This is a genomic window from Lentzea cavernae, from assembly GCF_014653695.1.
GTDB classification, from domain to species: Bacteria; Actinomycetota; Actinomycetes; order Mycobacteriales; family Pseudonocardiaceae; genus Lentzea; species Lentzea cavernae.
Window position 1 is genome coordinate 57,672 of the sequence record NZ_BNAR01000003.1, and the last position, 56,511, is coordinate 114,182.

The 56,511-nt window shown below is 69.4% G+C and carries 56 protein-coding genes (2 of these 56 running past the window's edge); 21 read left to right on the forward strand and 35 right to left on the reverse strand.

Annotated elements, in window-relative coordinates:
* Nucleotides 1–52, forward strand: partial view of a YqgE/AlgH family protein gene (locus IE307_RS10290; RefSeq protein ID WP_191297680.1) — the 3' end only. Its footprint begins 527 nt before the window's first position; only the last 52 of its 579 coding nucleotides appear in the window; its start codon lies off the left edge, out of view; it ends in the stop codon at nucleotides 50–52.
* Between the two features lie 67 nt (nucleotides 53–119).
* On the opposite strand, the gene IE307_RS10295 is transcribed toward IE307_RS10290, so the two are convergent.
* Complete coding sequence (locus tag IE307_RS10295; RefSeq protein ID WP_229904591.1) at nucleotides 120–524, reverse strand: SdpI family protein; 405 nt, start codon at nucleotides 522–524, stop codon at nucleotides 120–122.
* A 251-nt stretch (nucleotides 525–775) separates the two neighbouring features.
* Between IE307_RS10295 and leuS the strand changes: the two genes are divergently transcribed.
* The gene (gene leuS / locus IE307_RS10300; RefSeq protein WP_191297681.1) at nucleotides 776–3,553 is read left to right on the forward strand and encodes a leucine--tRNA ligase; all 2,778 of its coding nucleotides are present in this window, start codon (nucleotides 776–778) and stop codon (nucleotides 3,551–3,553) included.
* Nucleotides 3,554–3,574: 21 nt separating this feature from the next.
* Here leuS and IE307_RS10305 read toward each other — a convergent pair whose 3' ends face one another.
* A complete protein-coding gene (locus IE307_RS10305) occupies nucleotides 3,575–4,315 on the reverse strand; it encodes an EcsC family protein (protein WP_229904592.1) in 741 nt (246 codons plus the stop codon).
* A gap of 48 nt (nucleotides 4,316–4,363) precedes the next feature.
* Nucleotides 4,364–5,074, reverse strand: coding sequence for a TetR/AcrR family transcriptional regulator (locus IE307_RS10310; RefSeq protein WP_191297682.1), 711 nt, complete (start codon nucleotides 5,072–5,074; stop codon nucleotides 4,364–4,366).
* A 157-nt stretch (nucleotides 5,075–5,231) separates the two neighbouring features.
* Here IE307_RS10310 and IE307_RS10315 point away from each other — a divergent pair, with 157 nt between their 5' ends.
* On the forward strand, nucleotides 5,232–7,310 hold the full coding sequence (locus tag IE307_RS10315) for an MMPL family transporter (RefSeq protein WP_229904593.1): 2,079 nt from the start codon (nucleotides 5,232–5,234) through the stop codon (nucleotides 7,308–7,310).
* On the opposite strand, the gene IE307_RS10320 is transcribed toward IE307_RS10315, so the two are convergent.
* Nucleotides 7,241–8,320 (reverse strand): beta-propeller fold lactonase family protein, encoded by a 1,080-nt coding sequence (locus tag IE307_RS10320; RefSeq protein ID WP_191297684.1) that lies wholly within the window; start codon nucleotides 8,318–8,320, stop codon nucleotides 7,241–7,243. The two genes, IE307_RS10315 and IE307_RS10320, sit on opposite strands and share 70 nt — an antisense overlap.
* Nucleotides 8,321–8,438: 118 nt before the next feature.
* The gene (locus IE307_RS10325; protein WP_191297685.1) at nucleotides 8,439–10,493 is read right to left on the reverse strand and encodes a DUF2339 domain-containing protein; all 2,055 of its coding nucleotides are present in this window, start codon (nucleotides 10,491–10,493) and stop codon (nucleotides 8,439–8,441) included.
* Nucleotides 10,494–10,595: 102 nt separating this feature from the next.
* Between IE307_RS10325 and IE307_RS10330 the strand changes: the two genes are divergently transcribed.
* The 5 genes from IE307_RS10330 to IE307_RS10350 are packed head-to-tail and all read left to right on the forward strand — an operon-like array spanning nucleotide 10,596 to nucleotide 15,671.
* Nucleotides 10,596–11,561, forward strand: coding sequence for a LacI family DNA-binding transcriptional regulator (locus IE307_RS10330; protein WP_229904689.1), 966 nt, complete (start codon nucleotides 10,596–10,598; stop codon nucleotides 11,559–11,561).
* A complete protein-coding gene (locus IE307_RS10335) occupies nucleotides 11,558–12,967 on the forward strand; it encodes a sugar ABC transporter ATP-binding protein (RefSeq protein ID WP_191297687.1) in 1,410 nt (469 codons plus the stop codon). Before IE307_RS10330 ends, IE307_RS10335 begins: the two co-directional genes overlap by 4 nt.
* On the forward strand, nucleotides 12,964–13,869 hold the full coding sequence (locus IE307_RS10340) for an ABC transporter permease (RefSeq protein ID WP_229904594.1): 906 nt from the start codon (nucleotides 12,964–12,966) through the stop codon (nucleotides 13,867–13,869). Before IE307_RS10335 ends, IE307_RS10340 begins: the two co-directional genes overlap by 4 nt.
* A 30-nt stretch (nucleotides 13,870–13,899) precedes the next feature.
* On the forward strand, nucleotides 13,900–14,811 hold the full coding sequence (locus tag IE307_RS10345) for a substrate-binding domain-containing protein (protein WP_191297688.1): 912 nt from the start codon (nucleotides 13,900–13,902) through the stop codon (nucleotides 14,809–14,811).
* The gene (locus IE307_RS10350; RefSeq protein ID WP_191297689.1) at nucleotides 14,808–15,671 is read left to right on the forward strand and encodes a ribokinase; all 864 of its coding nucleotides are present in this window, start codon (nucleotides 14,808–14,810) and stop codon (nucleotides 15,669–15,671) included. Before IE307_RS10345 ends, IE307_RS10350 begins: the two co-directional genes overlap by 4 nt.
* Before the next feature lies 1 nt (nucleotide 15,672).
* Here the strand turns inward: IE307_RS10350 and IE307_RS10355 are convergent, their stop codons facing one another.
* Nucleotides 15,673–16,647, reverse strand: a complete 975-nt coding sequence (locus IE307_RS10355) for a right-handed parallel beta-helix repeat-containing protein (RefSeq protein WP_191297690.1) — start codon at nucleotides 16,645–16,647, stop codon at nucleotides 15,673–15,675.
* A 100-nt stretch (nucleotides 16,648–16,747) separates the two neighbouring features.
* Between IE307_RS10355 and ptsP the strand changes: the two genes are divergently transcribed.
* Both ptsP and IE307_RS10365 read left to right on the forward strand, forming a co-directional pair.
* Complete coding sequence (ptsP, locus tag IE307_RS10360; RefSeq protein ID WP_191297691.1) at nucleotides 16,748–18,379, forward strand: phosphoenolpyruvate--protein phosphotransferase; 1,632 nt, start codon at nucleotides 16,748–16,750, stop codon at nucleotides 18,377–18,379.
* Nucleotides 18,380–18,434: 55 nt separating this feature from the next.
* Nucleotides 18,435–19,112, forward strand: a complete 678-nt coding sequence (locus tag IE307_RS10365) for a hypothetical protein (RefSeq protein ID WP_191297692.1) — start codon at nucleotides 18,435–18,437, stop codon at nucleotides 19,110–19,112.
* On the opposite strand, the gene IE307_RS10370 is transcribed toward IE307_RS10365, so the two are convergent.
* The 12 genes from IE307_RS10370 to IE307_RS10425 form a co-directional block, all read right to left on the reverse strand.
* A complete protein-coding gene (locus IE307_RS10370) occupies nucleotides 19,109–19,531 on the reverse strand; it encodes an Imm1 family immunity protein (RefSeq protein WP_191297693.1) in 423 nt (140 codons plus the stop codon). The two genes, IE307_RS10365 and IE307_RS10370, sit on opposite strands and share 4 nt — an antisense overlap.
* 37 nt (nucleotides 19,532–19,568) lie before the next feature.
* A complete protein-coding gene (locus IE307_RS47605) occupies nucleotides 19,569–19,751 on the reverse strand; it encodes a DddA-like double-stranded DNA deaminase toxin (RefSeq protein WP_373305981.1) in 183 nt (60 codons plus the stop codon).
* Nucleotides 19,693–20,082 (reverse strand): hypothetical protein, encoded by a 390-nt coding sequence (locus IE307_RS46670; protein ID WP_229904595.1) that lies wholly within the window; start codon nucleotides 20,080–20,082, stop codon nucleotides 19,693–19,695. The genes IE307_RS47605 and IE307_RS46670 overlap by 59 nt, the downstream gene beginning before the upstream one ends.
* Nucleotides 20,083–20,172: 90 nt before the next feature.
* Nucleotides 20,173–21,054, reverse strand: coding sequence for a LysR family transcriptional regulator (locus IE307_RS10385; RefSeq protein WP_191297696.1), 882 nt, complete (start codon nucleotides 21,052–21,054; stop codon nucleotides 20,173–20,175).
* On the reverse strand, nucleotides 21,051–22,064 hold the full coding sequence (locus IE307_RS10390) for a hypothetical protein (RefSeq protein ID WP_191297697.1): 1,014 nt from the start codon (nucleotides 22,062–22,064) through the stop codon (nucleotides 21,051–21,053). The genes IE307_RS10385 and IE307_RS10390 overlap by 4 nt, the downstream gene beginning before the upstream one ends.
* Entirely contained in the window at nucleotides 22,049–22,522 is a 474-nt protein-coding gene (locus tag IE307_RS10395; RefSeq protein WP_191297698.1) for an RNA polymerase sigma factor, read from the reverse strand. The genes IE307_RS10390 and IE307_RS10395 overlap by 16 nt, the downstream gene beginning before the upstream one ends.
* Before the next feature lie 29 nt (nucleotides 22,523–22,551).
* Nucleotides 22,552–22,719 (reverse strand): DUF397 domain-containing protein, encoded by a 168-nt coding sequence (locus tag IE307_RS10400; RefSeq protein ID WP_191297699.1) that lies wholly within the window; start codon nucleotides 22,717–22,719, stop codon nucleotides 22,552–22,554.
* A 13-nt stretch (nucleotides 22,720–22,732) separates the two neighbouring features.
* Nucleotides 22,733–23,560, reverse strand: coding sequence for a helix-turn-helix domain-containing protein (locus tag IE307_RS10405; protein WP_191297700.1), 828 nt, complete (start codon nucleotides 23,558–23,560; stop codon nucleotides 22,733–22,735).
* 97 nt (nucleotides 23,561–23,657) lie between these two features.
* Nucleotides 23,658–24,836, reverse strand: a complete 1,179-nt coding sequence (locus IE307_RS10410) for a glycine C-acetyltransferase (protein ID WP_191297701.1) — start codon at nucleotides 24,834–24,836, stop codon at nucleotides 23,658–23,660.
* Nucleotides 24,836–25,867 carry an L-threonine 3-dehydrogenase gene (tdh, locus tag IE307_RS10415; RefSeq protein ID WP_191297702.1) on the reverse strand — a complete coding sequence of 344 codons (1,032 nt, stop codon included), beginning with the start codon at nucleotides 25,865–25,867 and terminating at the stop codon, nucleotides 24,836–24,838. The genes IE307_RS10410 and tdh overlap by 1 nt, the downstream gene beginning before the upstream one ends.
* 36 nt (nucleotides 25,868–25,903) lie before the next feature.
* A complete protein-coding gene (locus tag IE307_RS10420) occupies nucleotides 25,904–27,358 on the reverse strand; it encodes an SDR family oxidoreductase (RefSeq protein WP_191297703.1) in 1,455 nt (484 codons plus the stop codon).
* Between the two features lie 36 nt (nucleotides 27,359–27,394).
* Nucleotides 27,395–27,925: a TetR/AcrR family transcriptional regulator gene (locus IE307_RS10425; RefSeq protein WP_191297704.1), complete on the reverse strand. Its 531-nt coding sequence runs from the start codon at nucleotides 27,923–27,925 to the stop codon at nucleotides 27,395–27,397.
* A gap of 107 nt (nucleotides 27,926–28,032) precedes the next feature.
* On the opposite strand from IE307_RS10425, the gene IE307_RS10430 reads away from it, so the two are divergent.
* Nucleotides 28,033–28,482, forward strand: coding sequence for a nuclear transport factor 2 family protein (locus IE307_RS10430; RefSeq protein ID WP_191297705.1), 450 nt, complete (start codon nucleotides 28,033–28,035; stop codon nucleotides 28,480–28,482).
* Here IE307_RS10430 and IE307_RS10435 read toward each other — a convergent pair.
* From IE307_RS10435 to macS, 3 genes are read right to left on the reverse strand one after another with little or no spacing between them, the layout of a single operon-like run.
* Nucleotides 28,466–28,975 carry a DUF1707 SHOCT-like domain-containing protein gene (locus tag IE307_RS10435; protein ID WP_308436349.1) on the reverse strand — a complete coding sequence of 170 codons (510 nt, stop codon included), beginning with the start codon at nucleotides 28,973–28,975 and terminating at the stop codon, nucleotides 28,466–28,468. The genes IE307_RS10430 and IE307_RS10435 overlap by 17 nt on opposite strands.
* A 20-nt stretch (nucleotides 28,976–28,995) precedes the next feature.
* Complete coding sequence (locus IE307_RS10440) at nucleotides 28,996–29,658, reverse strand: response regulator (RefSeq protein WP_191297707.1); 663 nt, start codon at nucleotides 29,656–29,658, stop codon at nucleotides 28,996–28,998.
* Nucleotides 29,655–30,815, reverse strand: coding sequence for a MacS family sensor histidine kinase (macS, locus tag IE307_RS10445; protein ID WP_229904596.1), 1,161 nt, complete (start codon nucleotides 30,813–30,815; stop codon nucleotides 29,655–29,657). The genes IE307_RS10440 and macS overlap by 4 nt, the downstream gene beginning before the upstream one ends.
* 117 nt (nucleotides 30,816–30,932) lie before the next feature.
* Between macS and IE307_RS10450 the strand changes: the two genes are divergently transcribed.
* A complete protein-coding gene (locus tag IE307_RS10450; RefSeq protein WP_308436350.1) occupies nucleotides 30,933–32,135 on the forward strand; it encodes a GGDEF domain-containing protein in 1,203 nt (400 codons plus the stop codon).
* 12 nt (nucleotides 32,136–32,147) lie between these two features.
* Nucleotides 32,148–32,855 carry a YqjF family protein gene (locus IE307_RS10455; protein ID WP_191297708.1) on the forward strand — a complete coding sequence of 236 codons (708 nt, stop codon included), beginning with the start codon at nucleotides 32,148–32,150 and terminating at the stop codon, nucleotides 32,853–32,855.
* Here the strand turns inward: IE307_RS10455 and IE307_RS10460 are convergent.
* Both IE307_RS10460 and IE307_RS10465 read right to left on the reverse strand, forming a co-directional pair.
* Nucleotides 32,852–33,298 carry an SRPBCC family protein gene (locus IE307_RS10460; RefSeq protein WP_191297709.1) on the reverse strand — a complete coding sequence of 149 codons (447 nt, stop codon included), beginning with the start codon at nucleotides 33,296–33,298 and terminating at the stop codon, nucleotides 32,852–32,854. The genes IE307_RS10455 and IE307_RS10460 overlap by 4 nt on opposite strands.
* 3 nt (nucleotides 33,299–33,301) lie before the next feature.
* Complete coding sequence (locus IE307_RS10465; protein WP_191297710.1) at nucleotides 33,302–34,453, reverse strand: AI-2E family transporter; 1,152 nt, start codon at nucleotides 34,451–34,453, stop codon at nucleotides 33,302–33,304.
* A gap of 80 nt (nucleotides 34,454–34,533) precedes the next feature.
* On the opposite strand from IE307_RS10465, the gene IE307_RS10470 reads away from it, so the two are divergent.
* From IE307_RS10470 to IE307_RS10480, 3 genes are all read left to right on the forward strand, one after another.
* Entirely contained in the window at nucleotides 34,534–36,711 is a 2,178-nt protein-coding gene (locus IE307_RS10470) for a translocation/assembly module TamB domain-containing protein (RefSeq protein WP_229904598.1), read from the forward strand.
* Nucleotides 36,712–36,861: 150 nt separating this feature from the next.
* Nucleotides 36,862–37,644, forward strand: a complete 783-nt coding sequence (locus tag IE307_RS10475) for a hypothetical protein (protein ID WP_191297711.1) — start codon at nucleotides 36,862–36,864, stop codon at nucleotides 37,642–37,644.
* 194 nt (nucleotides 37,645–37,838) lie between these two features.
* On the forward strand, nucleotides 37,839–40,892 hold the full coding sequence (locus tag IE307_RS10480; protein ID WP_191297712.1) for a beta strand repeat-containing protein: 3,054 nt from the start codon (nucleotides 37,839–37,841) through the stop codon (nucleotides 40,890–40,892).
* A gap of 70 nt (nucleotides 40,893–40,962) precedes the next feature.
* On the opposite strand, the gene IE307_RS10485 is transcribed toward IE307_RS10480, so the two are convergent.
* On the reverse strand, nucleotides 40,963–41,331 hold the full coding sequence (locus IE307_RS10485; RefSeq protein WP_191297713.1) for a nucleotidyl cyclase domain-containing protein: 369 nt from the start codon (nucleotides 41,329–41,331) through the stop codon (nucleotides 40,963–40,965).
* Nucleotides 41,332–41,399: 68 nt separating this feature from the next.
* Nucleotides 41,400–42,248 carry an SDR family oxidoreductase gene (locus IE307_RS10490; RefSeq protein ID WP_191297714.1) on the reverse strand — a complete coding sequence of 283 codons (849 nt, stop codon included), beginning with the start codon at nucleotides 42,246–42,248 and terminating at the stop codon, nucleotides 41,400–41,402.
* 121 nt (nucleotides 42,249–42,369) lie between these two features.
* On the opposite strand from IE307_RS10490, the gene IE307_RS10495 reads away from it, so the two are divergent.
* Nucleotides 42,370–42,987 (forward strand): TetR/AcrR family transcriptional regulator, encoded by a 618-nt coding sequence (locus IE307_RS10495; protein WP_191297715.1) that lies wholly within the window; start codon nucleotides 42,370–42,372, stop codon nucleotides 42,985–42,987.
* 52 nt (nucleotides 42,988–43,039) lie between these two features.
* Nucleotides 43,040–43,378 (forward strand): hypothetical protein, encoded by a 339-nt coding sequence (locus IE307_RS10500; RefSeq protein WP_191297716.1) that lies wholly within the window; start codon nucleotides 43,040–43,042, stop codon nucleotides 43,376–43,378.
* Nucleotides 43,379–43,477: 99 nt separating this feature from the next.
* On the opposite strand, the gene dnaB is transcribed toward IE307_RS10500, so the two are convergent.
* The 6 genes from dnaB to IE307_RS10530 form a co-directional block, all read right to left on the reverse strand.
* Entirely contained in the window at nucleotides 43,478–45,505 is a 2,028-nt protein-coding gene (gene dnaB / locus IE307_RS10505) for a replicative DNA helicase (RefSeq protein WP_268250355.1), read from the reverse strand.
* A 533-nt stretch (nucleotides 45,506–46,038) separates the two neighbouring features.
* Nucleotides 46,039–46,491: a 50S ribosomal protein L9 gene (rplI, locus tag IE307_RS10510; protein WP_191297718.1), complete on the reverse strand. Its 453-nt coding sequence runs from the start codon at nucleotides 46,489–46,491 to the stop codon at nucleotides 46,039–46,041.
* Between the two features lie 17 nt (nucleotides 46,492–46,508).
* On the reverse strand, nucleotides 46,509–46,748 hold the full coding sequence (rpsR, locus tag IE307_RS10515) for a 30S ribosomal protein S18 (RefSeq protein WP_030480165.1): 240 nt from the start codon (nucleotides 46,746–46,748) through the stop codon (nucleotides 46,509–46,511).
* A 58-nt stretch (nucleotides 46,749–46,806) separates the two neighbouring features.
* Nucleotides 46,807–47,319 carry a single-stranded DNA-binding protein gene (locus tag IE307_RS10520; RefSeq protein WP_191297719.1) on the reverse strand — a complete coding sequence of 171 codons (513 nt, stop codon included), beginning with the start codon at nucleotides 47,317–47,319 and terminating at the stop codon, nucleotides 46,807–46,809.
* Between the two features lie 29 nt (nucleotides 47,320–47,348).
* Entirely contained in the window at nucleotides 47,349–47,723 is a 375-nt protein-coding gene (rpsF, locus tag IE307_RS10525; RefSeq protein WP_191297720.1) for a 30S ribosomal protein S6, read from the reverse strand.
* 101 nt (nucleotides 47,724–47,824) lie between these two features.
* Entirely contained in the window at nucleotides 47,825–48,760 is a 936-nt protein-coding gene (locus IE307_RS10530; protein WP_191297721.1) for a hypothetical protein, read from the reverse strand.
* A 131-nt stretch (nucleotides 48,761–48,891) separates the two neighbouring features.
* On the opposite strand from IE307_RS10530, the gene IE307_RS10535 reads away from it, so the two are divergent.
* From IE307_RS10535 to IE307_RS10545, 3 genes are read left to right on the forward strand one after another with little or no spacing between them, the layout of a single operon-like run.
* Nucleotides 48,892–49,662 (forward strand): deoxyribonuclease IV, encoded by a 771-nt coding sequence (locus tag IE307_RS10535; protein WP_191297722.1) that lies wholly within the window; start codon nucleotides 48,892–48,894, stop codon nucleotides 49,660–49,662.
* A 23-nt stretch (nucleotides 49,663–49,685) separates the two neighbouring features.
* A complete protein-coding gene (locus IE307_RS10540; RefSeq protein ID WP_229904599.1) occupies nucleotides 49,686–51,062 on the forward strand; it encodes a glycosyltransferase family 87 protein in 1,377 nt (458 codons plus the stop codon).
* A 19-nt stretch (nucleotides 51,063–51,081) separates the two neighbouring features.
* On the forward strand, nucleotides 51,082–52,089 hold the full coding sequence (locus tag IE307_RS10545) for a GDSL-type esterase/lipase family protein (RefSeq protein ID WP_191297724.1): 1,008 nt from the start codon (nucleotides 51,082–51,084) through the stop codon (nucleotides 52,087–52,089).
* On the opposite strand, the gene IE307_RS10550 is transcribed toward IE307_RS10545, so the two are convergent.
* The 4 genes from IE307_RS10550 to IE307_RS10565 all read right to left on the reverse strand — a co-directional run.
* On the reverse strand, nucleotides 52,001–53,614 hold the full coding sequence (locus tag IE307_RS10550; protein WP_191297725.1) for a glycosyltransferase family 87 protein: 1,614 nt from the start codon (nucleotides 53,612–53,614) through the stop codon (nucleotides 52,001–52,003). The genes IE307_RS10545 and IE307_RS10550 overlap by 89 nt on opposite strands.
* Nucleotides 53,615–53,703: 89 nt before the next feature.
* Nucleotides 53,704–54,339, reverse strand: coding sequence for a M15 family metallopeptidase (locus IE307_RS10555; protein WP_191297726.1), 636 nt, complete (start codon nucleotides 54,337–54,339; stop codon nucleotides 53,704–53,706).
* Entirely contained in the window at nucleotides 54,336–54,617 is a 282-nt protein-coding gene (locus tag IE307_RS10560; protein ID WP_191297727.1) for a hypothetical protein, read from the reverse strand. Before IE307_RS10560 ends, IE307_RS10555 begins: the two co-directional genes overlap by 4 nt.
* Before the next feature lie 19 nt (nucleotides 54,618–54,636).
* Nucleotides 54,637–56,511: the 3' portion of a glycoside hydrolase domain-containing protein gene (locus IE307_RS10565; RefSeq protein ID WP_191297728.1), read on the reverse strand. The gene runs 456 nt beyond the window's last position; only the last 1,875 of its 2,331 coding nucleotides appear in the window; the start codon falls outside the window, past its right edge; it ends in the stop codon at nucleotides 54,637–54,639.

Consider the following 56,511-nt stretch of genomic DNA (forward strand, 5'->3'; position numbering starts at 1 on the left):
CATGCCGCTGGCGCTGCTGTCGACGTACCCGAAGGACGTCCGCGACAACTGATTCACGTGAAACCACGGCACGAGAAAGGCCGGACCACCCAGTGATCCGGCCTTGGTCCTTGCAGGTTCTAGAGGCCCGCGAGCGGCGAGCAACCGCCACCACCGCAGGCGCAGCCGCCGCAGCCCTTGGGCTTGACCGGCTCGGGCAGCGCCTCCGCGGCCCGGCTCCCGACGATCCCGCCGGCGAACGCGATCGCGAGCGCGCCCACCAGTCCGATGATCCCGGCGGTGACGGCCAGGTCGGCCATGACGAACGCCATCGCGCCCGACACGATCGCCACCGCGCCGGCCGCGACGTTCGGCACGCCCGCGACCCGGTTGGCCAGCGCGAACGTCTCCTCGTCGCGCAGAGCAGCGGCCGTGCGCACGCCGACGAAGCGGTTGCGGCGCAGCTTGCCCTGCAGACCCATGAGACCGACCGCGCCGAGAGCGACGCCGAGCACACCCAGGACGACCGACAGCACGATGTTCACCCCATGAGGGTAAGCCGGGACTCGCGTTCACCTCGACCTCACCCCGCCCAGATGTGCCTCAGGCCACCGCCCGGTGCATCGCGCTTGCGCTGCGCTGATACCGTTGACGACATGAGCACGGCCCGCCTGCTCCTTATCTAGCCGCGACGACCTGTTCGAGAGACGGTCGGCGCGGCCACCCTCCATGCCCTGTCTGGGCTGGGGGGTTTCGTCATGTCAGGGGCAGGAACAGACGTGAGAGGGACCTTGAAATGAGCACGGACGCGGCGGAGATTCCCGCCTACCGCTACACCGCCGAGCTGGCGAACCAGATCGAGGAGCGGTGGCAGCAGTACTGGGAGAACCACGGCACCTACCACGCGCCCAACCCCGTTGGCGCGCTCAAGGGTGACGTGCCCGCGGACAAGCTGTTCGTGCAGGACATGTTCCCGTACCCGAGCGGCGCAGGCCTGCACGTCGGCCACCCGCTGGGCTTCATCGGCACGGACGTCTTCGCGCGGTACCACCGCATGAACGGCCGCAACGTGCTGCACACCATGGGTTTCGACGCGTTCGGCCTGCCCGCGGAGCAGTACGCGGTGCAGACGGGTCAGCACCCGCGCAAGACCACCGAGGACAACATCAACACCTACCTGCGCCAGATCCGCAGGCTGGGTCTGGGGCACGACGAGCGCCGTCGCATCTCGACGATCGACCCCGAGTACTACAAGTGGACCCAGTGGATCTTCCTGCAGATCTTCAACTCCTTCTACGACGCCGACCTGAAGCGCGCTCGGCCGATCGCCGAGTTGATCTCGCAGTTCGAGTCTGGAGAGCGGGACGTTCCGGGCGGCGGCACGTGGTCTGAGCTGTCTTTTGCCGACCAGCAAAGGATCTTGGGCGATTTCCGCCTGGCCTACATGTCGGAGGCGCCCGTCAACTGGTGTCCCGGACTGGGTACTGTGCTGGCGAACGAAGAGGTCACCGCGGACGGTCGCAGTGAGCGTGGCAACTTCCCGGTGTTCAGGAAAAGCCTGCGCCAGTGGATGATGCGCATCACCGCGTACTCGGACCGGCTGATCGACGACCTGGACAGGCTGGACTGGCCGGACAAGGTCAAAGCCATGCAGCGCAACTGGATCGGGCGCTCGCACGGCGCCCGTGTCCGATTTGCGGTGGGAAGCGAGAACATTGAGGTCTTCACGACCCGTCCGGACACGCTGTTCGGCGCGACCTACGTTGTCCTGGCACCGGAACACGAGCTGGTGGACCAGATTGCGGCGCCCGATCGCGTGGCAGACGTCGCCGCGTACCGGCGCGCAGCGTCCCTGAAGTCCGAACTGGACCGTCAGGAGAACAAGGAGAAGACCGGCGTCTTCATCGGGGCGTACGCCACGAACCCGGTGAACGGCAAGGAAATGCCCGTCTACATCGCCGACTACGTGCTGATGGGCTACGGCACGGGCGCGATCATGGCCGTCCCCGGCCAGGACCAGCGCGACTGGGACTTCGCGAAGAAGTTCGACCTGCCCATCATCCGCACGGTCCAGCCTTCGGAGGGTTTCGAGGGCGAGGCCTACACCGGTGACGGCCCGGCGGTGAACTCGGGCTTCCTGGACGGCATGGCGATCGACGACGCCAAGAAGACGATCATCGGCTGGCTGGAGGACAACGGCCACGGCCACGGCACCGTCCAGTTCAAGCTGCGCGACTGGCTGTTCAGCCGCCAGCGCTACTGGGGCGAGCCGTTCCCGGTCGTCTACGACGAGGCCGGCACCGCCATCGCGCTGCCCGAGTCGATGCTGCCGATCGAGCTGCCCGAGGTCGACGACTACTCCCCCCGCACGTTCGACCCGGAGGACGCGGACACCGAGCCGTCGCCGCCGCTGTCGCGCGCCACGGAGTGGACGACCGTCGAGCTGGACCTGGGCGACGGCGTCAAGACCTACCGCCGCGACACGAACACCATGCCGAACTGGGCGGGTTCGTGCTGGTACCAGCTGCGCTACGTCGACCCGGTCGAGACCGAGCGGTTCGTCAACCCGGAGAACGAGAAGTACTGGCTGGGCCCGCGCACGGCCGAGCACGGCTCGACCGACCCCGGCGGCGTCGACCTGTACATCGGCGGCGTCGAGCACGCCGTCCTGCACCTGCTGTACTCGCGCTTCTGGCAGAAGGTCCTGTTCGACCTGGGCCACCTGTCCGGCGACGAGCCGTACCGCCGCCTGTTCAACCAGGGCTACATCCAGGCGTACGCCTACCGCGACCCGCGCGGCGTGCACGTGCCCGCCGACGAGGTAGTCGAGGCCGACGGCAAGTACCTGTACAACGGCGAGGAAGTCACCCGCGAGTACGGGAAGATGGGCAAGAGCCTGAAGAACGTCGTCACGCCGGACGAGATGTGCGAACGGTACGGCGCCGACACCTTCCGGTTCTACGAGATGTCCATGGGCCCCATGGACGTGTCACGCCCGTGGGCGACCAAGGACGTCGTTGGCGCACAACGCTTCCTGCAGCGCCTGTGGCGCAACCTGGTCGACGAGACCGACGGCTCCCTGCGCGTCACGACCGAGGAGCCGTCCGCGGAAGCCCTGCGGCTGCTGCACAAGACCATCGCCGGCGTCCACGACGACTACGCCAACCTGCGCTACAACACGGCGGGCGCGAAGCTGATCGAGCTGAACAACTACGTCACCAAGCACTACTCGGGCGGCACCCCCCGCGCCCTGGCCGAGCCCCTGGTCCTGATGCTGGCCCCGCAGGCCCCGCACGTGGCCGAGGAGCTGTGGACGAAGCTGGGCAACGACGGCACCCTGGCCCACGGCCCGTTCCCGCAGGCCGACGAGCAGTACCTGGTCGAGGACACCGTCGAGTACCCGATCCAGGTCAACGGCAAGGTCCGCTCGCGGGTCGTCGTGTCGGCGTCCGCGTCGCAGGACGAGATCAAGGCAGCGGCACTGGCCGAGGAGAAGATCGCCGAGCTGGTCGCCGGTGGCGAACCTCGCAAGGTGATCGTCGTCCCCGGCCGCCTGGTGAACATCGTTCTGTAGTGACGAGGAGGGCCGGCGCGGCTACGGCTGCGCCGGCTCGATCTCGGCAGGCCACGACTCCGGGGCCGGGCCGAACGCGTGCCGGGCTGCACGAACGGTGAAAGCGGCCATCGTGGCGTTGGCGGCGCCCCCGATCAGGGCACCGATGCCGAACGGGACTGCCCGGCCGAGCACGACGATCCCCTGCTTGGTGCCGTACTTGGTGACGAAGTTCTTGCCCAGGACCTTGTTGATCTGCTTCAACGTCGTCGTGGGCACCGCGCTGACGAGCTGGCGGGCCCAGTGCTGGCCGGTGCGCTCGGCGACCTTGCCGATGCTCTTGGAGCCGGACTCGCCGAGCAGGATTCCCAGGACGAGGGTCCGGCGGCGCTCGATCTCGTCGAGCGGAATCCCGTGGATCTCAGCGACCGACAGCACGTAGAGGGTGCTCAGTTCGAGCGAGGTCAACGCCTCACCCGCCGACAACGCCAATGAGATCCCGGTGCCGACACCGGGTGCGGCCGCAGCACCCCCGACCGCCGCCCCCGTGCTCGTCAGGGCGCTGACGTACATCTTCTCCAGGGTGCCGATGACCTCGGCCGGCGTCGACTCGGGGTTCCGCTGGCGGGCACGGGCGATGTTCTTGCGCACCATCGACGTCTGCAGGCCGATGGCCTTGTCCACCAGGTCGAGGATGGCCTGGCCCGCGCCACCCGGCGACTCCGGTTCCTCGAGGACAGCAGGTGGATCAGCAGGAGCTGCGGAGTTCTTGGCGTCGACCACGGGTCGTATGTCGCCGAACACCCGGCAAGCGCTACACCGTCGTGCAGGTCAGTTCTCCTGGAACCCGATGTCCGCCAGCATCTGGTCCAGCATGCTGTCGAACATCGGCTCCGGGTTGCTCACCGCGAACGGGAACCGCCCGAACACCTCCAAAGCCACGTGCCCGTACAGCCGAACCCAGGACTGCACCACGTGGTAGATCTTCCCGAGGTTGAGCACCTCGTCCGCCAAAGTCACCCCGTGCTCCGCCACCGCATCCCGCAGCACCTGCTGGAACCGGACCAGGTCCTCGTGCAGCACCGCGGGCACCTCCTCGCCCACGTGGTTCGCATCCTCGTTGGACGCGATCAACGGCCCCGCCAGCTGCAGGAACACCGAGCCGAACTGATCGGCTCCCAGGGGATCCCGCGGCGAGGCGAACACCAAAGCGAACTCCTGCGGGTGGGCCAGCGCCCAACGCCGGAAGGCGTGGCACACGGCGCGAACCTTGCACCCCACCTGGCCTGACGTGTCCGCGGCCAGGTTCGCGTACAGGGCGGCCGCCATGTCGGCGCAGATGTCGTCGCAGAGCTGGCGCAGCAGCGCGTCGTGCGAGTCGTAGTAGCGGTAGAGCGCTGGGGCGGTGATGCCCAGTTTGCGTGCGATCGCACGGAGGGTAACCGCATCTTGGCCGTTTTCGACCAAAAGGGTGCGGGCCGCCTGCCGAATCTCACGCTCGGTCTCGGCGCGGAGTCGTTCTCGGCGAGTGGCCTCGGTCATATGTCACTCCATCGGGTTGTAGACCCCGTCCACGGCCCCGTACGGTTTTAGTGAACGGTGTTTACAAGAGTTCACGGGATTCACAGCACGGTAACCCAGGAGGCCGTCGTCGATGTTCGCGAAGTGGGGCTCTATCGCATATCGCCGCCGGTGGGTGGTGTTGATCGCGACCGTACTGCTCGCGGTCGTCGGCGGTGTGTGGGGCATCGGCGTGTTCGACAAGCTCAGCCAGGGTGGTTACGAGGCTCCCTCCAGTGAGGCTGCGCGGGCCGACAAAGTAGCCGAGGAGGCGTTCGGGCGGCAGAACGGTGATGTGATCGTCATTTATCGCGGCGATTTCGCGAACCCGCTCGAGCTCAAGAAGGTCGCCGACCACATCAGCGGCTTCCCCAAGGACGACGTCCTCAAGGCCGTCGGGCCGGTGCCGTCGGACGACAAGCAGCAGGCGCTCGTCGCGATCACGCTCAGCAGTGGTGACTCGAACGAGCAGATCAAGCAGTTCCAGGACGTGCAGCCGCAGCTGAAGATCGACGGCTTCACCGAGCAGGTCGGTGGGCTCGTGCCCACCCAGAAGGCCATCAACGACATGTCCCAGGAGGACCTGACGCGCGCGGAGATGTTCTCGCTGCCGCTGGTCCTGCTGCTGCTCGTGATCATTTTCGGCGGTCTGGTCGCGGCCAGCCTCCCGGTCGTCGTCGGCGGGCTCGCGATCATGGGCGCGCTCGGCGTGCTGCACGTCGTCGCGCTGTTCGCCGAGGTCAACTCGTTCGCGGTCAACGTCGCGTCGTTGCTCGGCCTGGGCATGGCGATCGACTACGGGCTGTTCATGGTCGGGCGGTTCCGCGAGGAGCTGGCGCAAGGGCGCACCACCGAACAGGCCGTCGGCCGCACGGTCGCGAGTGCCGGACGCACCGTCGTGTTCAGCGCGACGCTGCTGGTCATCGCGCTGGCGGGGCTGCTGCTCTTCCCGCACGGCTTCCTGAAGTCCCTCGCGTACGGCGGCGTGGCCTCGGTCGCGATCGCGGCGCTGGTCTCGGTCACGCTGCTGCCCGCGCTGCTCGGCGTGCTCGGCAAGCGGGTCGACAAGCTCGCGATGCCGTGGCGCAAGAAGGAGCCGAGCGAACGCGGCTGGCGCAAGCTCAGCGGCGCGGTCATGAAGCGGCCCGTGCTGATCGCCGTGCCGATCATCGGTGTGCTCGTCGCGCTCGGGTCGCCGTTCCTCGGCGTGCAGTTCGGCCAGGTCACCGAGAAGGTCCTGCCCGAGGGCAACGCCGTGCGCGTGGCCACGGAGAACATCAACCAGAACTTCTCCGCGCTCTCCAACACGGGCTTCAAGATCGTCGTCAAGGGCGGCGACCAGGCCGCGGTCCAGGAGTTCCTGGGCGAGGTCGGGAACGTCCCCGGTGTCGGCGAGGTCCAGCCGACCGGTGCGGACAAGGGCGTCACGGCCGCGTCCGCGGGCCTCGACACCGACGCGCTGAGTGACGAGTCGAAGCAGGCGCTCAAGGACGTCCGGGCGCTCGAACCGCCTGCGGGCGCCGAGGTGCTGGTCGGCGGCAACACCGCCACGGTCAGCGACTCGCTCGACGCCATCGCGGACGGGCTGCCGCTGATGATCGCGCTGCTGGTCGGCGCGACGCTGGTCCTGATGTTCCTCGCGTTCGGCTCGGTCGTGCTGCCGATCAAGGCCGTGCTGATGAGCGCGCTGTCGTTGTCCGCGACGTTCGGCGTGCTGGTGTGGGTGTTCCAGGAGGGCCACTTCGCCGACTGGCTCGGCGTCACGCCGGGACCGCTCGAGTCCGGCATCGTCGTGCTGATGGCGGCCATCGTGTTCGGTCTGTCGACGGACTACGAGGTCTTCCTCCTGAGCAGGATGGTCGAGGCCCGCGGTCAAGGCGCGACGACGGAGGAGGCGGTGACCACCGGTCTCGCCAAGACCGGTCGCGTGATCACCTCGGCCGCTCTGCTGCTGATCGTGGTGACCGGCGCGTTCGCATTCTCGCAGGTCGCGATGATGCGGTTCGTCGGCGTCGGCATGATCCTCGCGCTGGCGCTCGACGCCACCGTGGTCCGGATGCTGCTCGTGCCCGCTGTCATGAAGCTGCTCGGCAACGCCGCGTGGTGGTCACCCGGTCCGCTCAAGAAGATCCAGGAACGCCTCGCGCTTCACGACGAGCCGGTGGACGACCTGGACGACTTCGACGACGAGGTCCGCAGGCCCGTACCGGTCGGCTGAGGCGGGAAGGCGACCAGGGCCGCGTCGAACGGGCGCGGCCTCGCCTCCTGCAGCTCACCCGTCTTCATCCGGTACGTGGTGAGCACCGCGTTCGTGCTGTCCAGCACCGTCGTCGTCGTGCCGGTGGCGAGGAAGACCCTCGTGTCCCCCGGCGCGATGGCGACGCTCGGCGCGTCGATGGGCAAACGTTCGCGCACCGTCATGGTCGCCGCGTCGAGGACCACGACCGAACGTTCCTTCGGCAGCGTCAGGTAGACCGTGGCGCCGTCGGGGGTGACGGCGATGCTGCCCGCTCCCCTGCCGACCTCCACCGCGCCGACGACCTGGTTCGTGGTCGTGTCGATCACCGACACCGTGCCGGGCGTGGAGCCTCCGAGGCGCATGGCGCTCACGTAGAGGCGCTTGCCGTCCGGTGAGATCGCGAGGTGCTGCGGCAGCCCGCCCACCTGCACCGCCGAGGTCTGGAACGCCGTCGCCGTGTCGATGAGGCCGACAGTGCCGTCCTGCGAGTTGGCGACGTAGAGGATCTTGTTGTTCGGGTGGACCGCGAGGCCCTGCGGCTGCCCGCCGGCCTTGACCACGGCGACCATCTGGAAGTTCTCCGGGTCCACCACCGCGACGCCGCCGCCGGCCGAGACGTAGAGCCGCTGGCCGTCCGGGCGCATCACCGCGTGCGAGAGCTGGACCTGCGTGAAGAGCCTGTCGACGATCTCACCGGTCGCCGGGTCGACCACGGTGATCGCGCCCGTCCACCCGTTGACCACGTAGAGGCGCCGCCCGTCGGGGGACACCGCGACACCCGTCGCGCGGCCGCCGGTGTCGGCCTGCACGAGAACGGTGCCGTTCCGGGTGTCGACGACCTGGACGAGACCGGTCTTCCCCACCACGTACGCAAGCGGTGCGACCGATGCGGAGGAAGTGGTCGTGTACTCGTGCCCTTGGTGAACACCCGTCGCCGCGAAGGCCGCTGAGAGCGCTAGAACCGCGGCCACGAGGCGTGGCTTTGCCATACGGCCGATGGGAACACTTCCGGGTGCTTTCGATCCACTTCAGTCACTCGGTCGAGGGAAATCTTTGCCTGGACGTAGTACGACCGTGGCCCGCGACGGGCGGGCCACGGTGGCACGACTAGTAGTGCTGCGGAGCCGTCGGCTGCGGCTGCTGCGGCTCCGGGGTCCTGGCCGACGTCACGAGCTTGGCGTACCGGGTGCCCGCGGTGAGCAGGACCAGACCGGCGCCGAGGAACGCCAGCACGCGGGCGATGCCGTCGAGCGCGGAGAGGTCGAACAGCACCAGCTTCACGACCGCGGCACCGACCAGGATGAGGCCGGAGATCCGCAGCGCCTTGTTGTTGATCCCCTTGACCAGCAGGAACAACGCGGCGATCGTCCACGACACCGTGACCACCGAGTGTCCGAAGAGGAACCCGGTCTCGTCCGGCGACACGAGCAGCGCCGCGCACAGCACCACGCCCGCAGCGCCGTAGAGCAGCACGAGCCCGGAGACGATCCACGGGAACGGGTGCTTGGCCGGCTCGCGCAGCACCCGCATCTTGAGCGCGGCCCACGGCAGGACGGCCGCGAAGACGCCCAGCACGACCGCCGTCACCAGACCGGCCGCGTAGTCGCCGGGGTCGACGTTGCGGAAGAACCGCGGCTCCTCCACCAGCCAGGTGATCGGCACGGCCAGGCCGATCGTCATGAAGAACCCGAGCAGGCCGAACGCGATCGAGCCGACCAGCGCGCTCTTCTTGTTCAGGCGCGCCGCGAGGAACGCCAGCAGCACCGCCTCGGCCAGCACGATCGCCGTGCGGACGTTGCCGTCGAGCGCGATCACCGTGGTCTGGAACAACGCGAGCATGCCCGTCGCACCGGCCGCCGTCGTGAACGCGCGCGGCAGGTCGGGGACCATCCAGATCGCCAGCAGCACGGCGGCGACCGCACCGGCGAGGATCGAGTTGGCGGGGTTCGTGAGCAGCGTCGTCGCGAACAGCGACGGCAGCGCCGAACCCGCGATCAACGCGATGGCGACGACGTCGTCGGGGCGCTTGCGGACCGTCAGGAACGCCACGGCGATGCCGACGACGGTCGTGGCGGCGGCGACGCCCACGACGGTCCACTCGAGGTTGCGCGGGATGGCGTTGGCGGTGGCGAGCAGCGAGGCGAGGATCGGCGGGAAGCCACCGGCGATCGCGAGCCCGGGCCAGTTGCGCTTGAGCTGGACCGGCGTGCTGGCGAGCTTCAGCACCAGCAGGAACGCCACCAGGAGCACCGAGAAGCCCTCGGTGATGATCGGCGAGCACAGCGCGCACGCTGCGACGACGGTGACCGCGAGCGCTTGCGACTCCCACTTCAGCGCGAGCACGACACCCGCGGCCGCGACACCGAGCCCGACGACGAGACCGACGCCTTCCGGCAGGTAGTGGTAGAGGCTCGTCGCGGCGATCACGTCGAGGTAGAGCCCGGCGAAACCGGTGAACGCAAGCGCCATCGCCCCGGTGTGACCGGCGGGAGTGCGGTGCAGCCGCATGCCGATGCCGATCAGCGCGGCGCTGAACACGGCACCGCCGACGACGCGCGGCAGCGGGCCGAGCCAGCCGCGCTGCACGGCGAGGACCAGCAGCAGGACGAAGCCGAGCACGGTGATCGCGCCACCGACCCACGCCAGCAGCTTCGCGCCGGCGCCGTCCTTGCCGAGCTTCTCGAACAGGGTCTCGCGCGGCTGCTGCGGTGCCCACGGCTGCTGCGGCGGGTGGGGCCAGTGCCCCTGGCCGGGCGGCGGGAACGCGTGGCCGGGCGGAGGCGGCTGCTGACCGGGGAACTGCGGGCCGGGAGGCGGCGGCAACTGGGTCGAGGCGGCGGCCTGCGGCGACCACGGGTTCGGCTGCTGGGGCATTCCGGCGGACGGCGCACCGGCGGGCGGCGTTCCAGCACCGGCCGGCTGCTGCGGCACGCCCAACGGGTGCTGCGGCGCCTGGCCCTGCTGCGGCACCCCGGCCGGCGGCGTCGGAGCAGCGGCGGGCACCTGGGCCTGCCGTACCTCGTCGGGTGCCTCGATCACCGCGGTCGCGGTCGAGGCGGAGTGCTCGCGCATCTCCGAGCTGATCGTCGAGAGCCGCTGCCCGATCGCGGCGAGCTCCAGGGCGAGGCGCTGCTCGTACCCGAGGCGATCCTGTCCGTCCATGTGATCAGGGTGAGGCAGAGCACGCCCAGTGACATCCGTACACCTACTCATCCGCTTGACTAGATACATGTGTAATCGATTAACTACTGCTCCGTGACGACCATGAAGGACGTCGCGCAGCACGCGGGGGTCTCCACGGCCACCGTGTCGCGCGTGCTCAACGGCCATGCCGCACCGACTCCCGAGACGCGTGTGCGCGTGCTCGCCGCGATCGAGGAACTCGGCTACCGGCCCAACGCCCTGGCGCGATCCCTCAGGACCACCAGCACCCAGACCCTCGGTCTGGTCATCAGCGACCTGATGAACCCGTTCTTCGCCGAGATCGCCCGAGCGGTCGAGGACGAAGCCCGGTCACACGGCTACTGCGTCGTGATCGGGAACGCCGACGAGAGCGCCGAGCAGGAGGCCACCTACGTGCGCACCCTGCTCGACCGCCGGGTGGACGGCCTCCTGCTGTGCCCCGCGACCGACGACCCGAGTCTGGTTCGCGAAGTGAGCGCAGGCGGCGTGCCGCTCGTCCTGCTCGACCGGACGGTCAGGGGCGCCACATGCCCCGTCGTCCGCGCTGACGGCAGCGAGGCGTTGACCTCGCTCGCCCGGCGGCTCGTCGGCGCCGGCCACACCCGCATCGGAGTGATCGCGGGTCCGCCGAACACCTCCACCGGAAGAGAGCGGACCGACGTGCTCACCGGGTCGCTCGGCGGCCTCGCGCAGGTCGTGCACGGCGACTTCCGGCAGGCGAGCGGCAGTCAGGCCGCCGCCAAGCTCCTCGACGGCGGCGCCACCGCGCTCGTCGCGATGGACAACCTGATGGGCCTCGGCGCGCTGGGCGAGATCAGGGCCCGCGGCCTGCAGATCCCGCACGACATCGCGCTCGCGGTGTTCGACGACCAGCCGTGGTTCCCGCTGCTCGACCCGCCGATCACGGTCATCGCGCAGCCGACCGTCGAGATGGGCAAGGCCGCCGCGCGCAGCCTCCTCGCCCTGATCGACGGCCGGCAGCCCGACGACGTCCGCCTCACCGCGAAGCTCGTGCTGCGCGGCTCCCTGGGGGAGGCCGAGCTGTGAACACCCTCATCGCGGCCCGCGGCATCACCAAGCACTTCGGCGCGACCAAGGCGCTGGACGGCGTCGACCTCGACATCTTCGCGGGCGAGGTCCACGTCCTGCTCGGCGAGAACGGCGCCGGCAAGTCCACGCTGGTCAAGGTCCTCGCGGGCATCCACAGCCCCGACGCCGGCACGATCGAGGGCCACGCGAGCCTCGCCGTGATCCACCAGGAGCTGGCGCTGGTCCCCGAGCTGTCGGTCGCCGAGAACCTGTTCCTGAACAGGCTCCCGCGCAGGTTCGGGTTCGTCGACCGCGCCGAGATGCGCCGCAGGGCGCCGGAGCTCCTGCGCCGCGTCGGCCTGGACGTCGACCCGGACGCCAAGGTCGGGGACCTCGGCATCGCCCAGCAACAGATGATCGAGATCGCCCGCGCGCTCGACAAGGACGCCGGCGTGCTGATCCTCGACGAGCCGACGGCGGTCCTCACCGACACCGAGACCGACCGCCTGCTGCGGATCATGGCCCAGTTGCGGGACAACGGCGTCGGGCTCGTCTTCATCACCCACCACCTGGACGAGATCCAGCGCGTCGCCGACCGCATCACGGTCCTGCGCGACGGCAGGTCGGTGGGCGTGCTCGGCCCGCGCGCCACCCCCCAGCACATGATCGAGCTGATGGTCGGCCGCCCGATCGACGAGCAGTACCCGCGCGCACGGCAGCGCCCGGGCACGCCGTTGCTCAGCATCCAGGGCCTGACCAGGCGCGGGGTCTTCGAGGACATCAGCATCGAGGTCCACGCGGGCGAGGTCGTCGGCATCGCGGGGCTGGTCGGCGCAGGACGCACGGAGGTCGCGCGCGCCGCGTTCGGCGTGGACGCCTACGACCACGGCACGGTCGCGGTCGACGGAAAGCCGTTGCGCCGCCACGACGTGCAGGCCGCCATCAAGGCGGGTCTCGGCCTCGTCCCGGAGGACCGCAAGGGCCAGGGCCTCGTGCTCACCGCGACCGTCGGGCAGAACCTCGAGCTCGTCACGCTCGACGACCGCGACCAGTCCAGGCTCCACGACATCGCGGGCAAGCTCCGGATCAAGGGCCGCGTCGAGCAGCCGGTGAAGGAGCTCTCCGGCGGCAACCAGCAGAAGGTCGTCATCGGCAAGTGGCTGCTGGCCGACCCGAAGGTGCTGATCCTCGACGAGCCCACCCGCGGCGTCGACGTCGGCGCCAAGGTCGAGATCTACGAGCTGATCAACCGCATGACCGCGCAGGGCCGGGCCGTGCTGCTCGTGTCCAGCGACCTGCCCGAGGTGATCGGGATGAGCGACCGCGTCGTCGTCATGGCACACGGCCGCGTGGCCGGTGAGCTGCCCGAGGGCGCGACCCAAGACCAGGTGATGGCACTCGCCGTGCAGGAGATTCCAGCGTGAGCACGATCAGCATCCGCAAGTACGCCAGTGAGAACGGTGCTCTGGCAGGACTTCTGGTCCTCGCCCTCGTCATCGCCCTCATGCAGCCGGCGTTCCTCAACGCGCAGAACCTGCTCAACGTCGGCGTGCAGGCCGCGGTCATCGCGATCATGGCGTTCGGCATGACGTTCGTGGTGGTCGCGGGCGGCATCGACCTGTCGGTCGGCAGCATCGCCGCGCTGGCCGCGATGGTCGGTGCGCTCACCGCGGGCCCGCTCGGCCTCGTCGTCGGCGCCCTCTGCGGTCTCGTCAACGGCGCGTTGATCAGCTACGGCAAGCTGCCGCCGTTCATCGCGACGCTGGCGATGCTCAGCGTCGCCCGTGGTCTCACGCTGGTGTTCTCCGAAGGTCAGCCGCACGAGACCGACGCCGTGGTCACGTTCCTCGGCTCGAACCTCGCGCCCAGCCTGCCGTTGCCGCTGCTGCTGATGCTCGCGTTCTTCGGCGTCACGGGCCTGATCCTCACGCGCACCAACCTCGGCCGCCGCATGTACGCGATCGGCGGCAACGAGGAGGCCGCGAAGCTCAGCGGCATCGACGTGCGCCGGAACAAGCTCTGGATCTACGCGCTGTCCGGCCTGTTCGCCGCCGCCGCGGGCCTCGTGCTCGCGGGACGGCTCGGGTCCGCCGGTCCGCAGGCAGCGGCCGGTTACGAGCTCGACGCCATCGCCGCTGTCGTCATCGGCGGTGCGTCGCTGTCCGGTGGTGTCGGCCGCGCCACCGGGACGTTGGTCGGCGCACTCGTGCTCGCCGTCCTGCGCAACGGCCTCAACCTGCTGCAGGTGCCGCCGTTCTGGCAGCAGGTCGTCATCGGCGTGGTGATCGCTCTCGCCGCGCTGCTCGACTCACTTCGCCGTCGCTGAGAAAACCCGCAACAGGTAAGGAACACACCAATGAAGGTGACCCGACGGATCGCGCTGACGCTCGGTGCCGCAGCTCTCGTGGCGACCGGATGCAGCGGGACAGGGGCGTCCGGAGACATCACCATCGGCCTCGCGGTGTCCACTCTGAACAACCCGTTCTTCGTGGAGCTGCAGCAGGGCGCGCAGGAGATGGCCGACAAGCTGGGCGCCAAGCTGACCGTGGTGGACGCGCAGAACGACGCGACGAACCAGGTCAACCAGGTGCAGACGCTGGTGACGCAGGGCGTCAAGGCGATCATCCTCAACCCCGTGGACACCAAGCAGTCCGCGCCCGCCGCCAAGGCCGCGGAGCAGGCGAACATCCCGTTGATCGCGGTCGACCGCGCCGTCGAGGGCAAGGTCGCCGCCGAGGTCGCCTCGAACAACGTCTCGGGCGGCAGCCTCGCGGCCATCGAGCTCGGCCGCGCCACCTCCGGCGAGGTCGCGCACCTCAAGGGCATCCCGGGCGCGTCCGCCTCGCGTGACCGCGGCCAGGGCTTCGAACAGGGCCTCAACAGCGGCAACATCAAGGTCGTCGCCACGGCCGTCGCGGACTTCGACCGCGCCAAGGGCCTCAACGAGACCACGAACCTGATGCAGGGCACCCCCGGCATCAAGGGCATCTTCGCCGAGAACGACGAGATGGCGCTCGGCGCGATCAAGGCACTCGGCGGCCGTGCCGGCAAGGACGTGCAGGTCGTCGGCTTCGACGGCACGCCCGACGGCCTGAAGGCGATCCAGGACGGCACGCTCGCCGCGACCGTCGCGCAGCAGCCGAAGCTCCTCGGCTCCAAGGCCGTCGAGCAGGCCGTGCACGCGGCGAAGAGCGAGGCCGTTCAGCAGGTCGTGGACGTCGAGGTCAAGGTCATCACGCAGAAGAACGTGGCAGAGTTCGTCAAGTGACGCAGACTCTGCTCGTTCTCGGGTCCGCCAACGCCGACCTCGTGGTCGAGGTCGGCAGGCGGCCCGCCGGCGGTGAGACCGTGCTCGGCGGCGACACCGTCGTGCTGCCCGGTGGCAAGGGCGCGAACACCGCCGTCGCCGCCGCTCGTGTCGGTGCCTCCGTCGCGCTGGTCGGCGCCGTCGGTGGTGACGGGTACGGCTCGCTGCTGCGCGAGTCGCTGGAGTCGTCGGGCGTCGACACGGCTCTGGTGAAGACCTCCTCCCGTCCCACGGGCATCGCGTACATCACCGTGACGCCGGACGGCGAGAACTCCATCGTCGTGTCCCCCGGCGCCAACTTCGACGTGTCACCGTCCGATGTGGATGGTCTGTCGTTCGAGGGCGCGCAGGTGCTGACGTGCTCGCTCGAAGTGCCGCTGGAGACGGTGGTCCGCGCGATCGGCGCCGCCTCCGGTGCGGGTGTCCGGACCGTGCTCAACCTGTCACCGGTGGCGGAACTGCCCGCGGAGACGTTGCGGCAGCTCACGGTTCTGGTCGTGAACGAGCACGAGGCCGCGCAGCTCGCGCCGGACTGGAGCGACCTGCTCGCGCTCGGCCCCGACTCGGCGATCGTCACGCTCGGCGCGCGCGGTGCCGCCGTGGTGCAGCGGTCCGGTGTCGTCGAGGTGCCGGCGGTCGAGGTCGCTGAGGTCGTCGACACGACCGGCGCCGGTGACGCGTTCGCGGGCGCGCTGTCCGCCCGGCTGGCCGAGGGCGACGACCTGGTGAAGGCCGCGAAGTACGCCGCGAAGGTCGCCGCGCTGTCCGTCACGAAGGCGGGCGCGCAGCCGTCCTACCCGACGGCCGCCGAGGTCGGCTGACCTACGACCGCACCGCCGCGCGGTCGTCGAACAGGTCCTCGTCCGGGAGCACGTACTTCCCGGCGTCCGGTGTCCTGCCCGGCGCAGGCCCGTCCGGCATCTCCGGCTGGACGGGCGGCGCGGCGACCTGGCCGACCGGAATCCCGCGCGGTGCCCTGGACTTCTTCGCGGGCGCGCCGCTTCCGCGGACGACGTCGCCACCGGGGTTGCCGATCACCAGGTTGCGGAACAGCACGGTCCCCTGGCCCGTGACGCTCATGCCCAGGCCGAACGCGCCGTCGGCCCGCGCGGGTGACAACGCCTCGTCGTTGTCGGAGACCAGGTTGCCGGCGAGCGTGACGTCGCCCCGTTCGGCGTTCGAGCTCAGCCCGACCCGGTTGCCGCTGAACCTGTTGCCCAGCACGAACATCCCGCCGGACGCGTTCACGCCCTCGTAGCCGGTGGCGTTGCGCTCGGCGACGTTGCCGCGCACGACGACGTCGCACGGCCTGCACTGGCCGACGTGGAAGCCGGCGTTCGCACTGCCGCTCGCGTAGCTCTGCTCGATCACGCCGTGCTGGGCGTCGAACGCGTGGATGCCGTACAACGCGTTGTTGCTGGCCGTCACGTACGAGACGCGGAAGTCCCGTTGCGCGGAGATCAGCACACCGTTGGACGTGTGGTTGCGGACCGTCAGGTTCTGCACCGACACCTGCGGCGCGGCGACCACGATCCCGTTGGCGCGCTCGGCGTCGCCGTCGATGATCACGCTGCCCCGCCGGGCGCCCCTGATCGTCAGACCCCTGGTTTTAACGCGCACGGACTCCTCGTAGACACCGGGGGCGACGAGAATGGTCGTACCCTCGCGCGCCGCGTCGACAGCCTGTTGGATGGTGCGCAGCTCAGCCGGAACGGCGATCTCGTGGCCGAGGTCCGGTCGAGCCGCCGCGCATCCGGCGATCAGGAGCACTGCGGTGAGGGCGTACGGAAGGCGCACGGCTCACCGTACTGCTCCGAACGGCATACTTCGCGCGCGGACGCACCATTGGTCACACTGAACTGTCTTGGGTGAACGGTCGAAGGGTATGGTCTAGACCATGTCGAGCACGCGCCTCAGCGGTGTCGGTGTCAGCAGCGGCCGGGCAACCGGCCCCGTGGTGAGGGTCGCCGAAGCCCTGCCCGAACCCCCCGCCGGTCCGCGACCTGCGGACACAACAGCCGAAGCCGCGCGCATCCGCCCGGCGACCGAGGCCGTGGCACAGCGCCTGATGGAGCGCGCGAAGACGGTCGAGGGCGACGCCCGCGCCGTTCTGGAGACCACGGCGGCGATGGCGGGCGACCCGTCGCTGATCAAGTCCGCCGAGAAGCTCGTCGCCGACGAGTCGCTGCCCGCCGCCCGCGCGGTGCACCAGGCGGCCCAGAAGTTCATCGGCGCGCTCCAGGCCGCCGGTGGTTACATGGCCGAACGCGCCCGCGACGTCCAGGACGTCCGCGACCGCGTGGTCGCCGAGCTCCTCGGCCTGCCCGCGCCCGGCGTCCCCGACCTGGCCTCGCCGTCCGTGCTGGTGGCCCGCGACCTCGCGCCCGCCGACACCGCGGGCCTCGACCCGGCGAAGGTCCTCGCCCTGGTCACGGAGGAGGGCGGCCCCACCTCCCACACCGCGATCCTCGCGCGTTCGCTGGGCATCCCGGCCGTCGTCGCGTGCCGCGGCATCCTGGCCTCCGGGCTCGCCGCTCTCGACGTCGACGGCGACACCGGCCAGGTCCGCGAGTCGGACGGCAAGGTCCGCGCGGCCGGCACCGGCAAGAAGGCCGAGTGGAACGGCGTCGGTGCGCTCAAGGACGGCCACCGCGTGAAGGTCCTGGGCAACGTCGGCTCCCCGGCGGACGCGACTGCGGCTGCCGCCGCGGGTGCGGAGGGCGTCGGCCTCTTCCGCACGGAGTTCTGCTTCCTCGACGCAGCAGAGGAACCGACCGTTGCTGAGCAAACTGCTGCTTACGCGGCTGTACTGGCGCCGTTTGCGGGCAAACCCGTTGTGGTGCGCACCCTCGACGCGGGCGCGGACAAGCCGCTGGCGTTTCTGAGCCCGGACCCCGAGCCCAACCCGGCCCTGGGCGTCCGCGGCCTGCGCGTCGCCTTCGACCGCGCCGAGGTCCTCGACCGCCAGCTCGAAGCCATCGCCGCCGCGGCAGCGTCCTCGGGCGCCGACGTCTCGGTCATGGCCCCGATGGTCGCCACCGCCGCCGAAGCCGCCTGGTTCGTCGAACGCGCCCGCGCCGCCGGCATCCAGCGCGCCGGCGTCATGGTCGAGGTCCCGTCAGCGGCGTTGCTGGCCCGCGAGATCCTTCAGGTCGTCGACTTCATCTCCATCGGCACCAACGACCTGGCCCAGTACGTCTTCGCCGCGGACCGCCAGCTCGGCGGCGTCGCGGCCCTGAACGACCCGTGGCAGCCCGCGCTGCTGCGCCTCATCGCCCTCGTCGGCGAGGCCGCCACCGCCACAGGCAAGCCCGTCGGCGTCTGCGGCGAGGCAGCAGCCGACCCGTTGCTCGCGTGCGTGCTCATCGGCATGGGCATCACGTCCCTGTCGATGAACCACACGGCACTCACGACCGTCGGCGCGAAGCTCGCGACGACCAGCGTCGACATCTGCCAGCTCGCCGCCCGCGGCGCACTGGCGGCAGCCGACCCGGCCTCGGCCAAGCTGGCGGCACGCGCCCCGCACTAGTCCTTCACTCGATCGTGTGATCAACGTGGGGGTGACGCCCCCACGTTCTGATCGCATGACTCGTTTCATCACCAAGAACGGCAAGGTCATCCCGCTGAACGGCGGAGGCGGTGGCAAGAAGGGCGCCGGCGTGGTGGTGGCAGGAGCGTTGGCGCTGACCGTTGCCGCAGGCACGGGTGGCGTCACGACCATCGGCGGCCTCGGCACGGCTGAGGTGGGCTCGGGCGGGTCGTCGTTGCGGCTCGGCCCCCGCAAGGCCGAAGGTCAGAAGACCGCACGCAAGGGCGACGCCGAGGGCGCCTGGCAGCGCATGGGCATGAGACAGCTGAAACGCACCGCCAGGCAACAGGCCGAGTGCGTAGCGGTGTCGTTCGGCGAAGTCCGCGAGTTCTTCACCCGGAACCGGTGCACCTCGCTGGACCGAGTCCTGTTCGCGGTGGCCGACGGTGCCGGCAACACCGCTGTGATCTCCGTGGTCTGGGTCGGCCTCGCCTCGGACAGCGACGCTCGCAGGTTCCAGTCCGTCATGAACAGACATGGCAGCGGTGACATCACCCCGCTCGGCAGCCACCTGCTCGACATGGCCGAAATCCACTTCACCGGCCTGCGCTACGGCAGCGATCGCGACGGCAGAACGGTGACAGTCGCGGAGGCTGAGACAGCGAGTGGTCAGGTCGACGACGACACCCTGGACGCACTCGCCGAGGTCGCTGCTCACCTACCCCGCGTCTAGCGAGCAACAGCCCGTCGAGGTTGCCAACTCAGCACGGCCGGCCTCTCGTCGACGTTCTCTGCGAACTCCGCGCACACCTGCCAGACGACCTCCAGGTCGTGCAACGACGTCTGGGGAAACTCGCGGGTGTTGTTCATGTAGTCGAAATGGACCAGTTCGTCCGTCGCCTCAGCGCTGCTGTTCCAGCTGAAACAACCGTCCTCGGCACCAGGGCCGGTGAAGTAGAGCGCACCTCGATCACCGCTCACCCCGACATCGAGAATCGGGTGTGCATATGGGTTCTCCGCGTCGACCAGTTCGAACATGATCGGGTAGCCGACCGTCCCGCTGACCTGGGTGAGCAGTTCGACCAGCTCATCGGAGGACTCCACGCGGACGCCGTCGTCAGCGTCGGAGTTCCACCAGACCTTCAGCGCCACGGCGATCTCGCTCCTCCCGCGTACGTCTTCTTCATCTTCACGCTTTGTTGATCACAACCGTGGCCTCGGTGATTCCACTTCGCGCCATGCGGGCTGCCAGTTTGATCTCGACGTCGACTGCGGTGACGGGGGTGTGACGAGCGCCGAGTTCGCGAAGTCGTTCAACGGCCGACCGGTGGAGATGATCTTCCCCGCTCGAGATCGGCGCGGCGGGCTCCACGCCGTTCGAGGTGAACCAGCGGCCGTGCGTCTTCTGGCCGGATCCTCGTCGAACTGGTGCGGGCAGTTCTTTGCGCAGATCGTCGGCTCGCCTGCACTCCATCGATCGCGACACTCAAGGTCTTGTGCAGCTCGGTGACCCGGACGACGACATGGGAGAAGTGAGCGTTCGTTGCTTCGACATCTGGCTGCAGGCTGCCCCCGACCGCCGAAGCCAGCAGGCTTTGGGCGCCGTCGACCAGATCGGACGCGGTTCGCATGGCCGCGCCGGCTTCGGCGGCTTTGTCGAGCACGCTGTTGAGGCCGATGCCGATCTCTTCCAGCGTTGCCACAGCGACGAAGCTAGGAGTGCGGCTGTCTCGACTCCAGGACTTCGGCCTGAATCTCCCTGAAGGAAGTAGCTCTTGGAGCCGGCGCAAGCCTCACCTTTGAGTCGCCAGGTGCAGCTCATCCAGCACGACGCGGATCAGCGGGTGGTCCTCGGATCCCTGGCGCACCGCAGCCACCACCCTGCGCAACGGCGCCACACCGGACACGGCGCGCCGCACCGCCGTCGCACCACCGACCCGCACCCCGCCCACGGCGTTCCTCGGTGCCAGCGCCACTCCCGCACCGGCCGCCACCAGCGCCTCGATCGCGCGGAAGTCGTCAGACGTGTGCCGGATGCGCGGCGTGAACCCCGCCTGCGCGCACGCCATCTCCACGACGTCCCGCAACGGGTTGCCGGGCAGCGTCACCACCCAGTCCTCGTCGGCCAGCGCCGCCAGGTCCACCGGCCCGGTCGCCGGGTGCCCTGGCGGCAGCACGACGTCGAAAGGCTCGGTGTACAGCGGGAACCGCGTGAAGCGCTCGGTCGTGCGGTGTTCCTCGGTGATCGCCACGTCGATCTCGCCGTCGAGCAGCAGCCGCACGCTCTCGTGCCCTTCGGCGTCGCGCACCGACAGTTCGATCGACCGTTCCTTCAGCGCCGCCAACGCCGGTGCCACCACCTGCGTGATGGCCGACGCGAACGCCGCCACCGCCACCCGCCCGGCCGTGCCGGAGGCGAGAGCGTCCAAAGTGGCCTGTGCGCGTTCCAGTTCCGCCGCGACGACGTGGGCGTGCGTGACGAGCAACGACCCCGCCGGCGTCAGCGACACCCTGCGCCCCTTGCGCAGCAACAACGGATGCCCTGCCTCGGACTCCAGTGCCGCCAGCTGCTGCGACACCGCTGACGGCGTAAGGTGCAGCGCGGCGGCCGCGGCCGTCACCGTGCCGTGGTCAGCCAGCGCGCGCAGCACGCGGAGCCGTCGTGGGTCGATCACCGCTCAATGATGGGGGATTCCACCGGAGCGTTCACGGGGACGTCCTGCGGCACGATCGGCTCGAACGCCACCTGCTCCAGCAGCAGGTACTCCTCTTCCGAGATCGGCGTCTGGGCGGGCAGGCCGAACTGGGCCGAGGTGATCACGTCCTTCTTCACGAGCGGCCGCCAGGTCTCCGGGTCGACCACCAGCCGCGTCTCGACCCCGGTGAACTGGAACGTCGCCGGCGCGGGGACCACCACCCCGATGCCCGAACGCCCTTCGTGCACCGACACGTCACCGAGAGAGCGCGCGCCCTTGAGCGACTCGAGCAGCTCGAACGCCGCCCGCCGCTGGTCGTTGCGCACGTTCGAGGCCATCAGCTCGATCGCGAGCGAGCCGACCCGGTAGTCGTCCGCGCCCACGACGGTCTCCAGCGCATTGCGCAACTCCCGCGGCTCCGCGGGCAACGAGTCGAGCGAGTCGAACCGCACCTGGCTGTGCAGCGACATCTGGAACCCGGAGACGTCCGTCTTCTGCACGGCCGGCTTCAGCGGGCCGATGCGCACCAGCCGACTGCCACCGACCTGGGGCACCGCCTCCGGCTTGCCCGCCGCCTCCCACTCGTTCCCGCCGTCCAGCGAGAACACCGACACCTGGCCGTCCTTCTGCAACACCGTGACGTGCTGGTTCGCCGACGTCCACCGGTCGGTCTTGGAGTCGATGACCACCGCGTAGGGGTCCGCCGGATCGCCGACCATCATCAACGACCACTGCCGCGACAACGCGTGCCACCACTTCGCGGGAGCAGCGGGCTGCACGGGCTGAGGAGGCGCAGGAAGCAACACGACCGCAAGCACGATCACCGCGGCGATGACCGCCAACGGAGCAAACCGCCGCACGAACTGCTTCCTCGCGGGCTTCTCCCTCGGCAACATGACGATGCGCGCGAGATCGCGCTCCATCCGGTCGCGATCGACCTCGGGAGCAGGAGGCTTGGCCTCGGCCAGGTTCTTCAGGACGTCTTCCATGACTCCCTCGCGCTGTCGAATTTCGGAGTCCACAGAGCAGCCTGCAGCCGCCGCCGAGCACGGTGCAGCCGCACGAAGAACGTCGCCGTCGTGCACCCGAGCACCTGCGCCGCCTCAGCAGCCGCCAGCCCGTGCCACGCGACCAGCGTGAGAACCTCCTGGTCGTTCTCGGACAGGCTCGACAACGCCGCCCGCAGCTCGATCACCGCGAAGTCGTCATCCGCGGGGAAGTCGACGAGCTCGTAGGTCGTCGCCTGGCGCTGCGCGGAACGCACGAGGTTGCGGGCGATGCCGAGCAGCCACGGCAGCGCGTTCGACGGCATCTGCGCGGACTTGCGCCACGCGATCGTGAAGGCCTCGCTGGTGATGTCCTCGGCGAGCCTCGGCCCCGCGTGGCAGGCGGCATACGCGAGCACCCGCGGGTAGCACTCGCGGTAGACAGCCGAGAAGTCCTCCACGTGAGGAAGTGCTCCGGACGTGCCGATTCTTACCGTGATGTGACGCGCATCACGTCGCGGAGGAACGCGGACCACGCCTCGCTCGACACGGTGAGGTGGGTGGCCGGCGCCTTGCTGTCCCGGATGCCGACGCCGTGTCCGACCTCGACGCAGTCGCTGGAGTCTGCGCTGTACGAGCTCTTGCGCCAGGTCGTCATCTGGAACGCTCCCTCAGATCAGGATGCTGTTGATCAGCGCCATCGATTGTTCCGGATCCATGGCCTGAGCGTCGAGCACCTTCAGCACCGAGGCGTAGATCGCCAGCGATTTCGCGTCCTCGAGGAACAGGCCGGAATTCTTGCCCTCCAGGAAGACGACCGGCTCGAACTTCTCGTAGCCAAGGCGAAGAAAGGAACCGGAGACGCCGGCGTGTGCGCCGATGGCGGTGGGCACGATTCGTACGGTGATGTAGTCGCGCTGCGCCATCATCAAGAGGTGGAGGTACTGGTCTTCCATCACGTCCGGCCCGCCCACGGGTAGACGAAGGGCCTGCTCGTGCATGTAGAACACGAACGTGCGGCTCCAGTGGAAGAGATTGCGGCGTTCGAGCTTCGCCGCGATGACCTTCTCGTAGTCGACAGCGTCCTTGCGAGCTTCTGCTTCGATGACAGCTCGCATGTAGTCGGCGGTCTGGAGGTGGCCGGGGATGAGGTTCATCGACCAGACCGTGATCTCGTTGGCGAGGCGCTCCTGGGTGAGCAGTGTCGGCACCTGGTCAGGCGGTCCGTCGGGAAGCTTGAGGTAGCCGCACTCCCGCGTCTCGCGGAACAGGCCGACCAGGTATCGGATCTCGAGCGGCTCGACGTGGCAGAAGCCGAGCAACTGCATCAGGTCCGCCTCGGTCACCCCGCCCTTGCCGCGGACCATGTCGGAGAGCTTGGCCTCGTCCCAGCCGAGGCCCTCGGCGAGCTTGCGGTGGGTCAGCCCGTTCCGTTCGATGATGTTGCGAACAGCGTCACCGAACTCGCGTCCCACCACACTGGACTTTCGTCGTGGCATGGCGAAGAAACTAGGAGAAAGACCCGTACCGGCTCCATTGTTTCCTTCCGAATGTGCCTGAAGGAAGTAGTTTTTGGAGCCGGTACAAGTCCTACCTTCACATCTTTTCGCGTGCGGCGATAAACGCGTCGACGGCGCGGTTAACGTCCTCGGTCGTGTGTGAAGCCGACATCTGCGTGCGAATGCGCGCCTTGCCGTGCGGCACCACGGGGTACGAGAACCCGATGACGTAAACGCCCTGCTCCAGCAACAGATCGGCCAGCTTCGCCGCCTCCGCCGCGTCCCCGATCATCACGGGGATGATCGGGTGCTCGCCGGGCAGCAGGTCGAAGCCCGCCTCGGTCATCCGCCGGCGGAACAGCTCGGAGTTCGACCGCAGCTGGGTGAGCAGCTCGGTGGACGACGACAGCATGTCCAGCGTGGCGATCGCGGCGGCGGTGATGGACGGCGCCAGCGAGTTCGAGAACAGGTACGGGCGCGAGCGCTGGCGCAGCAGTTCGACGATCTCCTTGCGACCGGACGTGTACCCACCGGACGCACCGCCCAGCGCCTTGCCCAGCGTGCCGGTGACGATGTCGACGCGGTCCTGCACGCCGAACAGCTCGGGCGTGCCGCGGCCGGTCGGGCCGGTGAAGCCGACGGCGTGCGAGTCGTCGACCATGACCAGGGCGTTGTAGCGCTCGGCCAGGTCGCAGATCTCGTCCAGCGGCGCGAGGTAGCCGTCCATCGAGAACACGCCGTCGGTCGCGATCAGGCGGTAGCGGGCGTCGGCCGCGTCCTTGAGCTGGCGCTCCAGGTCGTCCATGTCGCGGTTCTTGTAGCGGAAGCGCTTGGCCTTCGAGAGGCGCACGCCGTCGATGATCGAGGCGTGGTTCAGCTCGTCGGAGATGATCGCGTCCTCGGCGCCGAGCAGCGTCTCGAACAGGCCGCCGTTGGCATCGAAGCAGGAGCTGTAGAGGATCGTGTCCTCGGTGCCGAGGAACTCGCTGAGCTTGCGCTCCAGTTCCTTGTGCGGCTCCTGGGTGCCGCAGATGAACCGCACCGAGGCCATGCCGAAGCCCCAGTCGTCCAGGGCCTTCTTCGCGGCCTCGACGAGCTGCGGGTGGTCGGCGAGGCCGAGGTAGTTGTTGGCGCAGAAGTTCAGCACCTCGTCGCCGGAACCGACCCTGACGCTGGCGTTCTGCGGGGTGGCGATGACGCGTTCGGACTTGTAGAGCCCGGCCTCCCTGATCTCCTCGATCGTCTTGAGGAGGTCGTTCTTCAGCTCGCCGTACATCAGGCTCCCGTCCAGTCGAGGATGACCTTGCCGCACTTGCCCTCGCGCGCGGTGGCAAACGCCTCCGCGTGCTGCGTGTGGTCGAACCGGTGCGTGATGACCGGTGCGAGGTCGAGGCCGCGCTGCAGCAGCACGGTCATCGAGTACCAGGTCTCGAACATCTCGCGGCCGTAGATCCCCTTGATGTGCAGCATCTTCAGCACGACGCTGCTCCAGTCGACGGAGAACTCGTCCGCGGGCAGGCCCAGCATCGCGATGCGGCCGCCGTGCGCCATGTTCGCGATCATGTCCCGCATCGCCACCGGCTTGCCGGACATCTCCATGCCGACGTCGAAGCCCTCGGCCATGCCGAGTTCGGCCTGCGCGTCCGCGATCGTCTTCTCGGAGACGTTCACCGCGAGGTCGACGCCGACCTTGCGGGCCAGGTCCAGGCGGTGCTCGGAGATGTCGGTGATCACGACGTTGCGCGCGCCCGCGTGCTTCGCGACGGCGGCGGCCATGATGCCGATGGGACCGGCGCCGGTGATGATCACGTCCTCGCCGATGACGGGGAAGCTCAGCGCGGTGTGCACGGCGTTGCCGAACGGGTCGAAGATCGCGGCCACGTCCAGGTCGACGGGCGTGCGGTGCACCCAGGCGTTCTGCTCGGGCAGCACGACGTACTGCGCGAACGCGCCGTTGGAGTGCACGCCCAGACCGCGCGTGTTCGCGCACAGGTGGCGGCGGCCGGCCTTGCAGTTGCGGCACGTCCCGCAGACGAGGTGACCCTCGCCGCTGACCAGGTCGCCCACTTTCACGCCGGTGACGGAGGCGCCGATCTCGACGACCTCGCCGACGAACTCGTGCCCGAGGACCAGCGGCGCCTTGATGTTGGTCGCGGCCCAGTCGTCCCACGAGTCGATGTGCAGATCGGTGCCGCAGATGCCGGTGCGCAACACCCTGACCAGCACGTCCGTCGGACCCGGGGTGGGGTCGGGGACGTCGGTCAGTTCGAGTCCAGGCCCAGCGGCGACCTTGACGAGAGCCTTCATGCGGGAAGTCTCACCCTTTGCTGCTTGTGCAGTCCATCAGGACTTTCTGAAGTTCTTGTGCAGCTCGGCTTCATTGGCGATGTTGCGCACCATGCCGCCGAACACGATGCCGTGGAACGGCCAGACGGCCCACCAGTAGAGGTGTCCGGAGAGGCCTTTGGGCACGAACACGGCGCGTTGGCGGTAAGTGGACCCGTGTCCCTCGTTGGCCGCCACTCGAAGCTCCAGCCACGCCTTGCCGGGCACCTTCATCTCGGCCCGCAACCGCAGCAGCCTGCCGTGCTCGATCTCCTCGACCCGCCAGAAGTCGAGCGCCTCCCCCACGTACAACCGCTGCGGATCACGCCGCCCGCGCCGCAGCCCCACCCCGCCGACCAGCCGGTCCATCCAGCCCCTGATCGCCCAGGCCAGCGGGAACGAGTACCAGCCGCGTTCGCCGCCGATGCCCTCGACGACCTCCCACAACCGCTCGGGCGAAGCGTTCGTGCGCTGCTCGCGCTCGTCGGTGTACACGGAACCGCCGGACCAGCCCGGGTCCGTCGGCAGCGGCTCACTCGGCGCACCCGGCAGCGTCGCACCCGACCACCGCGTCTCCACGTCCGCGTCGAGGATCTTGGTCAGCGCCAGCTCGACGGCCTTGTCGTAGCCGGTGTTCTCCCCCGGCAGCACCTCGCGGATGTCGTTCTCGCGACACACCACCTCGTGCACCAGCGACTCGATCAACGGCTTCGCGATCGACCGCGGCACGGGCGTGACCACGTTGACCCAGTGCGAAGACAGACCGGGCGTCAGCAACGGCACGGGCAGCACCCGCCGCTTGGGCAACCCGGCGACCTCGGCGTACCGGAGCATCATCTCCAGGTACGTCAGCACGTCCGGCCCACCGATGTCGAACGTCCGGTTCTCGTTCTCGAGCGTCGTGGCCTCGACCAGGTAGCGCAGCACGTCCCGCACCGCGATCGGCTGGATCCGGTTGTGGACCCACCGCGGCGTCACCATCACCGGCAACCGCTCGGTGAGGTAGCGCAACATCTCGAAGCTCGCCGACCCCGACCCGATGATCACCGCGGCCTGCAGCACCACGGCCTGCACGTTCGACCGCAGGAAGACCTCGCCGACCTCCTTGCGCGACGCGAGGTGCGGCGACAGCTCGACGCCCTCCGGATGCAGTCCGCCCAGGTAGACGATCCTCTGCACGCCTGCGCGTTCGGCGGCCTGCGCCGTGTTCTCGGCGGCCTTCCGGTCGGCGTTCGCGAAGTCCTTGGAGTTCAGCGAGTGCACCAGGTAGTGCACGACCTCGACGTCCCGCATGGCCTCGTCGAGGTCGTCGAGGACGTCACCCTTGACGATCTCGACGTCCGCGGCCCACGGGACGTCGCGCAGCTTCTCCGGTGAACGCACGAGACAGCGGACCTCGTGCCCTTCGGCCAGCAGCCTGGGCACGAGACGTCCGCCGAGGTACCCGGTCGCGCCGGTCACGAGGCATCGCATGCCCCGATCCTGCGGTCTGACGTGACCGTTCGCAGATCAGGAGGCCTGCGGGGACAGTCCGTCGAGCACCACGCCGACCGCCCTCTCCAGGACAGCGCGGTCACCGCGGACGTTGGCCAGTGCTGTGATCAGCACGTACACCTCGCTCACCGTCGCGTCCACGCGCACCTCGCCCGCCTGCTGGCCGCGGGACAGCAGGTCCGCGACGGCCTCGCGCAGAACGGTGGCCGCTGCCACCGCCTCGCCGGCGGGCACTTCCAGCAACGCGAGGAGCGCGATCTTCGCCGGAGCGGTGAAGACCATCTCGCGGAACGTCTCCCGGAACGCCGCCCCGGCGTCCGCGGCCTCACCCCGCGCTCGAGCTGTGTCGGCGAGCAGGGTGAGGTGCCGGACGACAGTGGCCTCGACCAGCGCCTGTTTGGTCGGGAAGTGCCGGAAGACGGTACCGATCCCGACCCCGGCCCGGCGCGCGACCTCCTCGGTCGAGCCGGCGCCGCCCGCCTCGCCGAAGACCTCCTCGGCGGCGGCCAGCACCCGGTCCCGGTTCGCCCGCGCGTCGCTCCGCATGTGCTCATCTTCTCCCGCTGCGGGTCCGCTCCCGCAGGCACCTTGTTATCCGGAGTCTCGACTCCGTATTATCCGGAGTGAAGACTCCGAATGAGAGGCGTGCTCTGATGCGAACTCCTGAAGACGTGTTCTGCGGCCTGCTCGACGGCGTTCGCCGGCTCCGCGGCGGTGATCGCGACCAGGTCGACCGGCTGGCCGGGTACTACGCGGAGAAGACCGATGTGCGGCACCCGATGGCACCGCTCGGCGACACCCCGATCCTCAGCCGGGAGGCGCTCCGGCAGCACTTCGCCGCGGCGGGACGGCCGAGGCCGGCCGGGTTCCGCGTCGAGGACGTGCGCGTCCACCACACGGCCGATCCCGAGGTGGTCATCGGCGAGTTCACCTACCGCGGCGACGAGGGCTGGGCGGTGCCGGGCGTCATCGTCCTGCGGGTTCGCGACGGACTGATCGTCGAATCGCGCGACTACTTCGACCACATCGGGCTCGCTCGGGCCGCGAACGCGCTCGACGCCCTCTGCGCTCAGCTGACGAGCGGGGTCAGCGCTTCTTCTTGATCACCACGGTCCCGCCGCGCACCGCGCCCTTGAGCTGGAAGTGCGGGCTGCCCGCCGTGTTGCGGACCTTGTCCTTGACCTCGCCGGCGGTGATCTCCACCGCGTCGAAGTCGACCGACGCCCCGGCCGGCAGCAGCATCTTCACCGTGCCCAGCGACACGTCCAGGTCGACGTTGACGACCGGCGGCACCTCGGCGGCGGTGAAGTCGAGGTTCGTGGTGCCCAGCGTGTTCCGGATGACGAGCTCGTTCGGCACGACCCAGTGACCCTTGCGGGTCGTGGTGCTCATCGTGTTCTTCAGCTCGGTCCGCTCGCGGGCCAGCTCGTTGTTGACCATGCCGGGCAGGTCGACCAGCACGGCGTTCAGATCAGCCCTGGTCTTCGCGGCGAGGGCGGTGTCCGTGCGGACGGTGAACTCGTCCAGCGTGATCATGCCGCGGCCCACCGCCTTGTTCAGCAGGCTGACGACGTGTTCGCGTTCCGCGTCGGACACGCGTAAGTCTCTGGGGTCTGTCATTTCTCTGCCTCCGGTTCGGCGTCGAGACCGTGCTCGATGGCATAACGCGCCAACTCCACCCGGTTGTGCAGTTGAAGTTTCCGCAATGTCGACTGGACGTGGTTCTCGACCGTGCGGTGGGAGATCACCAGGCGGTTCGCGATCTGTCGTGCGGTCAGGCCCTTGGCCACCAGCCGCAGCACCTCGGTCTCCCGATCGGTGAGCTGCGGCTTCTCCTCCGAGTCGTCCGGCGCGGCGGCCATGCGCCGGTACTCGCCCAGCACCAGGCCCGCGAGCCCGGCCGTGAACACGGCGTCCCCGGCGGCGGTGCGGGACACGGCCTCGACCAGTTCCTCCGAGGACGCGGACTTCACCAGGTAGCCGGACGCGCCCGCCTTCACGGCCTGCAGCACGTCGTCGTGCTCGCCGGACGCGGACAGCACGAGCACGCGCGTGTCCGGCAGCTCGCTGGTGATCATCGCCGTGGCGTCGACCCCGGAGAGCTCGCCGAGGTTGAGGTCCATCAGGACCACGTTGGGACGCACGGCCTTCGCGATGCGCACGGCCGAGGGCGCGTCGCCCGCCGTCGCCACGATCTCGAAGCCGCGCTCCTGCAGATCGCGCGCCACGCCTTCACGCCACATCGGGTGGTCGTCCACGACCATCACCGAGACCGTCATCTTGCCGCCCCCTTCCTGAACACCCGAACCTCCCATTCCGTGCCCTCCCCCGGCCCGGTCTGGAGCTCCAGCGTTCCGCCGAGCGACTCCACCCGGCCTTTGATCGACTTCTCGATCCCCATCCTGCCTTCCGCGGCGGCCACCGCGATCCGGCCTTCCGGGATCCCCGGTCCATCGTCCCTGACGCTGAGCACGATCTCCTCGCCGAGGTCTTCCAGCAGCACCCAGGCCCGCGCGTCCTGCCCGGCGTGCTTGTCCACGTTGGACAGCGCCTCGCGCACCAGCGACGTGAGCTCGCCGGCCGCCGCGGACGCGAACATCACCTGCGTCGCGGGCGTCGACACCTGGATCCTGGGCGTGGCGAGGACCTGCAGCCCGGGGCGCAGGTCGATCTCTCCATCCACAGTGGAGTCGACGGGGGCGGCGGCCACCAGGTTCCGCAGCGCCACCTCCTGCTCGCCGGCCATCTGCGCCAGTTCGGCGGCCTCGCCACCGACCTCCAGGCCGCGCTTGCGCACGCGGGCGAGGACCTGCAGCACGCTGTCGTGAATCGAACGGGCAAGACGTTCGCGCTCCGCCGTCGCCGCTTCCGCCCTCAACGCCTGGGCGAGCAGCACCGCCGAACGCCGTGCCGTGGCCGACGCCATGCCGACGACCATGCCCGCACCGGCGAGCAGCACGACGTCGCGCAGCAGGTCGAGGCTCGGCACGCCCTTGCTCAGATAGGTCGAGAGGCCGACCACGAGGCCGCCCGCGAAGCCCGCGTAGGCCCCGCCGAGCGCGCCCAATGCGACCGCGGGCACGCACGCCCAGATCGTCGTGATCAGCGGGACGTTCAGGGTCAGGAGTTGGTGGTCGGACATGATCAACGGCGACAGCGACATGAGACCGCAGGTCAGGGCCAGGTCGACGAGCACGATCGGCCACCGCCTGCCCCACGTCGTGCTGTAGGCGCGGCTGGTGAAGACGGACCACAGCGCCATCACCCCGAGCGTCGTCCACGCGAGCCACGGCCGGACGTAGCCGGACTGGTTCGCGATGACGTTCGCCGCGGCGAAGAGGAATGTGACTATGCGTAGCGCAATCGTCCCGCGCCAGATGGGTGTGGCCGGGTCGTCGATCACCTTCGTCACACGTTCGGCAGGCTCTTTGGGCACGCTGTGCTCCTTTCGGACACCATCCTGCCGCGTGAACGTGTGCTGGCTAACCCCCAGGTGGCCGTCTTCTGCCGAACGGAGGAATGTGCGACGCTCTCCGGGTCCGGGGGAGGGCGAATGCGGGTGCGCGACTGGCCGTTGTGGACATTGCGGCGGCCCGCGCTCTGCTACTGGTTGTTGATCGACGCGCTGGCCCTCGCCACCGTCGTCTACGCCATCGTTTCCTCCGAAACGCCGTCACCCTCCGAAATCGCCAGGTTCGCCGCCATCGCGGGCACGGCCGGTGCGGTGATCATCGGCAGCTCGATCTACAGCCACCGCCTCGGCGAGACCGAACGCAACCCCTGGGCGGCCCACCTCAGCTACCTGACCGCCGGCATCCTCGCCCTCCCGCCGAACCTGATGGTGCTGCTCCTCTTCGGCCCGGCCCTGCACTGCCTGCTGGCCCAACGCCCGGAAACCCACCGCTGGCTCTTCACCCTCAGCGCCACCACCCTGGCCGTCTTCACCACGCGCTACCTGCTCGGCTGGGCGGACCCGCACGCGAACCTCCTGGTCCTGACCCTGGGCGCGAGCGCACTGCTGATCTTCCGCGCCGCCCTGATCGCGTTCGGCCTCAAGCTCCGCCGCCCCACCTCCACCTTCGAGGAGGCCGTCGGCGAACCCATCGACGCCGTCCTGGGCGTGGTCGCCGTGTCGATCGGCGGCCTCATGGGCTGCGTCGCGGAGTCGAACGCCGTCCACGCCCTCATCGCAGGCCCACCCCTCGCCCTGCTGGAACGCGCGGCCCAACTCCCCCAATGGCGCCGCTCCGCCCAGCGCGACGCGAAGACCGGCCTCGCCAACGCCGTCCACTGGGACAGCCGGGCCCGCTACGAACTCACCAAGGGCGCCGCCCGCATCCGCCCGATGGCCGTCATGCTCCTCGACCTCGACCACTTCAAGAGGGTCAACGACGAGGTCGGCCACCTGGCAGGCGACGCCGCGCTGGCCGCGATCTCCCTGCTGCTGCGCGGCACCGTCCGCCGCGGCGATCTCGTCGGCCGGTTCGGCGGCGAGGAGTTCGTCGTGCTGCTGCCCGAGGCCACCCCGGACGAGGCCGAGGTGGTCGCCGAACGCGTGCGCAAGGCCGTGGCAGCCCTACGCGTGCCCACGATGGCTACCAACGGCCAACCGCACGAGCTTCACGGACTGACTGTGTCTATAGGGGTGTCGACGACGACTCGGTTCGGGTACGAGCTGCCGGACCTGTTGGTGGCGGCCGACGCGGCGTTGCTGGCGGCCAAGGCCTACGGCCGCAACCTCGTCTCGATGGCCTAGTTCGCAGTGGCCATGGCGCGTGGTTCACCGCGCTCGATCCGGCGTTCCGCTCTCACCCAGCTGTGGAACGACGTCGCCTTCGTCCACTGGAGCGTTGATCCTGGTGCGGTGGCGCATCTTCTGCCTTCCGGCACGGTGCCGGACGTGGTGGACGGCCGCACGTTCGTCGGGCTCGTCGCGTTCCGCCTGCATTCGTTCGGCTGGCCCCGGCTCGGCAACGTCTGGAGCTTTCCGGAGACCAACGTGCGCCTCTACGCCACCGATGCGGCGGGGCGGGCAGGTGTCGTGTTCCTGTCCATGGACGCCGCGAACCTCACCTTCTCCCTCGCGGCGCGTGCCACCGCACGTCTTCCGTACATGTGGTCGGACATGACCCTGAGCCGCGCGGAGGACGTGATCAGCTACACGTGCCGGCGCAGGTGGCCTCGTCCCGGTGCGACGAGCAGGCTCGCGGTCCGGGTCGGCGAGCGCATCGCGCAGCCGACTCCGCTGGAGCAGTTCCTGACGGCGCGGTGGGGTCTGTACACCACCCTGGCCGGGAGGACGGTCCACCTCCCCAACGACCACGCTGACTGGGACCTGCACCGAGCCACCGTCGTCGAGTGCGAGGGCGACCTCGTCACCGCCGCGGGGATCCCTGGCCTGGGAGAGCCGATGAGCGTTCTCCACTCGCCGGGAGTGCGGGCGAGGTTCGGCCTGCCCTCCCGGTGCCAGCCCTAAGCGTTCTTCAAGTACTTCTCGATCTCCGACGCCATGTGCTCGTGCGCGAACCGCGCCTTCGCGAACCCGTAGGAGAACAACAGCGCAGGCGACTCGAACGTGACACCCACCCTGATCCGGACCTGGTCGTCGCCGGCCTCCGACACCCGCACGTGGCTGCGCAACGTCGTCCGGGGCTGCTGGTGCGCGATGGTCAGGACCTCGTCCTCGCTGCGCACCACCAGGTCCGCGCGGTAGGTGATGTGCATGCCCACCGGCCCGAGCTTCAGCCGCGACGTCACCGCGGTGCTGCGCAGGACGTCCGGCGACGGTGGCGGCACGGCATCCGCGCGCACCGCCAGCGGGTGCATCGTGACCAGCCGCGGAACGTCGGCCATCAACTCGACCGCCGACGCCACCGTGCCCGGACCGGTGATCGTGTACTCGAAGGTTCCGGTCCGCACCGCTTAGAGCTCCTTGACCCGTTCGCTCGTGTCGTCCTTCGGCGCCGTGTCCTGAGGATTCAGCACGTCCACCTTCTCCGGCTTCTGCTCAGCATCCGCATCGGACACCAGCGACCGGATCCCGGAGTTCAGCACCGCCAGCAACGGCACCGCCAGCAACGCCCCGGCGATCCCCCCGGTCACCAACCCACCGGCGATCGCCAGCACCACGGCCAACGGGTGCAGCTTGACCGCACGCCCCAGCAGGATCGGCTGCAACACGTGCGACTCCAGCTGCATCACACCGATCAGAACCGCCAGCACCACCAAAGCCGCGATAGGCCCGTTGGTCACCAACGCGATCAACACAGCAACGGCACCCGTGAACACCGCACCGATGATGGGGATGAACGCGCCGAGGAACACCAACGCGGACAGCGGCACCACCAAAGGCACGCCGATGATCGCCAGGCCGACACCGACGCCGACGGCGTCCACGATCGCGACCACGGCCGTGGCGCGCACATAGGAAACGAGAGAGCCGAACCCGCGGCGGCCGGCCACGTCGACGCGCTGACGCACGTCGCCGGGCACCGCACGCGTCACGAAGCGCCAGATCCCGTCACCGTCGTGCAAGAAGAAGATGAGGGTGAACAGCGCCAGCAGGAGCCCGGTCAGCAACTCGCCCAGGGTCGCGGCGGTCGTCAGCGCACCGGACGTGATCTCGGCCTGGTTCTCCTTGATCGTCCGCACGATCTCGTTGACGTAGCCCTGCAACTGCTGGTCCGACAGGTGCGCTGGCCCGTCCTTCAGCCACTTCTGGATGGTGTCGAGCGACGCCGCCACCTGGGACTGCAGTTCGGGGAGGCCGCGGGAGAACTCGCTGATCACGAACGTCAGCACGCCGCCGAGGACGCCGAGACCGATGATCATCATCAGGGTCACCGCCACACCGCGCGGCACCCGCCACTCGACGAGCTTCGAGACGCCCGGCGACAACAGCGCGGCCAGCAACAGCGCGATAGCGACGGGGATCACTATCGACGCGAGGAAGCCGAACACGTAAGCGACCACGTACAACGCGGCCACCACAACGACGAACCGCCAGCTCAGCGCTGCACTCACCCGCAGCAGCTTCGGAACGCGGCCGCTGATCTCCGACTCCGGCGTGCTCATGGACCTCACGTTAACTGTTCGGACCCTCGCCAAGCCGGAACTCCACCAGGGATGATCCGACTCGTCAGGGGGAGGACGAAGTGATCAAGCCGGAAGACTTGACCGATGTCGAGCGCCAGGTCGCCGGCGCCTACGCGAGCGGTACCGAAATCGACCTGACCGGGCAGAGCGCTCGCGGCGAGGTGCTCACCGGTCTGCTGACCGGCATGTACCGCGTTCCGCGCAAGGGACTACCCGCTCTGCGCCTGCGCAACGCGCGAATCACGGGCAAGTTCGAACTGGAGGGCACTCGCGTCACGCGGGTCATCGACCTCACCCACTGCACGTTCGAGGAACCGCTCGACCTCCGCATGGCCCGGCTCATCGGCCTGAGGTTGCGCGGCACCCGCGTCCCAGGACTGCAGGGCCGCAACCTGAGGATCTTCAGCGACCTGGTCCTGGAGGCCGGGTTCACCTGCACCGGCACCGTCGACCTCACCGACGCCGCCGTGGACGGCACGCTCCGGCTCGCCGGCGCGGTGCTGCGGTCCGACACCGACCACGCGCTGCTCGGCGCCCGGCTGCGGGTGAGCGGGTCGGTCCAGGCCATCGCGATGCGGGCCAACGGGGAGGTGCGGCTGCGCGGTTCGGTGATCGGCGGCAGCGTCCACCTCGGCGGCGCCCGCCTGATCAACACCGGCAAGGACGCGCTCGACGCGTCCGGGGTCGTCGTCAACGGCAACGTCTTCTGCAACGCCGAGGGCGGCCGCTTCCAGGCGGACGGCCGGGTCCTGTTCGACGGCGCGCGCGTCGGCGGGAACCTCGAGTTCACCGGCGCGCGGCTGAACTCCACCCACCAGGTCGACAACCAGGTCCTGGTCCTGCCGCACGGGTCCGCGGACGAGGCCGCGACGCTCGTGGCCGACCGCATCCGGGTCGAGGGCAACCTCGAGCTCGACGACGGCTTCACCAGCACCGGCACCGTCCGGCTGCCCAACGCGAGCATCGGCGGCTACCTCCGGTTGTGCGGCGCGGTGATCGGGCCGCGCGAGGTCGCGGAGGAACTCGCCGGTGACGTCACCAACCGCATCCCGGTCGCACTGCACGCGGACGGCATGCAGGTCCGCGGCGACGTCGAGGCCCGCAGCGCCGTCAACGGCGGCGGCACCCGTTCGCCGGCTTTGCGGACCTACGGCCAGGTCCGGCTGTCGAACGCGCACATCATGGGCAGCGCCAGCATGTCCGGCGTCTCGCTGCACGGGCCCGGCATCGACGTCCTGTTCGCCGACCGCCTCCAGGTCGGCGGCACGCTCTTCCTGCGCGAGCTGAAGGCCAAGGGCTCGGTCCGCCTCCAGAACGCGAACATCGGCTCCACGCTCGACATGTCCGGCGCCGAGCTGACCCTCCCGAGGCTGCGCCCGAACGGCACGCAGAAGCCGTCGCTCGACGCCCGCGCCATCACGATCGGCAAGGACCTCCTGTGCAGCCGCGGGTTCACCGCCGTCGGCGGCGTGCGGATCCGGCTGGGCGAGGTCGGCAAGATGGCGACGTTCAGCGACTCGCACCTCGGCTCGACCTCGGCCGACATCGCGTTGAACGCCTACGGTCTCACCGTCCACCAGTTCCGCCTGCACATCCCGCAGGGCCAGCAGCCCAAGGGAAAGATCGTGCTGAGCCGGCTCAAGGCGGTGTCGGTGACCGACGGGCCGGGGCTGTGGGACGCCGAGGGCGGCGTCGCCGTGGACGACTTCGAGTTCGCCGGCATCACCGCCGACCCCGAGGTGCCGGTGCAGACGCGGCTCGAGTGGCTGCTCAAGGTGCAGCCGGACTTCGCGCCCGGACCGTACGAGCAGCTCGCCGCCGTCTACACGCAGGGCGGCGAGGAGGAGCTCGCGCAGAAGGTCCAGCTGGAGAAGCAACGCCGCCGCTACTCCGAGCTCGGCCGCGCCGGACGGGTGTGGGGCGCGGTGCAGCGGTGGACGGTCGGCTACGGCTACCGGCCGTGGCTCGCGATCTGCTGGCTCGGGGTGTTCTGGCTCTCCGGCGCGCTGTGGTTCGCCTGGCACCCGATGGTCAAGCTCAACAAGGACGAGGACCCGGTGTGGAACGCCGCGCTCCTCGCGCTCGACCTGTTGATCCCGATCATCGACTTCGGCCACGACGGCAAGTGGCAGTTCACCGGTGCGTCGCAATGGATATCCGCGCTGCTCGTGGCCGTCGGGTGGGTCCTCGCCTCGACCGCGGCGGCAGGTGCCGCCCGCCTGCTGAAACGCGTGTGACCGAGGAGAAGCGTTCACACGATGTGGTTAACCGTGTGCTCAGAGCGTGCATTCGGGGTGGATGGACTGGCAGAGTCGCCGACGTCGACTTGATCAGCATGATCGTCGGCGAAATCCCTTGAGCGCCACCGAGTAGCGAGGATTCCTGCGTTGTCCGCTGATCTGCGAGCGAAGACGGGAGCGAACGGCATCCGCCGGTTCGCCACCCGAGCGCTGCTCGCCGTCGGCGGAGCGATCGCGGGTACTGCCGTCGCCTGGGCGCTCACCACTTCGGCGGCCAGCGCGGCCGACGAGGTGCCCCCCGCCGACGCGCAGCAGGTCGACGTCGTCAGCAAGCTCGTCGCCAAGACGGACGAGAAGCTGCCGGTCGCCGTTCCCGCTGCCAAGGCGGTGCACAAGATCGACGAGACCCTGCGCGCGGAGCACGAGAAGGCTCGCGCCTCTCTGCCCGACGTGCAGGTCTCCCAGGCGGTCGAGCAGATCGCCGTGCGCATCCTGCCGCAGGTCACCAGGATCGGTCAGTCCGAAAGCCCCGCCACGGCGCGGTCGCTGGACGTGACGTTCCCGGAGACCCCGGCCACCACCACCCCCGCCCCCGAAGCCGTTCAGTCGACGGCTCCGGTGGTTCCGCAGGTCACCGGCGTGTCCGGTGCCAAGTGGACGGATCTGTTGGAGCACAACGACTTCGTCGTGCCCTCCGAACAGCGTCCGTCCCTGCCCAGCGACCCGATGCCGAAGCTGCCCGTCCCGGCCCCCGCGCCGGTGCAGTGCTCTTCGTGCCACGACGGTTCTGGTTCTGCCAAGGGCAGCGTCTTCGCTGCTCTCGCTGCGTCCGGCAACGCTCACGGCATCTCGTCGACGCGCGCTCTCGCGCCGTCCACCGACGAGGTCACCGTGACGCCGGGCAAGCAGCCCGGTATCAACCCCGACTGATTCCAGCGCGCGGTCCGCGGCAGCCTCCTCCCCCGGCTGTCCGGAAGTCGACCGTCGCGCTTTTTTCTTGCGCTCATTTCGGTCGATCACCGCGTGCGACTCCCCCGGTGATGGCGCGCCTTCCCCTGCGCGCTTCGGCCCCACCCCCTTGAGCCCCCGTCGCTTTAGACGGGAAACCGAATGAAGGAGTTCTAATGCAGACCTGGGCAAAGCGCGGACTTCAGACCGCGTTTGTCACTGGTGGTTTGCTGATGCTCGGTACGGGCATCGCTTCTGCTCAGGAGAACGTCGACCCCGACGCCGCGCCTCCGGCCGTCGACGTCGCGGCCGCTGTTCCGATCAAGGCCGACCAGAACAAGCTGGCCACCCCGGTCCGGGAAGTCACCCTCCCCAAGGTCGACCGGACGATCAGCACGGACCGCGTCACCGGCGTGGTTCCCACCCGCACGGCAGCGCCCGTCGCGAACCCGCTGGTTCGCCAGACCGGCGAGCGCCTGCAGGGCACCCCGCTGCAGAACGTGGTGCGCGGCAACACGATCCAGGCACACGTCGACGTGCCGATCAACATCTGCGGCAACGCGATCGCGGTCCTCGCGAACACCCAGGCGACCGGCGACTGCACGCAGACGACGCACCGCGACGGCACCATCGTCACCGATGGCGCGGGCCAGGCCCTCGCCGGCAACGTCGTGGCCGTCAACCACATCCTCCCGGTCCAGATCACCGGCAACGCGATCGCCGCGGGTGGCAACGCCACCACCGACACCGACGCGCGCCAGGTCTCCACGACCGGCGGCGACATCACCACCAACGGTGACAAGGGCGCCATCTCCGGCAACGTCATCGCCGAGCACGGCGCGACCCCGGTCCAGATCACCGGCAACGGTGTGGGTGCGGCCGGCATCGCCGAGGCCGCCTCGACCGCCGACACGTTCGCCTCCTCCGAGGGCGACGTCCTGACGAGCGGCAAGAGCAGCTCGATCTCCGGCAACGCCGTGCCCGTCGCCCTGGCCCCGCTGGCCGAGGTCAACGGCAACGCGGCCGCCGCCGCGGGCAACGCCACCACCGACTCGGTGCAGGCCGGCACCGCGTACGCCGGTGGCAAGACCGACACCAACGGCGACCCGGCCACGCTGGCCGGCAACGTCGTGGCGCCCGCCCTCTCGGGCCCCGTCACGGTCGACGACAACGCCGCCGCAGCCGGTGGCAACGCGACCGCCGTCAGCGAGACGACCAACGAGTCGGTCGCCGGTGGCATCATCCACACCTTCGGCGACGGTTCCACGGCGTCCGGCAACATCGCCGGTGCGCCGATCGCACTGCCGACCTCCGCGGGTGGCAACGGCGCGTCGATCGTCGGCAACGCGCTGACCGACCACGCCAACGAGTCGTACTCGAAGTCCGGTGGCGAGGCCTACACGGTCGGCGACCACTCGGTGCTGTCCGGCAACATCGCGGACGTCCCGCCGGCCACGGCCATCGACGTGTGCGGCAACGGCGCGACGCTGGCCGGCCAGGCCGCGGGCACCTGCGAGAACGACGTCAAGTCGATCACCTCGGGCTACCAGGGCACGACGGGCACCGACTCCGTCATCTCCGGCAACATCGCGTCGACCCCCGTCGCGACGCCCGCCGAGGTCTACGGCCTCGCCGCCACCCTCGGTGGCCAGGCGACCGGTTCGGCCGACGAGGTCAAGGAGGTCCGCTCCAGCGGTACCCCGAACACCGAGGACGACCACGGCACGGTCTCCAGCAACATCGTGACCGCCCCGACCGCGGCCGCGCCGCAGGTCTTCGCGGTGACCGCCGGCCTGGTCGGCAACACCTTCTCGGACACGTCGAACGACACCACGGTCAAGGCGGGCAACAACCCCCACGCGACCGGCAAGAAGGGCTCTGTCGCCGGCAACATCGTCCAGGTCCCGACCTCGACGCCGGCCCAGGTCTTCGCCGACGGTGTGACCCTGGTGGGCAACAACGTCACCAAGGGCGACAACGCCACCGACATGAAGGCCGGCGGCGACGCCATCACGACCGGCGAGAAGGGCTCCATCGCGGGCAACGCCGTCTCGGCTCCGGTCGCCACGGGCACCCAGGTGCTCGGCTGGTCGGTCGGCGGCGGCAGCAACGTCGACGCCTTCTCCACCAACTCGCTGTCGTCCGTCGCCGGTGGCGACGTCAACAGCAACGGTGACCAGGGCGCGGTCTCGGGCAACCTGATCGGCGCGCAGCCGGCCGTGCTCCCGGCCGTTCCGGGCAACACCGTCGCGGCGGCGGGCATCACCAACTCCGACGTGGTGTCCGACACCAAGGTCATCTCCGGTGACGACAGCTACACCTCGGCCGACGACGCCTCGGTGTCCGGCAACCTGGTCCACGTCCCCGCCAACGCCTTCGCCGGCGTGTACGCGGACGCGGTCGCTGTCGCGGGCAACGCGACGACGGTCACCGACAAGTCGTCGTACACCCAGGCCGGCGGCGAGATGCTCACGGAGGGCAGCGGACCGCTGACCGCCCGCGAGATGACCGTCCCGGTCGAGGCCGCCGCGAAGCTCGCGCGCATCCCCGTCGAGGTCGTCGGCCAGGCCGTCACCGAGGGCGCGGACAACGACACGCAGCTCACCGGTGAGGACGCCGGCGTCCTGCGCGCCACGCAGCTCAAGGGCCTCGAGCTCCCCAAGGGCGTCGACAGCCTGCTGAAGGCCAACCAGGTCCCGGCGTTCCACGGCCTCGACAGCAAGCTCCCCGTGAACAAGCTGCCGAACCCGGCTGACCTGACCGCCCTCACCGGCCAGCTGCCGATCGCGGGTCTGCCCACCTCGGGTCTGCCCACCTCGAAGCTGCCGACGTCGAAGCTGCCCCTGGCGCAGGAGCGCTCCTCCCTGCCGCTGAACGGCGGCACGGGCAGCATCACGCCGAACGTCCAGGGCCTGCCCCTGGCCCAGGTGCTCCAGGCCGCGCAGGGTCTGATCCCGGCTGGTGCCACCGGGCGTTCGCTGCCGTCCCTGCCGGTGACCGCCCCGGCCCTGCCGGTGCCGGTCCAGCTGCCCGCGCTGCCGACCGAGCGCTCGCTGCCGACGCTCCCGGTCAACGGCCCGGCGTCCCTCTCGGGTGTGAACCTGAACCCGACCCAGGGCCTGGCCCCGAAGGCCGACGAGCGCGCGCTGCCGCAGCTGCCGCTGAACAACCCGGCGCTCGCCATGATCGACCCGGCCAACCTGTTCCAGACGGTGACCGGCTCGCTGTAACACCCCGCAGTTGTAACACCCTCCTCCGGTAAGAAGCTGAGCCCCAGCGACACGACGGTGTCGCTGGGGCTCAGTGCCGTGCGGGGGGTGTTCGTGCTGTCGCGAGCACCTGCCGGGGCTCCGCGTCGCCGTCGCTCGTCACCCAGTGGACCTGCGGACTCGCCCCGACCAGCCGCCTGATGTGCTCGGCGATCGGCGACCCGTCCCCGAAGTCGTGCTCGGCCAGCACCGCCAGGACCGCGTCGCCGTACCGCGCGACCGTGAAGTCCGGCCTCAGACCCCCGCGCAGGACCTTCGCCGCGGTGAGCACGTCGTCCGGTCCGGTGACCAGGACCAGCGTCACGAGCGTGCCCCTCGTGCGAGCGCGGACCAGCGACTGCTCCAGGCGGTCGAGCAGCAGCGCGTGTCCGGGCAACCCCGTCAGCGGGTCGTGCAGCACAGTCCGGTTCTAGCCGAGCCCGGCCCCGTTGACCAGCACCGCACTGGTGGGTTGCCCCGGCTGCTCGTTCACGCGTTCGGATTCGGCACCGCCTTCTCCGCCGCGCGACTCGTCTCCTCCCACGCGGCCCACGTCTCCATCCGCCGCCGCGAGATGTCGAAGGCCACGTCGTAGACCATGCTGCCGAGCAGGAGCCGCAGCGGCGGCTCGTCACTCGCGACCAGCTTCATGACCGCCTCCGCCGCCAGCGCCGGCTCGCTGTCGACCGACCCCTCGGCCCACTGCTTCTCGAGCTCGGCACGAAGCTCGTCGTAGGCGGCGTTCGGCTCGGTCGCGCGACTGCTCGCGTAGAGGTCGGTCCAGTACCCGCCGGGCTGCACGATGGTCACCTTGACGCCGAACGACGCGGCCTCCTGCGCCAACGCCTCGCTCATGCCCTCCAGCGCGAACTTGCTCGCGCTGTACAACCCGGTGCTCGGGAACCCGCCGAGCGCACCGATGCTGGAAACCTGCAGCAAGTGCCCACTCCGGTTCGCCCGCAGGTGCGGCATCACCGCCTGACTGACCCACAACGCACCGAAGAAGTTGAGCTCCATCTGCGCCCGAGCCTCGGCCTCGGTGAACTCCTCCACCATCCCCGCGAACAACGCGCCGGCGTTGTTCACCACGACATCGAGCCGCCCGAACCTCTCCACGGCCCGCTCGACCACGTCGAACACGGCCTCGCGATCGGTGACGTCCACCCGCATCGGCAGCAACCGCTCCGGATGCCGCGCCGCGAGCTCGTCGAGCGGCGACACGTCCCGCGCCACCCCGACGACCCGATCCCCGGCGGCGAGCGCCGCCTCCGTGAACGCACGACCAAGACCCCGGCTGGCACCGGTGACGAACCAAACGCGTGACGCTGAGGCAGTCATCTTGTTCCTCCCAGTGACGAGACGAGACGTCTCGTCTCGTTAACGAGCTGAAGCATGCCTCCGGTCCTGGTGGGTTGTCAAGACGAGACGTCTCGTCTCGCCATTTTGCTAGAGTGACGCCGTGCCCACGCCCGCCACCCCAGACCCCACCCGTCGCAACGACGCCGTCCGTCGCGCCATCCTCGCCGCCGCCCTCGACCAGGTGGGAGAGGTGGGCTACGCGAAACTCACCATCGAGCGCATCGCCAAGACAGCAGGCGTCGGCAAGCAGACGATCTACCGCTGGTGGCCCTCCAAAGGCGCACTGTTCTTCGACGCCTTCCTGGACCTCGCAGGCGACGGCGAAGCAGCAGCCCTCCCCGACACAGGCGACCTCGCCGCAGACCTCACACTCGTCCTCACCGCCACCGTCGCCGAACTGAACGACGAGCGCCTCGACCGAGCCATGCGAGCCCTGCACACCGAGATCGTCCTGGACCAGACCCTGGCCGCCGACTACGCGACCCGCCTCGACAACCCGATGCGCGAACTCAAGAAGGCCCGCCTCCGCGCCGCCCAGGACGCCGGCCAGCTGGCCGCGGACGTGGACCTGGAGGTGGCGGTGGACCTGATCTGGGGACCGATCCTCAACCGGTGGCTGCACCGCACGGCGCCGCTGACCAGCGAGTACGCGGAGCAGGTGGTGGACACGGCGCTACGCGGTCTTCAGCCCCGGCCCACGTCTGGGCCGGACAGGTGAAACCGGCTGATCGGCCGCGAGAACTGCCTGCTGCGGTCATGACTTGGCCCGCATGGAGATCTCCGGGCTGAGCACCGACAGGCTGCACGAGTACGCCGTCTACCTGGCCGCCGCCGAAGCCGCACGCAGGACGCCGCACCGCATCAAGATCCTCGAGGAGGAACGGCGCTTCCGCCTGGAGATCAACGGCAAGCTCGCCAGGGTGTTCTCCCGGCGCACCGCACAGGAACGCCCGATGCGGCTCGGCACCAAGCAGGACACCGAAGGTGCCCACGCGCTGGTGTTCGTGGACCTGTCCTCCGACGTGCCCGCCTTCTACGTGACGCCATCCGCTGTCGAACGTGGCGAGGTTGAACAGCACCACGATCGCTGGGACCGGTTCGACACCTAGTCCGCGGAGCACACCGCCGGACGCTCGTCCCGGGGCTGGCTCCTCCGCACCGAGCATGGTGCGCATGGCCGAAGACAGCGCCCGAACCAGGCGGGTGGCTCAGGTCTGGGCGAGGTCCGTGAAGCGGCTGTAGTGCAGCTGGTGCGCCACGGTGATGGTGGCGGTCGGGCCGGCGCGGTGCTTGGCGATGATCAGGTCGGCCTCGCCCGCGCGCGGGTCGTCGCGCTCCCAGGCGTCCGGGCGGTTGATCAGGATGACCATGTCGGCGTCCTGCTCGAGGGAGCCGGACTCGCGGAGGTCGGAGAGCATGGGGCGCTTGTCGGTTCGTTGTTCGGGGCCTCGGTTGAGCTGGGAGATCGCGATGACCGGGACTTCCAGTTCCTTGGCGATCAGCTTGAGGTTTCGGGAGAACTCCGAGACTTCCTGCTGGCGGGACTCGGTCTTCTTGCCCGACGACATCAGCTGGAGGTAGTCGACGACCACGAGCTTGAGGTCGTGGCGCTGCTTGAGGCGGCGGGCCTTGGCCCTGATCTCCATCATCGTGAGGTTGGGGCTGTCGTCGACGAAGAGCGGGGCCTCGCTGATCTCGCTCATGCGGCGGGCCAGGCGGGTCCAGTCGTCGTCGCTCATCGTGCCGCCTCGCATGTCGCCGAGGCGGATGCGGGCCTCGGCGGAGAGCATGCGCATGACGATCTCGGTGCGGCTCATTTCGAGGCTGAAGATGGCGCTGGTCAGGCCGTGCTTGACGGAGCACGACCTGGCGAAGTCGAGGCCCAGCGTCGAGTTGTGGGTCGGGATCATCGTCTCGCCCGCGAGGTACAGGTGGTCGTGGTTGTCGACCTCCACGCAGCGCACCGGGACGGAGGCGACGGGGCGCACCGCGGCGATCTCGACCTGGTCGTGCCTGCCGAGGCCCGCGATGAGCTCGTCGACGTCGCGGCGCAGGCGGGCGAAGCGGCCGTCGATCTGCAGGGCGGCGAGGAGTTCTTCGCGCTGCTTGCGCGAGCCTCGCAGGTAGGAGGCGGGGATGTGCGGGTCGTCGGCCAGGTCGAGGTCCTTGGCGACGCGCAGTTCGTCGTCGGTCAGTTCCATGTCGCCGAGGCCCGAGAGGAACAGGCCCAGCTTGCGCGGGGACAGCGGCAGGGCGGCGGTGGGGAGGTCCCAGGCCGCGGACATGCGCACGAACATGCGGCACACGCCGACGCGGTCGAACAGCTGCGCGGTCGTGCGGATCGCCCAGAAGCCGCCGGTCTCGCTGCACGACTCCGTCAGCCACTGGTGCTCGGCGTCGGCCACGATCACCGTGCCGTCGGAGAACTCGACCTCGAAGCACGGGCGGCCCGTCATCACCTCGGTCGCGGCGACCACTCGGGTCGGGCGGCCGTCGGCGCCGATCAGGAACGAGCCCACCGATACCTCACCCATCGTCGTCCAGCCGGACGGGGTGGGCAGCGGGGTGTCGAGCGCCAGCGCCTTGCCGACACCGGGACGGGCGGCGACGATGATCATCTGGCCGCCGTGCAGGCCGTTGGTCAGCGCGTCGAGGTCGGCGAAGCCGGTGGGGATGCCCTGCGAGATGCCGCCACGGGACGCGATCGCGTCGATCTCGTCCATCGTCGGCTGGAGCAGGTCCTCGAGGGCGACGTAGTCCTCGGTCGTGCGGCGGTCGGTGACCTCGTAGATCGCGGCCTGCGCGCGGTCGACCACCTCGTCGACGTCCGCGCCCTCGGCGCCGTTGTACCCCAGCTGCACGATGCGCGTGCCGGCCTCGACCAGACGGCGCAGCACCGCCTTCTCGGCCACGATCTCGGCGTAGTAGCCGGCGTTCGCGGCCGTGGGGACCGTCGCGATCAACGTGTGCAGGTACGGCGCGCCGCCCACGCGCATCAGCTCGCCGCGGCGCTCGAGCTCGGCCGAGATGGTGATCGGGTCGGCGGGCTCGCCGCGGCCGTACAGGTCGAGGATGCAGTCGTAGATCGCCTGGTGCGCCGGGCGGTAGAAGTCGTTCGGCGCGAGGGCCTCGATGACGTCCGCGACGGCGTCCTTGGACAGCAGCATGCCGCCGAGGACGGACTGCTCCGCCGCCAGGTCCTGGGGCGGCTGGCGCTCGAATGCGGGTTCTGCCATGCCCCGGTCGTCCACGAGCGCCACTGCCGAATCACCCCTGCGAAGAGTCGAGAACCGGTGCCTGAGTCCCCTAGTTGTACCGCGCGACACCGACAATTCCGGGCGGCCACGCTGTGCGATGGCGTCGCCCTGGTCGCGACGCTAGAGGGACCCGTCCGGAGCAAGCAAACCAGCGTGTGGATCGTCCTGTGGACAACTGGGGGACAACCTGTGGATGGTTGCCCACAGGGATCGCGGCGCTGGGGACAACCTGGGGACAACCAGTGGAGTGACAGAAGTAACTGCAGCTCAGAGGCTGTGCACAAGTTGTGGAAAAAGATGTGTGCCACGCCGTCGGCGTGTCGCGAAAAACACCATCGTCGGCGTGTCGCCACCGAGACGGACACCCGGTTTATCCACAGGACGTGGACAGAACCGCACTGGTCCGAACGAGCGAAAGCGCCACCCGCCCGGAGCATTCCGGGCAGGTGGCGCTTCGGCAAACCGAACCGTGGGCGGACCCCACCGATGAGGGATCCGCCGGAGGATCGAACTTACTCGCCGGTCGTGACGACCAGCGGCAGGGCGACGGTGACCTCGGGGTGGAGGCGAACCGTGACCGAGTGCTTGCCGGTCGTCTTGATGTGACCCGGCAGCTCGATGGCGCGCTTGTCCAGGACCGGACCGCCGGCGGACTTGACGGCAGCCGCCACGTCCGACGCGGTGACCGAGCCGAACAGCTTGGTGCTGCCCGAAGCGGCCTTGGCCTTGAGCGTCACGGAGAGACCCTCGAGCGCGGTCTTGATCTCCTTGGCGTGGTCCAGGTCGCGCACGCGGCGGGTGTCCTGCGCGCGGGTGATGACCTGGATCTGCTTCTGCGCGCCACGGGTCGCGACGATCGCGAGACCACGCGGGAGCAGGTAGTTGCGGCCGTAGCCGTCCTTGACCTCGACGACGTCGCCGGGAGCGCCAAGGCCGGAAACGTCAGCGGTGAGGATGAGCTTCATCGCAGTGTCTCCTTCTCTTAGCGGGCGGTCGAGGTGTAGGGCAGCAGGGCCATCTCACGGGCGTTCTTCACGGCGACAGCGACATCGCGCTGGTGCTGCGAGCAGTTGCCCGTGACGCGGCGGGCACGGATCTTGCCGCGGTCGGAGATGAACTTGCGGAGGAGCGTCGTGTCCTTGTAGTCGATCAGGGACGCGCTCTTGTCCTTGCAGAAGGCGCAGACCTTCTTCTTGGGCTTGCGCACAGGCGGCTTGGCCATGTGTCTCTAACTCCTGAATACGCGATGAATGAAGAACTGGATGACCGGTGCAGTCGGTCTAGAAGGGGGGCTCGTCGGCAAAGCCACCGCTGGAACCGGCCTGCGGGGCCGAGCCCCACGGGTCGTCCGCGGGCGCGCCGCCGCCACCGCCACGAGACTGCTGACCGCCGCCGCCGCCGAAGCCGCCGCCACCGCCGCCGTCTCCACGGCTGACCTTGTTGACCTTCGCGGTCGCGTAGCGCAGCGAGGGGCCGATCTCGTCGACCTCCAGCTCCACGACAGTGCGCTTCTCGTTTTCCTTCGTTTCGAAGGTGCGTTGGCGCAGCCGTCCGGTGACTACCACTCGCGAACCGCGGGTGAGCGACTCGGCCACGTTCTCGGCGACCTGACGCCACACGTTGCACCGCAGGAACAGCGCTTCGCCGTCCTTCCACTCGCCCGACTGCTTGTCGAACGTGCGGGGGGTCGAGGCGACCGTGAAGCTGGCCACCGCCGCCCCGGACTGGGTGAAGCGGAGTTCGGGGTCGGCAGTCAGGTTCCCGACTACCGTGATCGTCGTCTCACCAGCCATGTCTTGGGAGCTCCCCTAATCGAGGTTCGTCAGGCCCTGGCGGCGGCCTTGGCGGCCGACTTGGCAGCCTTGGCGTCCGACCGGGCAGCGGCCTTGGCAGCCAACTTGGCAGCCTTGGCGGGCTCGCGGCGCAGGACCTTCGTCCGGAGCACCGTCTCCTGCAGACCGAGCTGGCGGTCCAGTTCCTTCACCGCGTCGGGCGTCGAGGTCAGGTCGAGCACCGCGTAGATGCCCTCGCTGCTCTTGTTGATCTCGAAGCTCAACCGGCGCTTGCCCCACACCTCGACCTTCTCAACGTTTCCGCCCGTGGTGCGGATGACGTTGAGGAACGTGTCGAGAGACGGCGCGATCGTGCGCTCGTCGAGACTGGGGTCGAGGATGACCATCACTTCGTAATGACGCATGAGGACCACTCACCTCCTGTGGACTCGCGGCCACGGGCTTTCCGTGGCAGGAGGGTCGTCGCGTCAGCAACTGACAAAGATTAACAGAGCGCGTCCGGTGACTACGCAGGGGTGCGGCGGAGCACCCAGGTCCGCACCAGCGCACCGGTGACCAGGGCCAGCATCAGCACCGCGACCAGCACCGGAGCGCCGACACCGCCGGGACCGGAGAGCCTGGGCAACGCCGTCGCGCGACCGGCGGCCTGCACCGAGTCGCCCTCGACGCCGGTGCCGTTGGACGCGCGGGGCACCTGCGAGCCGTAGCGCACACCGGGCGACGGCGAGTAGAGGCCGGGCATCGCGAACGGCAGCGAGCCGTAGCTGAACAGCGGCACGCGGCCGAAGTTCGAGCCGATCGGGTAGAGCGAGAAGTCGCGGTTGCTGGGGGCGCCGGCGCCCACGCCGGGGACACCGGGCTGCGTGCCCGGCTGGGTGCCGGGCTGACCGGGCGGGGTGCCCGGCTGGGGCTGCTGAGCAGGCGGTTTCGGTGCGCCGGGGATCGCCCCGACGGCCTGCTGGGAGGCGTCGGCGAGGTCCTTCGACGTGTCCTGGACGGGCGCCGCGACCTGGTTGACGGCGACGACGGTCACGCCGCAGCCGCTCGTCAGCGTCGAGCGGACGGTCTTGTCGAGCGTCCCGAGGATCGGCCCGAGCAGCGGGATCTTGCCGACCTCGGCCATCACCGCGTTCGCGATCGTGCCGCCGGTGATGGTCGTGGTCCCGACCTGCACCGCACCGATCGGAATGGGCTTGAGCTGGGAGAACGTCTGCTTGAACGGCTCGGCGAGCGGCGGTCCGAGCAGCGGGACGGCGCGCACGAGGTCCGTGATCGGCTGCGTCACCGCTGCCGGGCTCAGGGAGACGGGGGTGCCCGGCGCGCCCTGCACGGTGGTGGCGCAACTGCCGACCACGATGGGATCAGCCGCGTGCGCGACCCCGCCCACCGAAGCGGACGCGAGGGCCAGCAGCGCCGTGGCGGCGACGCTCAACAGCCTCATGCGAACCCCTTTCCTACTCTCTAGTAGCTACCGTAGGTCCTGGTGGTGACGTAGACCATCCCCAGTTTTTCCAATTACTCCTATCGGCGGCGGCTGCGATCGCGTTATGGACGCCGACTACCCTCCTGTCCATGCGCATCGGGGCCCATGTACGCGACGACGACCCGGTCGGCGCCGCGGCCGAACGCGGGGCCGACGTCGTCCAGTTCTTCCTGTCGGATCCCCAGGGCTGGAAGAAGCCCAAACCCCATCCGCAGACCGAAGCCCTGCTCGCCTCGGACCTCGAGGTGTTCGTCCACGCCCCGTACCTGATCAACATCGCGTCGCTGAACAACAAGATCCGGATTCCGTCGCGGAAGAACGTGGTCCAGCACGCGGAGGCGGCCGCGGCGGTCGGCGCCAAGGGCCTGATCGTGCACGGCGGGCACGTCACGAAGGGCGAGGACCCGGCGGACGGCTTCGCGAACTGGCGCAAGTTCTTCGAGCGCCAGGTCGCCGAGGGCGGCTTCGCGGTCCCCGTCCTGATCGAGAACACCGCGGGCGGCGACGGCGCCATGGCCCGCACGTTCGACTCCCTGAAGCTGCTCTGGGACGCGGTCGGCGAGTTCGGCGCGGGCTTCTGCCTCGACACCTGCCACGCGTTCGCCGCCGGTGAGGACCTGGTCGGCATCGTCGACCGGGTGAAGGCGATCACCGGCCGGATCGACCTCGTGCACCTCAACAGCTCGCGTGACGAGTTCGGTTCCTCGCGCGACCGGCACGACAACATCAAGACTGGCACCATCGACGCGGACCAGTTGGTGGCCGTGGCCGCCAGTGCCGGATGCCCCGTCCTGGTGGAGACACCGGACGAGGGCCAGGCAGACGACATCGCCTTCCTGCGCGACCGCGCCGGCCGGTGAACACCGTGCACGAGGTGGTGAGCGTGACGCCCGAGCGAGGCGACGGCGGGCGTTTCGCGAGCCGCTTCGGCAGGCCCGCCGCCGTCGTGCTCGTCCTGCTGTGCGGGCTCACGCTGCTGCTGGGCTTCATCAACAAGGACCGCTGCACCGGTCCCGCGTTCGACCAGTGGGGCCGTTCGCAGCCCGACTACGACGAGCGCAACAAGCAGGACGTCTGCTACTCCGACATCCAGCACCTCTGGATCGGCCGCGACATCGACCGGCACGTCTTCCCGTACGTCGACGGCAACATCAACGACAAGGGCATCCTGATCGGGGGCTCGGTCGAGTACCCGGTGCTGTCGGGCCTGCTCATCTGGGCCGGCGCGATCTTCGCGCACAACGACGCGGAGTACCTGCTCTTCTCGTCGCTGCTGATGGCGCCGTTCGGCCTGCTCACGGGCTGGTTGCTGGGCAAGCTCGCCCGCTGGCGCGCGTTGCTGTGGGCGATCGGGCCACCGCTGGTCCTCTACGCGTTCCACAACTGGGACCTGCCCGTGGTCCTGTGCTCGGTGGCCGCGGTCTTCGTGGTGCACCGCTGGAACCGGCCGCTGGTCGAGAGAGCCGTGGTGGCCTCCGTGCTGCTGGGGCTCGGGTTCGCGTTCAAGGTCTACCCGGCGGCCTTCGTGCTGCCGCTGATGCTCTTCGTCGCCACCGGTGGCTGGCGCGGCCAGGAGATGCCGAACGGCAAGAAGGTCGACGTCGCCGGCGCGGTCAAGGTCGGCCTGGCCTCGATCGTCACGGTCGTGCTGGTCAACCTGCCGTTCGCGATCGCGGGCTACGACGGCTGGGCGGCGTCGTTCGAGTTCCAGGGGCTGCGCCGGGTCGACATCACCACGAACTCGATCTGGTACTGGGGCCTGCGGCCGTTCATCGGCGACGACGCGATGCAGTCCCTCGTCGGCGTCATCTCCCCGATCACGATCCTGATCTCGTTCGGGATCGCCGCGGGCTACGGCTGGATGCGGTTCCGCCGCGAGGGCACCTATCCGTGGATCGCGGTGTCCGGCGCGATGCTGTGCGGCTTCATGCTGCTGCACAAGGTCCACTCGCCGCAGTACACGCTGTGGCTGGTGCCGTTCCTGGTGCTGCTGCGCGTGCGGCTGGCGTGGGCGTTCGCGTACTTCGTGGTCGACCTGGCCATGGGCATCGGCATCTTCCGCTGGTTCTGGGCGATCGAGTTCGGTCAGCCCGCCGGCATCTACGACAGCTTCTCCGCGCAGGCCGTCATGATCGGCGTGTGGGGCCGGGCCGCGTTGCTCGTGGCGCTGTTCGTCGTGTTCCTCAAGGCCAGGGACGTCACCGAGGACGACCACGACGACCTGAAGTTCATCCGCGGGGACGTAGCAGCCAGGCGCTGACCGGCCGCAGACTTCACCCGTGAGGGTGATCATCGTGCTGGCGTTGCTGCTGGCCTGCGGTGCCTCTGGCGTGCCCGTGCGCTCGGAGGTGATCCGCTGGCTGCCCGTGTGGCAGGCCGTGCCGACCCTCTCGGGCTCCGTGCCCGATCAGAGCGTGCGCACGACGGTCGACCTCGCGGCGGGCGGCACCTCGGTGCGGGTGCGGCTGTCGAACCTGATGGGCACCAGGCCGGTCCGCGTGGAGCAGGTCACCGTCACCGCCGGCGGCCAGACGCGGCAGCTCACGTTCGGCCGGTCCCGTTCCGTCACGATCAGAGCCCGCGCCGAGGTCCGCAGCGACGCGGTGCTGCTCGACGTCGGCAAGACGCTGGAGATCAGCACGTACTCCCCCGCCGGCACACCGTGCCAGGCACGCGCCCACCGCACGATCACGTCGACGCGCGAGCAGATCTGCCTCGTCTCGGCGGTCGAGGTCGCGGGCTTCACCGCACCGGGAGCCGTGGTGATGTTCGGCGACTCGATCACCGAGGGGTTCTACGAGAACACGTGGCCCTCGCTGGTCGAGAGCGACTACGCGGTCCTGAACGCGGGCATCAACGGCAACGGCGTGGTGCTGGGCAACGCGCCGATGGTCACCCGTGTGGGCAGAGACGTCCTCTTCAGCAAAGAGGTGCGCAAGGTCGTGTTGCTGGGCGGCATCAACGACATCCAGAACAGCGTCAGCGCCGAGAACGTCATCGCGGGCATCCGCACCGTGCAGCTGCGGTGTGAGAACGCCGGTGTGGAGTTCCACGTCGGCACCATCACGCCGTGGCGCGGCTGGTTCGCCTGGACCGAGGAGCGGGAACGGCAGCGCCAGGAGGTGAACGCGTGGATCCGCGCCACCTTCCCCGGCGTCATCGACTTCGACCTGGCCGTGCGCGACCCCGCCGATCCGCTCAGACTGCGTCCGGAGTTCGACTCCGGTGATCACCTGCACCCGAACGGGACCGCATTCGGTGCAATGGCTCGCCTCGTGCGGGTGTGACCAGCTGGCGGTCCGGCGCGTCGGCCAGCACGCCCGCCAACGGGTCGTCGCCCGCCAGCCGCACGAGGTCGCGCTCCGGGCGGTAGATCTCCTTCAGGATCACCACGCACAACGTGATCACGGCCGCGTCCCGCAGCAGGACCGCGCCGAGGAACCAGTCGATCGGCAGGCCCTTGTTGTCCGTGCCGAGGTAGAAGTACATGCGCGGCACCCACACCAGCGCGTCGACCGTCATCCACGCCAGCAGCAGCTTCCAGCGCGGCAAGGCGAGCACGGCCAGCGGCACCAGCCACAGCGAGTACTGCGGGCTCCACACCTTGTTCGTCAGCAGGAACGCCGCCACGACCAGGAACCCGAGCTGCGCGAGCCGGGGCCTCGTGGGAGCCGAGAGGGCCACGTAGGCGATGCCGGCGCAGCAGACGAGGAACAGCACCATGCTGACCGTGTTCAGCACCGTCGGCGGTTGCCCCTGCGTCAGTCCGGGGTCGAAGCCCTGCCAGGCCGTCCACTGCGTGAGGACGTTGTAGAGCGTGTCCGGGTCCGCGTTGCGTTCGGTGTTGAGGCGGAAGAACTCCCGCCACCCCGTGTTCGAGGCCGGGTTCAGCGCGATCGGCGCGTTGACGAGCGCCCACGCGCCTATGGCCGCCGCGGTGGTGGTGAGGCCCACCTTGAGTCTGTTGGACCGCCAGCACAACAACAGCAACGGCCCGAGGAGGAACAACGGGTAGAGCTTCGCCGCTCCACCGAGCCCCAGCAGCACACCGGCGAGCACGGGCTTCTTCCGAGCCCACGCCAGCAGGCCGGCCGTGGCGAACGCCGTCGCGATCGTGTCGAAGTTCGTGAACGCGTGCACGATGACCAGCGGCGACACGGCGACGATGGCCGCGTCCCACGTCCTGCGCCGCGCGATGCGGGCGACCGAGAACACCGTGATCAGCCACGCCACGGCCAGCCAGAACGCCGTGACGTTGAAGAACACGATCACCGTCATCGGCAGGCCGGGCACGAGCGCCACGAGCCCCTGCGCCACACGCGCGTTGAGCCACATGAACAAGCCGGTGACCACCGGGTACTCCATGTACCGGACGTGCTCGGTCGGCTTGCCCTCGTCGTCCTTCCACGACGTGATGTACGGGAAGGCACCGCGCTGGTCGAGCCGTTCCGCGGTGTAGAGCGGCACGGTGTCGGAGTAGCAGAGCGCGGTGAACTGCTTGCTGCCCCGCCAGTCGAGCTGCACGACGCCCTTGTCGTCCACGTACTGCTGGATGCACGGCGACTTCTGCACCCACCCCAGCAGCAACGTGACGATGGCGAGCATCAGGATCACCCGCACGGCCGTCCAGAAGTAGTTCCGGCCGACCAGTGCGTGCTCGCCGAGCGGACCCCCGAACGGTCTGCTCAGGCCGCGCGCGAGCGACTCCGTCCACGTGGGTGCGACCCGCTCTTCGCGGGTGAGCGAGGCGGTGTCCTCGGCGAGGTCCTTCTCGGAGGTCTCGGCAGGACGCTCGGCAGGGCTGCTGGGCACGTCGCGGATGTTACGGCCAAGACCGTTTCGCCGTGGTCAACATCCTCGCCGAACGCGGAACGGACCCGGTTCGCACCGGGCCCGCCCGGTCAGCCCGTCGCGATCTGCCGGCGTGCGAGCGCCTCGGCCACTGCGGTCCGCGCCTTGGCGAACGCCTCCGGCGGTGCTCCGGCCGCCTTGTCCTGCCGCAGGCCGTTGATCTTGCGCGCCACCATCGCCAGCTTCGGGCTGCCCGGTCGCACGTCGATCTGGAAGTGGCCCTCCTTCGGCGACTTCTTGAAGTCACCACCCCAGCGCACGACCCCCTCGCACTCGGCGAGGACGTCGCGGAGCACGACGAGCTGAGTCGGGAAGAGGTTGCCTTTCACCCCCAGCGGATACAGGTCGGGCCGGAGCGCGAACGCCGTGCCGGAGGCGTAGTTCGTCTCGAACGGCGCCCCGCCCGCGACCTGGCTGACGTGCGCGAGTTCCACCGTGGCGATCTCGTAGTTGTACCGGCGCGCGACGTGCAGCAGAACGGTCGCGACGTCACCGGACCGCAGGGCGATGGTCGCGCCGGAGCCTTCGATCCGGTGGTTGACGACGTCCCGGTGCCCCAGGGGCCAGCCGTTGGCCGACGCGGTGGGCGCGGCGGACGCGACCGGTGCGAAACCGACGGTCGTGGCCGCGGCGGCGACTCCCGCGATGCCGAGGAACCGGCGTCTGCCCAGTACGTGTTCAGTCATGTCTTCCCCCAGCGAAGTCGTTTCAGAGCAGCGATGGCCGTGAGAACGACGGCCAGTGCCAGCAGTGCGCAGATCGACGGGTTGACGTACGGCGGCACGAGGTCGAACCGCGCGTTGCAGGTGCGGCTGAGCGGGAACAGCGACGAGCGGTACTCCCACGCGTCCCACGTCTGCCCGCGCGCGGCGCACGCTTCGCCGACGTCCGGGGACAGCATCTTCGAGAAGCCCCAGCCGTACGTCACGAACGCCGCGAACACCGCGGCGACCGCCCCTCTCACCACAGTGGTGCTCCCCGCGTCACAGACCTGCCAGGCGCTGGATCGTGTCGGCATAGCCTCGCAGGAACGGGGTGATCCTGTTGTCCGGCAGGTCCTCCGGCTTCGTCGTCGGCCAGCCGCCCGTGGTCTGGATCGCCGCCCAGCGCAGGGTGTCGAGCCCGGTGTCCTCGTCGTGCCGGCCGATCATGTGGCGCGCCGCGGCGACGACGGCGGCGTTGCTGCCGCCGTGGCGTTCGGTGAAGAAGCGCTTGAACCGGGTGACGTGGCCGCTGCCGGTGAGATGAGCGCGGAGCAGCTGGTCGAACCGGCCGCCGTTGCGCGCGGCGGTGCCGAGCAGGTGGCCGTCGACGTCCTCGACCAGGTCGCCCAGCGGGAAGCTGGACTGCCCGTTGATCTTCGCGAGACGGGCCGTGCAGAAGTCGTAGCCGGAGGCGAACGAGTCGGCGTTCGCCCTCCACTCGCCGTAGAACGTGCTGAGATCACCGCCCCAGCCGCCGAAGTCGCCCCGGTTGCCGGTGCTGCCGGCGCCGGATCCCTTGAGGTAGACGGCGTTCGCCGTGGCGCCCAGGTGGTCGACGTTGATGGTGATGCCGTGGGACGGGTCCTTGTAGGACGGCACCTGACCCGCGCCCGCCTGCCGGGCGTGGTTGATCCAGGCCTCGTCCACGTCGCCGATCAACGACTGCCACCCGGAGATGAGGCCGTTGTAGCGCGGGAACCGCAGGTACTCGAGCACCCTCCGGTTCGGGTCGCCTCCGTAGGCGACGGCGATGCCCCACAACCGGTCGACGTAGGCGAGCACCTCGTCGAGCGACGAGTCGCGGCCGCCCACGTTCTCCGGCCCCGCTCCGCCGTCGGTGCCGCGGAAGACGGTGTTGTCCAGGCCGAAGCTGTCGCCGCCCGAGCTGAACTGGAACTCCTTGATCTGGGTGAACGACCAGTTGTCCGGCATGGGGAAGCCCAGGTTGCCGGAGAAGCCCACCGACATGCCGGAGACGAACGAGTGCCTCGCGAACGCCTCGTCGCTCGCCCGCTGACACACGTTGCGGGAGCCGTAGACGCCCGCGACGTACCGCTTGCCGCGGTTCGCGAGACCGGCCTGGACGCCCAGGAAGTACGGGACGATGTTGCTCGTGATCTCGTCGCCTGTCGCGTCGTAGTCGACGGCGAAGTAGAGGACGGTCCCGCGGTTGAAGCCGTAGCCGACCGCCCTGTCGTGCGCTTTGAGGGCGTGGTCGAACCCCTCGGACCAGGTGAAGTTCGCGAGGTCGCTTCCGTCGTACTGGGAGATCGGGAAGACGCGCAGGCCGCCGTCGAAGATCGCCTGGAGCTCGCCGGGCTGGATCTCCTTGTCGATCGTGCTGTTCGACGGTTCGTCGAGGTAGCGGCCGACGATCCGGTACCCGGCGCTGTGGAGCCGGCCCGCCCGGCCGTCGACGATGTGGAACCGGGTGTCGCACCCCGAGACCGGACGGTCCGCGTCGCCCGTCGACACCAGGAGCTGCGCCCAGGTGGCGAAGTCGCCGATGCCGGACTGCGGCAGCAACGAGAACCGCTGGAAGAGCTGGACCCAGGTCGTGAGGTTGCCGTCCCACGCCGACTTGAAGACCGTGTCGACCTGCGGCTCGTCGATGTCGTACTTGAACGGGCTGTTGAAGACGCACGCGGCGCTGAACAACTGCACCCACGTCGCGGAGGACCCGGGCCGGACGGGGTTGTTGCGCAGCCCGGCCTTCGTGGTCGGCCCGAAGGTGCCGGTGGCGTTCTCGTCCGGAACCCCGATCTCGTACTGGATCGCCTTCAGCAACGCCGTTTGGACGTCCCGTGAATAAATGCCGTCGCACGGGATGATGAAGAACGACGACCTGCTGATGTATTTGCCGTTCAGCCATTG

Excerpts from the sequence above, each read along its gene's own strand:
- IE307_RS10425 (WP_191297704.1), bottom strand. The coding sequence starts at position 27,925 with ATGCGGAGCGACGCGCGGGCGAACCGGGACCGGGTGCTGGCCGCCGCC.
- IE307_RS10420 (WP_191297703.1), bottom strand. The coding sequence starts at position 27,358 with ATGCGATGCCTCGTGACCGGCGCGACCGGGTACCTCGGCGGACGTCTC.
- IE307_RS10450 (WP_308436350.1), top strand. The coding sequence starts at position 30,933 with ATGCGGGTGCGCGACTGGCCGTTGTGGACATTGCGGCGGCCCGCGCTC.
- IE307_RS10365 (WP_191297692.1), top strand. The coding sequence starts at position 18,435 with ATGACTCGTTTCATCACCAAGAACGGCAAGGTCATCCCGCTGAACGGC.
- IE307_RS10390 (WP_191297697.1), bottom strand. The coding sequence starts at position 22,064 with ATGGAAGACGTCCTGAAGAACCTGGCCGAGGCCAAGCCTCCTGCTCCC.
- ptsP (WP_191297691.1), top strand. The coding sequence starts at position 16,748 with ATGTCGAGCACGCGCCTCAGCGGTGTCGGTGTCAGCAGCGGCCGGGCA.
- tdh (WP_191297702.1), bottom strand. The coding sequence starts at position 25,867 with ATGAAGGCTCTCGTCAAGGTCGCCGCTGGGCCTGGACTCGAACTGACC.
- IE307_RS10455 (WP_191297708.1), top strand. The coding sequence starts at position 32,148 with ATGGCGCGTGGTTCACCGCGCTCGATCCGGCGTTCCGCTCTCACCCAG.
- IE307_RS10400 (WP_191297699.1), bottom strand. The coding sequence starts at position 22,719 with ATGACGACCTGGCGCAAGAGCTCGTACAGCGCAGACTCCAGCGACTGC.
- IE307_RS10430 (WP_191297705.1), top strand. The coding sequence starts at position 28,033 with ATGCGAACTCCTGAAGACGTGTTCTGCGGCCTGCTCGACGGCGTTCGC.
- rpsF (WP_191297720.1), bottom strand. The coding sequence starts at position 47,723 with ATGCGTCATTACGAAGTGATGGTCATCCTCGACCCCAGTCTCGACGAG.
- IE307_RS10530 (WP_191297721.1), bottom strand. The coding sequence starts at position 48,760 with ATGAGGCTGTTGAGCGTCGCCGCCACGGCGCTGCTGGCCCTCGCGTCC.
- IE307_RS10310 (WP_191297682.1), bottom strand. The coding sequence starts at position 5,074 with ATGACCGAGGCCACTCGCCGAGAACGACTCCGCGCCGAGACCGAGCGT.
- rpsR (WP_030480165.1), bottom strand. The coding sequence starts at position 46,748 with ATGGCCAAGCCGCCTGTGCGCAAGCCCAAGAAGAAGGTCTGCGCCTTC.
- IE307_RS10320 (WP_191297684.1), bottom strand. The coding sequence starts at position 8,320 with ATGGCAAAGCCACGCCTCGTGGCCGCGGTTCTAGCGCTCTCAGCGGCC.
- IE307_RS10480 (WP_191297712.1), top strand. The coding sequence starts at position 37,839 with ATGCAGACCTGGGCAAAGCGCGGACTTCAGACCGCGTTTGTCACTGGT.
- IE307_RS10325 (WP_191297685.1), bottom strand. The coding sequence starts at position 10,493 with ATGGACGGACAGGATCGCCTCGGGTACGAGCAGCGCCTCGCCCTGGAG.
- IE307_RS10520 (WP_191297719.1), bottom strand. The coding sequence starts at position 47,319 with ATGGCTGGTGAGACGACGATCACGGTAGTCGGGAACCTGACTGCCGAC.
- dnaB (WP_268250355.1), bottom strand. The coding sequence starts at position 45,505 with ATGGCAGAACCCGCATTCGAGCGCCAGCCGCCCCAGGACCTGGCGGCG.
- IE307_RS10410 (WP_191297701.1), bottom strand. The coding sequence starts at position 24,836 with ATGTACGGCGAGCTGAAGAACGACCTCCTCAAGACGATCGAGGAGATC.
- IE307_RS10500 (WP_191297716.1), top strand. The coding sequence starts at position 43,040 with ATGGAGATCTCCGGGCTGAGCACCGACAGGCTGCACGAGTACGCCGTC.
- IE307_RS10440 (WP_191297707.1), bottom strand. The coding sequence starts at position 29,658 with ATGACGGTCTCGGTGATGGTCGTGGACGACCACCCGATGTGGCGTGAA.
- IE307_RS10555 (WP_191297726.1), bottom strand. The coding sequence starts at position 54,339 with ATGACTGAACACGTACTGGGCAGACGCCGGTTCCTCGGCATCGCGGGA.
- IE307_RS10490 (WP_191297714.1), bottom strand. The coding sequence starts at position 42,248 with ATGACTGCCTCAGCGTCACGCGTTTGGTTCGTCACCGGTGCCAGCCGG.
- IE307_RS10405 (WP_191297700.1), bottom strand. The coding sequence starts at position 23,560 with ATGCCACGACGAAAGTCCAGTGTGGTGGGACGCGAGTTCGGTGACGCT.
- IE307_RS10330 (WP_229904689.1), top strand. The coding sequence starts at position 10,596 with ATGAAGGACGTCGCGCAGCACGCGGGGGTCTCCACGGCCACCGTGTCG.
- IE307_RS10465 (WP_191297710.1), bottom strand. The coding sequence starts at position 34,453 with ATGAGCACGCCGGAGTCGGAGATCAGCGGCCGCGTTCCGAAGCTGCTG.
- IE307_RS10535 (WP_191297722.1), top strand. The coding sequence starts at position 48,892 with ATGCGCATCGGGGCCCATGTACGCGACGACGACCCGGTCGGCGCCGCG.
- IE307_RS10345 (WP_191297688.1), top strand. The coding sequence starts at position 13,900 with ATGAAGGTGACCCGACGGATCGCGCTGACGCTCGGTGCCGCAGCTCTC.
- leuS (WP_191297681.1), top strand. The coding sequence starts at position 776 with ATGAGCACGGACGCGGCGGAGATTCCCGCCTACCGCTACACCGCCGAG.
- rplI (WP_191297718.1), bottom strand. The coding sequence starts at position 46,491 with ATGAAGCTCATCCTCACCGCTGACGTTTCCGGCCTTGGCGCTCCCGGC.